Source organism: Roseovarius roseus (genome assembly GCF_043355935.2).
Lineage (GTDB): Bacteria > Pseudomonadota > Alphaproteobacteria > Rhodobacterales > Rhodobacteraceae > Roseovarius > Roseovarius roseus.
On record NZ_JBHFPE020000010.1, the window covers coordinates 57196 to 112742 of the forward strand.

The window sequence follows — 55547 nt, forward strand, 5'->3', positions numbered from 1 at the left end:
CGCAAGGCGATCATCTAGGTATTGGCGGGTCATTGACGGCGGCGGGCATTCGGGTTTTGGTTATCCAAATTCCTGATCATAGGCGCGCCCGATGATAAAAAGCCAGTTCACGCTCAAACAGCTTGAGGCGTTCGTCTGCGTCGTCGATATCGGCACGTTCCGCAAGGCAGCCACACTGCTCGGCACGACCCAGCCGAATATCTCGGCCCGCATTGCGGCGCTGGAGGACCGTCTGGGCATCCTGCTGCTACACCGCGATGCGGGCTCGGTCCGGCTGACGGAAAAAGGCAAAGTGCTGCTGGCCTCTGCACGCCAGATCCTCTGGGCATCCGAGGCGTTTCTGGAAACCGCCGCACGGCAGGACCTGATCGCCGAGCGCCTGAGGCTGGGCGTGACCGAGCTGGTCGCCTGCAGTTGGCTGCACGTCTTCCTGCGCCGCTTTCGCGAGGCTTATCCATCGGTCGTGGTCGAGTTGCAGGTTGATCTTTCGGTCGAGATCGACAGGGACCTGTCCGAAGGGCAGCTGGATCTGGCGCTGCAAACCGGCCCTTTTCAGCATGAAACTTCGGCCTCGCTGCCACTGGGCCGCTATCCCTATGCCTGGGTCGCTGCGCCCGATCTGGCGCGCCGCGTGGGGTCGCGGCCGGATATGGCGACAATGCTTGGCTCTTCCGTCCTGACCCATGCGCGCCACGGGCTGGCCTCGCGCGAACTGGCGGCCTTCGTGAGCGCGAGGGGCCTCGCCTCGGACCGTATCGTGCATTCCAGCAGCCTGTCCTCCTGCCTTCAGATGGCCGAGGATGGCATGGGTATCGCCCTTCTGCCGGAACTTCTGGTGCGGAACGCGGCGCAGGAGGGCCGGCTGGAATGGATCGACTGCGGCTGGCTACCCTCGCCGCTGGAACTGTTTGCGCGCTTTGACCAGACCCGCGCGCCACGCTTTGTGCGCGCGGCGGCGGACTGGGCGATCGAAACGGCGAAAGCCGAGGCCCAGTAGATCACAAAAATGTATCACCCCGAGAAATTCTAACAATTTGTATTTCTCGCTGCACCGCGCGACGGTGCGCGCTGCGGCGATACCGCCTGCGCGCTTCCGCCCCATCTCAGCCGTCTGCCGAAAGGATCCCACCGCATGCCATCATCCTCCATCCGTATGGGCGTCGACATCGGCGGCACCTTCACCGATGTGGTCCTGGAAAAGGACGGGGCGCAATTCTCGACCAAGGTGCTGACCACCTATAGCGCGCCCGAGAATGCGATCATCGACGGCATGCATCAGGTCTGCGCCAAGGCCGGGGCCGCGCCTTCGGATATCCAGCAGATCATCCACGGCACGACCCTTGCGACCAACGCGCTGATCGAACGGCGTGGGGCGAATACGGCGCTGATCACCACGCAGGGCTTTCGCGATGTCATCGAGATGCGCACCGAGAGCCGGTTCGAGCAATATGATCTGAACTTGAACCTGCCCGAGCCGCTTTTGCCCCGCCAACTGCGCTTTACCGTGCCCGAGCGAGTCAATGCCAAGGGCGAGGTGATGATCCCGCTGGACCGCGCCGAGATCGAGGCCGTCGCCGATCAGATCGCCGAGGCGGACATCGAGAGCGTCGCCGTCGGCCTTATCCACAGTTACCTCAACGACGCGCATGAGCGCATGATCCGCGAGGTTCTGGCCGAGAGGCTGCCGGATGTGATGGTCTCGATCTCGTCCGAGGTCAGCCCGCAGATGCGCGAATACGAACGCTTCAACACCGTGGTTGCCAACGCCTTCATCAAGCCACTGATGAAATCCTATCTGGGCCGCCTCGAAGAGCGGTTGCGCGGCGAGGGGGCGAACTGCAACATCTTCCTCATGCATTCCGGCGGCGGCATCATCTCGATCGAGAATGCGGCGGATTTCCCAGTGCGGCTGGTCGAATCCGGTCCGGCGGGCGGGGCGGTCTTTGCCGCGCATATCGCCGCACGTTACGGTCTGGACAAGGTGCTGAGCTTTGACATGGGCGGCACGACGGCCAAGATCTGCCTGATCAAGAATCGGACGCCCAAGACGGCGCGGGTGTTCGAGGTGGCGCGCACCTACCGGTTCAAGAAAGGATCGGGCATGCCGATCTCGATCCCGGTCATCGACATGGTCGAAATCGGGGCCGGGGGCGGATCGCTGGCGCATGTCGATGCGCTGAGCCAGATCCGAGTCGGCCCCGAAAGCGCCGGGTCCGAGCCGGGGCCCGCCTGCTATGGCCGGGGCGGAGCGCGGCCCGCCGTGACGGATGCCGATCTGGTGCTGGGCAAGCTCGACGCCGATAACTTCGCCGGCGGGTCGATCCGGCTGTATCCGGACCAGTCCGAGACGGCGCTGAACACCCATATCGGTCAGACACTGGAGATGGACGCGGCCGAGGCCGCCTTCGGCGTGGCCGAGGTGGTGGATGAGAACATGGCCAACGCGGCCCGCGTGCACGCGGTGGAAAACGGCGAGGATCTGAGCGAATACACCATGATCGCCTTTGGCGGCGCGGCGCCGCTCCATGCCGGGCGTCTGTGCGAAAAGCTGGGTGTCGACCGGCTGATCGTGCCGCCCGGCGCGGGCGTCGGCTCGGCCATCGGCTTTCTGCGCGCGCCCTTCAGCTTCGAGGCCAACCGCTCGGTCTACATGAAGCTGAGCGATTTCGACCCCGCGCGCATCAAGACGTTGCTGGGCGATCTGCAAAGCGAGGCGACCAGTTTCGTCCGGGGCTGCGACGCCGAGGCCGAGATCCTGTCGGAGTTCAAAGTTTACATGCGCTACACCGGCCAAGGCTGGGAAATTCCTATAGAATTGACCGAAGCGCAGGCGATGGCGCCGGATGCCGAGACCTTCCAGGCGCGCTTTGAAGAGGATTACACCCGCCTCTTCGGCCGCCCCGTTGCGGGCATGGATGTGGAAATCACCGTCTGGTCGGTGAACGCGACAACACCGCCCGAAGAGGTGGCCGAGGTCGAGGCCGTCAGCGGTAGCGGCACGGCGCAGCCCGGTGGCACCCGCGCGCTCTTCGATGCGGCGACGGGCGCCTTTGTCGAAGCGGGCCTGATCGCGCGCAGCACGATGCAGACCGGCCAGCGCGCCAGCGGCCCCGCCGCCGTGACCGAGGCCGAGACAACCATCATCGTGCCTGCCAGCCGCGATGCGATCCGCCAGCCCGATGGCTGCATCGACATTGTGATCAAAGGGTAAAGGGGTAACCGGAATGAGCATGAAACAGTCCAAAGTGTCCTATCAGGTCATGTGGAACCGCCTGATTTCCGTCGTCGAAGAGCAGGCGCAGGCGCTGGTGCGCACGGCCTTCTCCACCTCGGTACGAGAGGCCGGGGATCTGTCGGCGGGGGTTTATGACCTGCAGGGCCAGATGCTGGCGCAGGCGGTCACGGGCACCCCGGGCCATGTCAACGCCATGGCAGACGCCGTGGCGCATTTCATCCGCCGGATCGGGCGGCAGAACATCCTTGAGGGCGATGTCTACGTTACGAACGATCCCTGGGAGGGGACGGGCCATCTGCATGACATCACCATGGTCACGCCCTCGTTCCACAAGGGCGCTCTGGTCGGCTTTTTTGCCTGCACGGCGCATATCGTGGATATCGGCGGGCGCGGATTTGGCGCGGATGCGGCCAGCGTCTATGAGGAGGGGCTTTACATCCCGATTATGAAATTCGCCGAACGCGGCGAAGTGGACGAGACCCTCGTGCGGATCGTGCGCGGAAATGTGCGCGAGCCTGATCAGCTGATCGGGGACATGTATGCGCTGGCCACCTGCAACGAGATTGGCCATCGCCGCCTAATCGACATGATGCAGGAGTTCGATCTCGACGATCTGGGCGGTATATCTGACTTCATCCTGGAAAATTCCCGCCGCGCCACGCTGGAGCGGATTGCCGCGCTGCCCCGCAAGGAGGCGACGGGCGAGATGACGATCGACGGGTTCGACACGCCGATCACGCTGAAGGTCAAGGTGTCGATCCATGAGGATCATATCCTGTCGGATTTCACCGGTACCTCGGGCGTGGACAAGAAGGGCATCAACTGCCCGCTGGTCTATGCCAAGGCCTATGCGTGCTATGCGCTCAAGGTCGCCATCGCGCCGGAGATCCCGAACAACGCCGCCTCGCTGGCGCCGTTCCGCATTTCCGCGCCCGAGAATACCATCGTCAACGCGCTGCATCCGGCTCCGGTGGCGCTGCGCCATATTGTCGGGCATTTCGTGCCTGATACCGTCTTTGCCGCGTTCGATCAGATCGTGCCGGGCCTCGTGCCTGCCGAGGGCGCGGGGTGCCTGTGCAATTTCCAGGTCTCGCTGCGCCCGCGGACCGATGCGCCCGCGCCGCCGGATGCGCGCCGCTCGGAGGTGCTGACCTTCAACTCGGGCGGCTCGGGCGCGCGGCCCCAGCATGACGGGCTGAACGCCACCGCCTTCCCCTCGGGCGTTATGACCATGCCCATCGAGGCGACCGAACATGCCGGCCCGGTCATCATCTGGCGCAAGGAGTTGCGGCCTGACAGCGGCGGCGCGGGCCGCACGCGCGGCGGGCTGGGCCAGTATATGGAGGTCGGCGCGATGGAAGGGTACGAGTTCGACCTGCAGGCGATGTTCGACCGGGGCCAGTATCCGGCCCGCGGGCGGCGCGGCGGCAAGGCGGGCGCGCCCACGACCATTGCGCAGGATGACGGCACCCAGATGCGCGTCAAGGGCAAGCAATTCGTGCCCCACGGCCGCAAGGTGATGATGGCCTTTCCGGGGGGCGCGGGTTACGGCGCGCCGCAGGATCGCGACCCGGCCCTGGTGAAACGCGACCTTGCGCGCGGCTACATCTCGGCCGAAGCTGCGACACGCGACTACGGACTGTCGCAGGATGACATCGACACCGTCGCGGCGGCCGTCAAAAGAGGGGAGGCGCTTTGATGGCAGACATCGCGCAGGCGCCCGCGAAGGGCAAATATGACGTCGTGATCATCGGGGGCGCCATCATGGGCGCCTCGACCGCGTGGCACCTCAGCGACAACGCCGATTTCGACGGCTCGGTCCTGGTGGTCGAGCGCGATGCCAGCTACGAGAACAGCTCGACCATGCACACGACCTCGTGCATCCGCCAGCAATTCTCGGCCGAGCTGAATGTGCGCATCAGCCAGTTTGCGGCAGATTTCATCAAGAACCTGCGCGGCTACATGGGCGGCGATGATCGTGTACCCGAGCTGGGTATTCGCAGCTTTGGCTATATGTATCTGGCCGACACGCCCGACTTCGCCGAGGTGCTGCGCCAGAGCCGCGAGGTGCAGATTGCCGCCGGGGCCGCCACGCAGCTGATGACGCCCGAGCAGATCAAGGACGCCTATCCCTTTTACAACGTGGACGATATCCTGCTGGGCTCGATCAATCTGGTCGATGAAGGGCTTTGGGATGCCACCGCCGTCTTCGACTGGATGCGCCGCATCTCGCGGGAGCGGGGCGTCGAGTATATCGAGAACGAGGTGGTCGCGATCACCCGCAACGCTGCAGGCACGCAGGTTGAAAGCGTCACGCTGAAATCGGGCGAGGTGGTGCCCTGCGGTCAGGTGGTTAACGCCTCGGGGCCGCGCGCGGCGCGCACCGCGCAGATGGCGGGGCTAGAGGTGCCGGTCGAGCCGCGCAAGCGTTATTCCTGGATCTTCGACGCGGCCCAGCCGCTGGACCGCGACCTGCCCCTTACCATTGATCCCTCGGGCGTGCATGTGCGCGAGAACGGCGGCGGCACCTACCAAGCAGGCGCGCATGCCGAGATCGACCCGGCGGTCGATCCGGACGACTTCATCATGGACTTCTCGCTGTGGGAGGAGCACGTCTGGCCCACAATCGCCACGCGCATCCCGCAATTCGAGGCGATCAAGGTGCAATCGGAATGGACGGGACATTACGCGATGAATACGTTCGATCAGAACGCCATCGTCGGCCCGCATCCTGAACTGACCAATTTTCTATTTCTCAACGGGTTCTCCGGCCACGGCCTGCAACAATCCCCGGCGATGGGCCGCGGCATGGCGGAATGGCTGACCTATGGCGGCTACCGCGCGCTGGATCTCAGCCCGTTCAGTTACGAGCGGATCGCCGAGGGCCGGCCTATTCTGGAAAAGGCGATCATCTGATGAAACTGCCCGCAAACACTTTCAAGCATGCCCTCGCCGCTGGCGAGCGGCAGATCGGCCTCTGGATCACGCTCGGCAGCAGCTTTGCAGCCGAGGCGGTCGCCTCCGCCGGTTATGACTGGGCGGTGATCGACATGGAGCACAGCCCCAACGATTATTTCAGCACGCTGGCGCAGCTTCAGGCTTTTGCCGCGCACAGCACGGTGCCGATCGTGCGGGTCGAATGGAATGACGCGGTGGCGGTCAAGCGGGTGCTGGACCTTGGCGCGCCGGGGGTGCTCTTTCCGTTGATCCAGACAGTCGAGGAGGCCGAGCGCGCCGTTGCCGCAACGCGGTATCCGCCGAAGGGTGTGCGCGGCTTCAGCGGCTCGACCCGTGCCAACCAGTTTGGCCGGATCACCGATTACCCCCAGCGCGTCGAGGCCGAGACGGCGGTTCTGTTGCAGGTAGAGACGCGCGCCGCGATGGAGCGCGCCGAGGCAATTGCGGATGTTGATGGGGTCGATGGCATCTTTTTTGGCCCCGCCGACATCGCCGCCGATATCGGCCAGCTGGGCAATCCCATGGCCCCCGAGGTGTGGGAGCTGATCCGGCCCTGCGCACAGCGCCTGATCGAGAAGGGCATGCCCGTCGGCACGCTGGTGATGGACCCGGCCTTTGCTGCCGGGCTGTTGAAGGACGGCTTTACCTTCGTCGCCTGCGGGGCGGATTCGTCATTGCTTGCCAAGGGCGCGGATGCGCTGCTGACCGAGGTCAGGGGCGGGGCCGGCTGATCCGCGCCTTTGCACCGCCGCGCCGCATCGGGCAGACTTGAAACACTGAAAATACCAGGAGACCTGACATGAAAAAACTCGTTCTGACCGGCGCCGCCGGCCGCCTTGGATCCTATCTGCGCGAGCCGCTGAGCCAGCTTTGCGACGAACTGGTCTCGACCGACCTGGCCGAGGATGTGGGCCAGACCTATCCGGGCGAGCGCTATGTGAAGGCGGATCTGCAGGATCTGGATGCGATGGTCTCGCTGCTGGAAGGGGCCGACATGGTGGTGCATTTCGGCGCCATCGGCGACGAGGCGCCCTTCGACGACATCCTCGGCTCGAACATCGTGGGCGCCTACAACATCTGGGAGGCCGCGCATCGCAACGGGCTGCGCCGCGTTGTCTATGCCTCGTCCATCCATGCGGTGGGGATGCATCCCAAGACCGAATTCATCGGCGTCGACGCCCCGCACCGGCCCGATACCTTCTATGGCCTCGCCAAGTGCTTTGCCGAGGATCTGGCCAGCCTCTACTGGGACAAGCGCGGGCTGGAATCGGTCTGCATGCGCATCCTGTCCTGCGCGCAGGTGTCGAACCCGCGCGCCGTGGGCTCCTGGCTGAGCTATGACGATCTGATTCAGTTGGTCGAGCGCGCCATCGACACGCCGATCACCGGCTATTCGGTGGTTTACGGTGTGTCGAACAACGACCGCGCGCCCGTCGACAATGCGGGCGCCAGCCATCTGGGCTACCGCCCCAAGGACAATGCCGAGCAGTTCGCCAAGGAAATCTATGCCGAATCCGGGCCGCTGGACCCGCTTGATCCCGGCAATGCCTGCCAGGGCGGTCCGTTCGCCTCGATCGAGCTGGGCCATAGCGGCGTCGCGCATCTGAACCTCAAGAGCGACGACACCGCCAAGGGCTAAGCGCCGGGCGGGGCATTGCAATGACTGTGCCCCGCTTGCGCCAAGAGTGCCAGACTGCGACATTTTGTGCGAAAGTCTCTGGTTCCAAGGGCGGGGATAGACCATTCTCTGCCCAAAGAAGGAGAGATCATTCATGAAAAAGACAGTCTGGATGCCTGTTGCCGCGCTGGCGCTTTTGGCGGCCTGCGATGACATGGGCGCCACCGGTGGCAATGGAGCTGCAAATGGCCTCAGCCAAGCGCCCGAGAACGTGGTCGCCTTGGCCGCGCCGTATCAGAACCTAAGCGCGACCAAACTTGATCCGGCCAGCGGATGCTTCGTCTATCGCCATGTCGGCCCGGTCGAGACGACACTGCTACCACTGCGCACGCCGGACGGGCGACCGATCTGCACTGTCGCAGAAGAGGCGCCCGCCAGTTGATCGGTCAGCTGCGGGCCGCGAGGCGATCCTCGGCCGGGTAGAGATGCGCGGTCGAGCCGGTCTGCACGTGGTCATAAAGCCCGATGATATGGGCCATCACCATGCGCACGCAGCCCGAGCTGGCCCGTCCACCGATCGAACGCGGCTGCGGCGAGCCGTGGATGCGCAGATAGGTGTCCCGGTTTCCGACGAAGAGATAGAAGGCGCGCGAGCCAAGCGGATTGTCGGGCCCGCCATCCATGCCATCGGCATGCTGAGCATAGATCTGCGGATCGCGCTTGATCATCGCCTTGGTCGGGGTCCAAGTCGGCCATTTCGCCTTGCGCCGGATGGTATATGTGCCCGGCTCGTAGAGGTTGCCGCGCGCAATGGCGACGCCGTAGCGCATGGCCGTGCCATCGGGCCGGATGTGATAGAGATAGCGCGCGACCGCATCGACATGGATGTCCCCGGGGGTCAGGCCATCATTCGCCTCGACCCGCTGCGGCAGAAAGCGCGGATTCAGCCCCCAAGGGTTCGACGTGGCGGGATTATAGTTCGCGGGCGTCACCCGCGCATCCCAAGCTGACCATTTCGACGGGTTCGAGGTGGGCGCGGCGAGGGCAGGGGCCGGTACGGCGGCCGATAGAAGCGGGGCGGAAAAGAGGGCCGTGCCCGTCATCACGAAATGGCGTCTGGTCAACATTGTCCACGGAATCCTTTATGCGGCTTTTGGAACTATAACACTGAAACGATGTATCAGTCCCAAAGATCCACAGATCTGCCGGTTTTTCCTGCTCGGCACTCTTTATTAGCCCCAAAACCGAAAAACCGAAGGCTGAATTGCCTTCGGTTTTCGCTTCATTCCCTTGCCGGCTTCGGCAAGGACGCAGTGTTGGGCCCTGCAGCGCCTAGATTGCCGCGCTGTGGCGGTCCGACGAGATCGCGTAGGCGTCGAACTCCATCGCGATCATGCGGGCCAGATGGTGCGCCTCGGGTTTGATCGACAGAACGCCCTCGTCGCTGCGCGACACCGCGCTGTCCCATGCGGCGGCGGCCTTGGCCGTCAGCCCGCGCACAAGGGCCGGATCGCTGAAGATCGCCGGATCGACCCGGAAATCGCACAGAAGCCGCTCGATCACCGCGGCGCGCAGGTGGTCGTCCTCGGTATCGATGTGACCACGGATCGTAGCAGGACGGCCCTTTTCGATGCGCGCCTTCCACGCGGCGGTGGCGGGCGCATTCTGGGCATAGCCCTGCGGTAGCCGCGAGATCGACGACGCGCCGAGGCCAATCAGCGTCTGGGCGCCATCTGTGGTGTAGCCTTGGAAGTTGCGGTGCAGCGTTCCGGCATTGGCGGCGATGGACATGGTGTCGCCCGGCTTGGCGAAGTGATCGATCCCGATGGCGGTATATCCGGCCTCGACGATGCGTTCGGCGGCGCGCTGTGACAGGGCCAGACGCTCTTGCGCGCGGGGCAGGTCCTCTTCGCGGATCATCACCTGACGCTTGGACGCCCAAGGCACGTGCGCGTAGCCGTAGAGCGCCATCCGGTCCGGCGACAGCGACAGCGCCATCTCCAAGGTGCGCTGCAGGCTGGCCTGCGTCTGATGCGGCAGGCCGTAGAGCAGATCGAGGTTGATCGCGTTGATGCCGCGCTTGCGCAGCCCGTCCACGGCGAACTTGGTCTGCTCAAAACTTTGCGGGCGGCCAATGGCGGCCTGAACGGCAGGCTCGAAATCCTGAACCCCAAGGCTGGCGCGGGTCACGCTAGAGGCGGCCAGTGCATCGAGGCGCGCATCGTCGATTTCGGTGGGGTCCACCTCGATCGAGATCTCGGCGCCCGGCGCGCGGGGGAATCGCTCTTCCAGAAGGCCATAGAGTCGCATCAGCAGATCTGGCGGCAAAAACGTCGGCGTGCCGCCCCCAAGATGCAGGTGCGACGTCATGACGCCGGGTGGCAGGGCGGCCGCGATGATGTCGGCCTCGGCCTCCAGCGCGTCGATATAGGGCGCAAGCGGCGCCTCGGTGCTGGTACCTTGGGTGCGGCAGGCGCAGAACCAGCAAAGGCGCCGGCAGAACGGAATATGCGCATAAAGCGATATTTTTGCGCCCGGTTCTATCTGGGACAGCCAATCCAGCATGGTATCGGGCCCGATACTGGGCCCGAACTGTGTCGCAGGGGGGTAGCTGGTATAGCGCGGCGCGCGAGAGGCCAGTGCCCGGTTTGTGAGTTTGGGATCGAGATGTGTCATGGGGGCCACCTAAGCCCCAAAGCCCATTCTGAACCTTGATCGAGGTCAAACAAAATGGCAAAAGCCGGGCATGACCCGAATAGACCTTCAGATTGCCAGTTCGGCCTGCTCTGCCTGCCCGATTCGTCACCGCGCCATCTGTGCGTCGTGCGATACCAGCGAGTTGGATCGGCTGTCCGAAATCAAATCTTACCGCACATGGAAAGCGGGCGAGACGATTCTGATGGAGGGCGCTCAGCTGCCGTTCGTCGGCTCGGTCGTCGGCGGCTGCGCCACGCTCACGCGCTCGATGGAGGATGGGCGGGTCCAGATGGTCGGCCTGTTGCTGCCATCCGATTTCGTCGGCCGCCATGACCGCGAGACCGCCGCCTACGAGGTGGTCGCGGCGACGGACGTGACCTTCTGCCTGTTCCGCCGCGCCGAATTCAAGGAATTGGTGCGCGACACCCCCCATCTGATGGAGCGTATGCTGCAGATGTCGCTGGACGAGCTGGATGCCGCCCGCGACTGGATGATCCTTCTGGGCCGCAAGACAGCGCGTGAAAAGGTTGCGACCCTGCTGGCGAACATCCTGCGCCGTGCGGCCTCGTCCGGGCATCCGCTGCGGGCGGAATTGCCGCTGACGCGCGATGCGATGGCCTCGTATCTTGGCCTGACCATCGAAACGGTGAGCCGCCAGATGACGGCGCTGCGCAAGGAAGGCGTGATCGAGATGCAGGGCCACCGCGGCATCTCCTGCGCTGATTTGCCCGCGCTTTTGACCGCGGCGGGCGACGACGAGGACGGTATTCCGCTGGCGTGAACCATCCACAAGGGATAGCCTGCAGGTTGCATGCTGCAGGCTTTTGCCGCCGAGACAACCTGCGGCTGCGTAACGAAAGACGTGAATCTCCGATCGCGGCCGGTTTCTTGACCTAAATCAAAGTGCCGATCCCCCCGGTCTGACATTCACCCCTGAAATGTTCGGAAAAGGGACGGGCGATGTCTGACTACATCAAGCTGATTGCATTTGGCCTCATTGCGCTATTCGCTGCAATCGCCGCAAACTTCGCGCGGGATCTGGCCTATCTGGTCCACGCGTTCATCATCATGTTCGTCGCTGGCGGCATGTTCGTGTGGCAACTGCGCCGCATCGACGAGCCGCTGAGCGCAACTGCTCTGGCCGAGCGCGAGCTGGCCTATATGGACGGCCCGATCCGCTACGGTGTGATCGCCACGGCCTTCTGGGGCATCGCGGGCTTCCTGGTAGGCACCTATATCGCCTTTCAACTTGCTTTTCCGGCGCTCAACATCGAATGGGCCCAACCCTTTGCCAATTTCGGCCGCCTGCGTCCCTTGCACACCTCGGCCGTTATCTTTGCCTTCGGCGGCAACGCCCTGATCGCCACGTCCCTTTACGTGGTGCAGCGCACCTGCTCGGCCCGCCTCTGGGGCGGCAACTTGGCGTGGTTCGTGTTCTGGGGCTACAACCTCTTCATCGTGCTGGCGGCGACCGGATACCTTCTGGGCGCGACGCAGTCCCGCGAATACGCCGAGCCGGAATGGTATACGGACCTGTGGCTGACGATCGTCTGGGTCGCCTATCTGGCCGTCTTCATGGGCACGATCATCAAACGCCGCGAGCGGCACATCTACGTCGCCAACTGGTTCTACCTGGCATTCATCGTCACCGTCGCGATGCTGCACATCGTCAACAACCTGGCGATCCCGGTGTCGATCTGGGGCTCCAAGTCCGTTGCGCTCTTTGCGGGCGTGCAGGATGCCATGACGCAGTGGTGGTACGGCCATAACGCCGTCGGCTTCTTCCTGACCGCGGGCTTTCTGGGCATGATGTATTACTTCGTGCCCAAGCAGGCAGGCCGTCCGGTCTATTCCTACAAGCTGTCGATCATCCACTTCTGGGCGCTGATCTTCCTTTATATCTGGGCAGGTCCGCACCACCTGCACTACACGGCGCTTCCCGACTGGGCCGCGACCCTTGGCATGGTGTTCTCGATCATCCTGTGGATGCCCAGCTGGGGCGGCATGATCAACGGTCTGATGACGCTGCAAGGCGCCTGGGACAAGATCCGTACCGATCCGATCATCCGGATGTTCGTGGCCTCGCTTGCCTTCTACGGCATGTCGACTTTTGAGGGCCCGATGATGTCGATCCGCGCGGTCAATTCGCTGTCGCATTACACTGACTGGACCATCGGTCACGTCCACTCCGGCGCGCTTGGCTGGAACGGCCTGATCACCTTCGGTGCGCTCTATTTCCTGACGCCCAAACTGTGGGGCCGCAAGGAGATGTACTCGATCCCGGCGATCAACGCGCATTTCTGGCTCGCCACGATCGGAATCGTTCTCTACGCGTCCTCGATGTGGGTGTCGGGCATCATGGAAGGCCTGATGTGGCGCGAAGTCGATGCCAACGGGTTCCTCGTCAACTCCTTTGCCGACACCGTGGATGCCAAGTTCCCGATGTACGTGGTCCGTGGCCTGGGCGGAGCGTTCTTCCTCGCTGGCGCGCTGCTGATGGTGTGGAACATGTGGATGACAATTCGCGAACCGCGCACCGCCGCTGTCGCAACGCCTGCGGAGTAAGAGCATGACAAAAGATCCCAAAAGCCCCGACTACGACCCCAAGGACGATCCCAAGGTCTCGACCGCGGGCGACCTTCCGGACGACATCCCGAACGAGCTGCCGCCCGAGACGCAGACGATCACCTTTCACCAGCGGCTTGAGCGGAACGCGACCCTGCTGCTGGTGGCAAGCTTTGCCGTGGTGGCCGTCGGGGGTGTCGTCGAAATCGCGCCGCTCTTCTGGCTGGAGAACACCATTGAGGAAGTCGAGGGGATGCGCCCTTACTCCCCTCTGGAGCTGGCCGGACGCGAGATCTATGTGCGCGAGGGCTGCTATGTCTGCCACAGCCAGATGATCCGCCCCATGCGGGACGAGGTCGAGCGTTATGGCCATTACAGCCTGGCCGCCGAGTCGATGTATGACCACCCGTTCCAATGGGGCTCTAAACGGACCGGGCCCGACCTGGCGCGGATCGGCGGGCGCTACAGCGATGAATGGCATGTCGATCACCTCATGGATCCTCAATCCGTGGTGCCTGAAAGCGTGATGCCGAAATATGCCTTCCTCGCCGATACGCTGATCGACGGCGAGCATATCCAGGATCTCGTCTCGACCCATCGCCTTGTCGGCGTGCCTTACACCGATGAAATGGTCGAAGCCTCCTTTGCCGATTTCCAGGTGCAGACCGACCCCAACGGGGATTGGGACGCCATGGTCGAACGCTATCCCGGCGCACAGGTGCGCAACTTCGACGGGCAGCCGGGCACATCGGAAATGGATGCGCTGATCGCGTATCTGCAGATGCTGGGCACGCTGGTCGATTTCTCGACCTTCACGCCTGACGCGGTTCGCTGAGGAGGGCACGATGGAGACCTATTCGGTCCTGAGGCAGTTTGCCGACAGCTGGGCATTGCTGGCCCTGACGTTGATCTTTCTGGGCGTTATCTTCTGGGCGTTCCGCCCCGGATCGCGCCCGATCCACGACGACGCGGCGGATGTGCCGTTTCGCAATGACGACGAGCGGCCGGCCCCGCGCGCGGAGACCCGCGCAGCCCCCTCATCCGGGCGCCAGGCGGGCGCTGCGCATAATGTGAAAGGAAACGGTGATGTCTGATGACAAGCGCATAGACGAAGCGACAGGCACCGAAACGACCGGCCATAGCTGGGACGGCATCGAAGAGTTGAACACGCCGCTGCCACGTTGGTGGCTCTGGACCTTTTACGCGACCATCGTCTGGGGGATCATCTACACCATCCTCTTCCCGGCATGGCCGCTGGTTTCGGGCACGACGCAGGGCATCCTCAACTGGTCGACGCGCGGCCTCGTTGCCGCCGATATCGAGGCGGTGAACCTGTCGAACGCCGAGATCACCGAAAGCCTTGTGAACGTGGATCTCGCCGTCCTGCCCAAGAACGAGGATCTGCACCGCTTTGCCGTCTCGGCTGGCGCGTCGGTCTTTGCCAATAACTGCTCGCAATGCCATGGCGCAGGCGCGGCAGGGGTGCAGGCGGCGGGCTATCCCAACCTGCTGGACGATGACTGGCTCTGGGGCGGCACGCTCGAGGATATCGCGATGACCGTGCGCCACGGCATCCGCAATGAGGATGATCCCGACGCGCGCTGGTCGCAGATGCCCGCCTTTGGCGATCTGCTGGAGAGAAGCGAGATCGCCGAGCTGACCACCTATGTGCGCAGCCTGTCGGGCCTTGCCGAGGGCAGCGAAGACGGGGCCGTCCTCTTCGAGGCGAACTGTGCCGCGTGCCATGGTGAGGACGGCATGGGCGACCGCATGCAGGGCGCGCCCAACCTGACCGATGCGATCTGGCTTTATGGTGGCACCGAAGAAGCCGTGACCGAGACGATCACGAACTCGCGGTTCGGCGTGATGCCCCCTTGGGGTGAGCGTCTGGGCGAGGCGCAGGTGCGCGCGGTTGCGGCCTATGTCCACGGTCTGGGCGGCGGCGAGGCCAGCGTGGCCGACCCGGCCACCGAAGCCGAGGCCGAGGAAGCCGCCAGCGTGCCGGATGCCAGCTATCCCGCAGATGCCGAGGAAACCCCGACCGAGGCCGGCGAGCCTGCGGTCACACCCGAGGCGGATACGGGCGAAGAAGGCCAGTCTGCGACTGAATAACGCAGCCTAACGGCCCGTAAAAACAGGTAAACCGCCGCATGCCCTATGAAAAGGCATGCGGCGGTTGATCCATCTCAAAGCGTACCCGCCCGGCCTGGAGGAGAAGGCGTCAACGCACATCCAGAATGAAAGCGACAGCCATGTCCGACAATCCCCCTCTTTTCGCCGCGCAGGAGCCTATCTTTCCGCGCCGGGTCTCGGGTTTCTTCCGGCGCCTGAAGTGGTGGATCATGGCGATCACGCTGGGCATTTACTACCTCGTGCCGTGGATCCGCTGGGACCGTGGCCCGAACCTGCCAGATCAGGCCGTACTGGTCGATCTGGCGTCACGGCGCTTCTACTTCTTCTGGATCGAGATATGGCCGCACGAATTCTATTTCGTCGCGGGCCTTCTGATCATGGCGGGGCTTGGCCTTTTCCTCTTCACCTCGGCCCTGGGAAGGGTCTGGTGCGGCTATACCTGCCCGCAGACCGTCTGGACCGATCTGTTCCTCTTGGTCGAGCGGTGGGTGGAGGGCGACCGAAACGCGCGTCTGCGCCTCTGGAAGGCGCCGTGGAACTTCCATAAATGGCGCCTGCGCGTGACCAAATGGGTCATCTGGCTGGCCATCGCGGTGGCGACGGGCGGCGCATGGGTGTTCTACTTTGCCGACGCGCCGACGCTGGCGGTGCAGCTCTTTACCGGAAACGCGCCCGCGGTGGCCTATATCACCATCGGCATCCTGACGGCGACCACCTTCGTCTTTGGCGGGTTCATGCGCGAGCAGGTCTGCATCTACATGTGCCCCTGGCCGCGTATTCAGGGCGCGATGATGGACGAGGGCACGCTGACCGTCGGATATCGGGACTGGCGCGGTGAGCCGCGCGGCCGGGGCGGCGCAAAACGCAAGGCCGTGGCCGAGGATGTCGGCGGCGCGCAGCAGGTGCGCTACGGCCTTGGCGCCAACAAGGATGTCGCGGCGCCGCGCGTGTCGCGCAGCGGTGAAGAGCTGGGCGATTGCATCGACTGCATGGCCTGCGTCAACGTCTGCCCGATGGGTATCGACATTCGCGAAGGGCAGCAGATGGAGTGCATCACCTGCGCCCTTTGCATCGACGCCTGCGACGAGGTGATGGCCAAGATCGGTCGCCCGCGTGGCTTGATCGACTATCTCGCGCTGGACGACCGCCCCCCGGTACTGCCGGGCGAGCATGCGCCAGTGCGCCCGATGGGCACCGACGCGCCCGAGGACCAAGGCGCCGAGACGGGCGTTCCCGCGCCCACCGCCGCCGCCCGGTCCGACGTGAGTTCGGATGGCACAGCGACGACGTCTGTCGCCGGCGCAGCCGCACCCGCGCCCAATGCCGCCGATGCGCCCTTCATCACGCCCCACAGCCGCGATTGGCAGCCCAAGCCGGTCTGGAAGCATGTGCTGCGCACCCGGACGCTGATCTATACAGCGATCTGGGCGACCATCGGCATCGCGCTGGTCTTTGCGCTTTTCATCCGGCCCGATATCGAACTGACGGTCGCGCCGGTGCGCAACCCGACCTTCGTCACGCTGTCCGACGGCTCGATCCGCAACACCTACGATATTCGCCTGCGCAACAAGCATGGCGAGGCGCGTGATTTCCAGCTGTCGCTGACCTCAGAAGGTGCGCTCGATATCGCGCTGGAGGGCGCTGAAGGCACGACCGTCGAGGTGCCCGCCGACTCCACCATGCTGCAGCGGGTCTATGTGATCGCCGAGCCGGGTACGCCGGCGGCGGACGCGGAACGCAGCCCGTTCCGTTTCTGGGTCGAGGATACGGCCTCGGGCGAGCGGGCGTATCGCGACACCATTTTCAATGGCAAGGAGAGCTGAGATGGGCGAAGCGGCAACGCGGGGTGAGCGTCGCCTGACGGGCTGGCATGTGCTGGCCATGTTCGTCGGGGGCTTTGCCGTCATCATCGGCGTCAACCTTTGGCTCGCGTTCAGCGCGGTGCGCACCTTTCCGGGGATCGAGACCGACAGCTCCTACGTGGCCAGCCAGACCTTTGATGAGGACCGCGCGGCGCAGGATGCGCTGGGCTGGGACGTGGGCCTGACTTTCGCGGACGGGCTGCTGGCGCTGGAGATCGCAGATGCCTATGGCAACGCGGTCGCGCCCGAGATCGTCGAGGCCACGCTGGGCCGCGCGACGACCGTGGCCGAGGACCGCACGCCGGCCTTTGAGTGGGATGGCATGCGCTATGTCGCGCCTGTGGACCTGGCGCCAGGCAACTGGAACCTGCGCGTCGATCTGCGGGCCGAGGATGGCACGCCTTTCCGGCGCCGCATCCCCCTGAGGGTGCCGCGATGAGCGCACTCGCCGCATGCCCGGCCTGCTCGGCCGCGCCTTCGGCGGCGCAAACTGCGCGGGACGCCTCGGGCGAGGTGCTGCACCTGTCACTGCCGGGGATCAGTTGCGCCGCCTGCATCGCGGGGGTCGAGAGCACGCTCGCGACCGTGCCGGGATTGCGCGCCGCGCGGGTCAATCTGGGCCGCCGCCGCGTGCGCATTGTCACCCAGCCGGGGCTGGGCGCCGCGCCCGCGCTGGCCGCGCTTGAGGCGGCCGGCTTCGAGGCGCATGAGCTGGACAATTCCGCCCTGAGCGGCGAGGCCGACGATCCGGGCCGCGCCCTTCTGGCGCGCATTGCCGTTGCGGGCTTTGCGATGATGAACGTCATGGCTCTCTCGGTCGCCGTATGGTCGGGCGCCAGCGCCACGACTGAGGCGATGTTCCACTGGATTTCGGCGGCCATTGCGCTGCCTGCACTGGCCTTTTCCGCCGTGCCGTTCTTTGCCTCTGCGGCCTCCGCGCTGCGGGCGCGGCGCGTCAACATGGACGTGCCGATCGCACTGGCCATCGCACTGGCCTGCGCCACCTCGCTGCACGAGACGATGTTCGGCGCGGGCGCCGATACATGGTTCGACGCGGCGCTGTCACTGACCTTCTTCCTGCTGGCGGGCCGCTATCTGGACCACCGTGCGCGGGCCACCGCCCGCTCGGCAGCCGCCGAGCTGACGGCGCTGGAAGTGCCGCGCGCCACGCTGCTGGACGGCGATGCGCGCCGCACCGTTGCCGTGGCCGATATTGCGCCGGGCGACCGGATCGCGCTTTCGGCCGGGGCGCGGGCGCCAGTGGATGGCGTGGCTGAAGAGGCGGCGACGCTCGACCGCTCAGCCCTGACGGGCGAGTCCGCGCTGGTGCGCGTCGCCGCCGGCGACGTGATCTGTGCGGGCGAGACGGTGATGGAGGCGCCCCTGATCCTGCGCGCCACAGCGCGGGCCGAGGACAGCGCGCTGCGCCGCCTTGCTGCGCTGGTCGAGGTGGCCGAGACGGGCCGCCACCGCTATTCCGGGATCGCCGACCGCGCCGCGCGCCTCTATGCGCCGCTGGTGCATGGATTGGCCGCGCTGGCCTTTGTTGGCTGGTATATTGGCACAGGCGACATGCACCTGGCCATCGGCATCGCAACGGCCGTCCTGATCATCACCTGCCCCTGCGCGCTGGGCCTTGCCGTGCCTGCGGTGACAGCCAGCGTGACGGGGCGCCTTTTCCGCAGCGGGGTTCTGCTGAAATCCGAAACCGCGCTGGAGCGTCTGGCAGATGTCGATTGCGTCCTTCTGGACAAGACCGGCACGCTGACCCAAGGCACGCCTCAACTGCCCAAGCTGGACGATGACGCGGCAGGCGTCGCACTGGCGCTGGCGTTGGCATCCGATCATCCGGTCTCGAGCGCCATCGCCGCCGCGCTGGCGGGCCGCGCCGCCGCTGATGTAAGCGATATCCGCGAGGTCGCGGGCGAGGGCGTCAGTGGGATTTGGAAGGGCGCGCCGGTATCTTTGGCACGCGGACCGCAGGGCACCGAGCTGACCATCGAGGGCCAGATCACCCCACTGCCGATGACCGAAGCACTGCGCCCCGGGGCCGCGCGCATGGTCGCCGAGCTAGGCAAGGCGGGCTATGAGGTGCGGATGCTCTCGGGCGACCGCCCGGGACCCGCGCGCAAGCTGGCCGATGAGCTGGGCATCGCCCATGTGCACGCCGCCATGCGCCCCGAGGACAAGGCCGCGCTGGTGCAGGAACTGGGCGCGGCGGGCCGCTGCGTGCTGATGGTGGGCGACGGGCTGAACGATACCGCGGCGCTGGCGGCGGCGCATGTGTCGCTTGCCCCCGCTACTGCGCTGGATGCGGCGCGGGTTGCGTCGGACGGGCTGATCTTGGCCAGCGACCTGATGGCGATTCCGCAGACCCTGCGCTCGGCCCGCATGGCGCTGCGCCGAATCCGGCAGAACCTTGGGATTGCGGCGGGCTACAATGCCATCGCCATCCCCATCGCGCTGGCGGGGTTCGCCTCGCCGCTTGCGGCGGCGCTGGCGATGTCGTTATCCTCGGTCACGGTCGTCATGAACGCGGTGCGCAAATGAATATCCTGATCGTCCTCATTCCTGTTTCCGTCTTTCTTGGGGCGCTTGGCCTTGTCGCCTGCATCTGGACGCTACGTCATAGCCAGTACGAAGATCTGGAAGGTGACGCCGCGCGCATTTTGCTGGATGATGACGATGCACCCCGTGCGGATCGGCCTTCCTCCAAGGAGGACTAGGACATGGTACCCAGTTACCTGACACGCTCGCGCCTTGCGTGGGTTTCGCTGGTGGCGGTCGTTGCGGGTTTCGCCCTGACATTCATCGCCACGGCCACCGGATTGCCGGAATGGCTCGTTCCGGTGGGGTATTTCACCGCGCTTGGCGGCGCGGCGCTGCTGTTCATCGGCTGGCTGATGTGGAAATCGCGCCGCTAAAGTGCCGGGGCGGGCAGGGCAGGACCCAGGGTGATCTCCTGAGGGGAAATCCGCGCGCGGAAGGCCAGCACTTCGACGCCTGATGCGCGCGCCTCGGCCAGCGCGGCCGCATAAGCCGGGTCGATATCCTCGGCGGCAGCGACATGGCTGCAATCGCTGCGCTGCACCAGATAAAGAAGCACCGCGCGCTGCCCGCTGCGCGCGACCTCGGCCAGTTCCTGAAGATGCCGCGTGCCGCGCGCGGTGCGGGTGTCCGGAAATTCCGCCAGACTGCCTTGGCGGCACAGCGTCACCGATTTCACCTCGACATAGGCGTCAGGCCCTGCGCCGCCCTGCAACAGGAAATCAATGCGACTGGCCGCGCCGTATTTCTGCTCGGGGCGCAGGGTGTCATAGCCTGCAAGCTGGGGGATCGCGCCCGCCTCCAGCGCTTCGCGGATCACGCGATTGGCGGCGGCAGTATCGACACAGGCTAAATGCGCGCCGGACAGCTCGGCCAGACGCCATGCATAGCGCAGCTTGCGCCGGGGATCGTCGTTGCACTCGACCCAGATCGGGCTGCCCGGCTCAGCCAGCCCGGTCATTTTGCCGGGATTGGCGCAATGGGCCACCGCCTCCTCGCCCGTCTCTAGCCGGATATCGGCCAGAAAACGCTTGTAGCGCCGCAGCAGCCTTGCGCGCAAAAGTGGGGTTTGAAACCGCATGGGCCGGGGCCTATACCCAAGGCAAGGGCCGATCAAGCGCGCCCGTGACGCACGAAGGAGGCCAGATGCCCAATCCCACCGCCGCGATGCTGGTCATCGGAGACGAGATCCTGTCGGGCCGCACCCATGACAGCAACACGCATCATCTGGCCGGGGTGCTGACCGAGGCCGGCATTGACCTGCGCGAAGCGCGGGTCGTGGGCGATACCGAGGCGGCGATCATCTCGGCGGTCCAGACGCTGAGCGCGCGCTATGACCATGTCTTTACCTCGGGCGGGATCGGCCCCACCCATGACGATATCACCGCCGACGCAGTGGCGCGGGCGATGGGCCGCAAGATCGACGTGCGCGAGGATGCGCGCGCCATCCTGGCCGAGCATTACGACAGGGCTGGAATCGAGTTGAACGAGGCGCGCCTGCGCATGGCGCGTATCCCCGACGGCGCCACGCTGATCGACAACCCGGTCAGCGCAGCGCCGGGATTCATCCTTGGGAACGTGCATGTGATGGCCGGGGTGCCCAGCATCTTTCGCGCGATGGTCGCCTCGGTCGTGCCTATGCTGACGGGCGGCGCGCCGGTTGTGTCGCGCAGCATGGATGTGCAGCGCGGCGAGGGCGATGTGGCCGCACCGCTGGCCGAGCTTGCGGCGCGCTTTCCCACGCTCAGCTTTGGGTCCTACCCCTATCAGCGGCAGGGCGCCTATGGCACGAATATCGTCGCGCGCGGGCAGGACACGGCCGAGCTGGACGCGGCGCTGGCCGAGATGAAGGACCTCTTCGGGTGAGCACCTCCCTGCCGGGCGCGGCGCAACTTTACGATGTGATCGAGGCCACATGGCCCCCTGCCGAAGAGTGGCAGCAGGGGCCGTGGACCTTGCGCGACGGGCAGGGCGGGGGCAAGCGCGTCTCGGCGGCGACGGCGCGCGGCGATGTGGGCGCGCAGGATCTGGCCAAGGCCGAGGCGGCGATGCGCAAGATGGGGCAGCGCCCGCTTTTTATGCTGCGCGAAGGCGATGCGGCGCTGGATGCGCTGCTGGAAAAGGCGGGGTATGACATGGTCGATCCGGTCAATATCTACGCCATCGCCCTTGCCGATCTGGATCTGACCCCGCCCGAGGCCACCGCCAGCTTTCACCTGTGGGAGCCATTGGCAATTCAGCGCGATATTTGGGTAAGCGGTGGCATCGGGCCGGAACGGATCGCGGTAATGCAGCGCGTGCGCGGCGCCAAGACTGCGCTTCTGGGCCGCAAGGCGGGGCGTGCGGCGGCGACGGGCTTTGCCGCGATGAGTGGAAAGACGGCGATGGTGCACGCGCTGGAGGTGCTGCCCGAGTATCGTCGCTGCGGCGTGGCGCGCACACTGATGACCGAGGCGGCCATCTGGGCGCGCGGCGAGGGAGCCGAGGTCCTGTCGGTGATCTGCACGGCGCAAAACGTGGCCGCCAATGCGCTTTATTCCGGGATGGGGATGGCGCTGGTGGGGCGGTATCACTACCGCCAATTTCCGGGCGAGGGCGCATGATGCGCCGCGCAAGGCTTGTCGCCTGCGCCGCACTGGCCGCCGCATTGCCTGCGGGCGCGCAGCAGCTGACGCTTCCGCCCAATGCCGAGATGATGCGAGAGCTGCAGAGCGCGCCGGGCAGCCATCCCGTGCCAACCGGCCCTTGGACTGCCGGACAGGCGCAGACAGTGACAGCCCAGGGCGAGATGACACGCCGCGCCTGGCGCCTTTCCGGCAGTTCGGTCACGACGCTGCAGCTCATGAACAATCTGGCGGCCCAGATTGAGGCGGCGGGGTTCGACACGCTCTACCGTTGCGAGGATACCGCCTGCGGGGGATTTGACTTTCGCTTTGGCTTGCCGGTCATGCCGCCGCCCGAGATGTTCGTCGATCTCTTCGACTACCGCTTCCTGTCGGCGCGGCGCGGGGCGGGGGCGGATGCGCGCTATGTCACGCTGCTGGTCAGCAGGTCAGGCGCGACGACCTATGTGCAGGTGACGCGGATCACGCCCTCGGACGTGGCCGATACAGGTGGCGAGGGTGCGGCTCCCGAGCAGACGGCGACGTCCGATCCGCAGGTCGGCGCCGAAGTCGGCGATGCTGCGCTGGTCGAGGCCCTCAAGGCGAATGGCCATGTGATCCTGGGCGATCTGGATTTCGGAACCGGCGCTGCGGGGCTGGGCACGGGTCCGTATGCATCCCTGCAGGCGCTGGCGGCCTTTCTCAAGGAGGATGCATCGCGCCGGGTCGCGCTGGTTGGGCATACTGATACCGTTGGCGGATACGAGGCCAACCTCGGACTGTCGCGCCGCCGCGCGCGCGCGGTGATGCAACACCTGGTTGAGACGCTGGATGTGCCCGCCGCGCAGCTGGAGGCCGATGGGATCGCCTATCTCGCCCCGCAGGCGCCGAATACGGATGCAGCCGGGCGCGAGGCGAACCGGAGGGTCGAGGCGGTTCTGCTGAGCGGGCAGTGATCCTTGGGGCTGCGTGGCGGCACCCTCTGGCCCTTTTCGCGCGAGGGCACTAAGTAGGGCGCGATACGCAAGGACATGAGGCCCGACATGCAGAACCAGCACAGCGGACGCACCACGCGCGACGGCATTCGCATCCACGATCAGGCGGATTTCGAAGGCATGCGCAAGGCCGGCGCCCTGGCCGCAAAAATCCTTGACGATATCGCGCCGCATGTATCGGTGGGCCAGACCACCGGCGCGCTGGACGCGATGATCGAAGGGATGATCGACGATGCCGGCGCCAAGTCCGCGACGATCGGCTACAAGGGCTATCGCCACGCCAGCTGCATCAGCGTCAACCACGTTGTCTGCCACGGTATCCCCGGTGACAAGACATTGAAGGACGGCGATATCCTCAACATCGACGTGACCGTCATCGTCGATGGCTGGTTCGGCGATACCAGCCGCATGTATGTCGCCGGCACTCTCAGCCGCAAGGCCGAGCGTCTGATCCAGGTCACCCATGACGCGCTGATGATCGGAATCGAGACCGTGCGTCCCGGCAACACCTTTGGCGATATCGGCCACGCCATCCAAGCCTATGCCGAGGGGCACCGGATGTCTGTCGTGCGCGATTTCTGCGGTCACGGGCTGGGCCGCGTGTTTCACGCACCGCCCAATGTGGTGCATTTCGGGCGCCCCGGATCCGGGCCGAAGCTGGAAGAAGGCATGTTCTTTACTATCGAGCCGATGATCAATCTGGGCCGCCCTGACGTCAAGACGCTGGCCGATGACTGGACCGCGGTGACGCGCGACAAGTCGCTTTCGGCGCAGTTCGAGCATTCGGTGGGCGTGACGGCAGACGGGGCCGAGATTTTCACCCTCTCGCCCGGCGGGCTGTTTCATCCGACCAAGGCCTGAACCAGTGGTTTGTGCGCCGCCGATGCGGCGCGCTACACCAAGATTTTTAAGGAAAAATCTTGGGAAGAGTGAGTATTTTTACCAAGATGAAATTTGGGTCGCGGCGCATCACGCGCGGCGCTGGCTGATCGCGCGGCCCGCTGCGACGCCCGAAGCCCAGGCCCATTGGAAATTGTAACCGCCGAGCCAGCCGGTGACGTCCAGCGCTTCGCCGATGACGTAAAGGCCGGGCTGCGTGCGCGCTTCCATCGTTTTCGAGCTGATGCCATCCGTGTCGATGCCGCCGAGGGTGACTTCGGCCGTGCGGTAGCCCTCGGTGCCGCCGGGGGTGAGCTGCCATTCCTGCAGGGCACTGCACAACTGGCTCAGGGCCGCGTCGCTTTGATCGGCGAGGTTGCCGGAGAGGCTGAGGCCGGTCTGCTGCGGCAAGGCCGCGACGAGGCGGGCGGGCAGGTGGCGCGCAAGCTCGGTGGTGAGCTTGTGGCGACCCGATTGGGCGCGTTGGTGGCGCAATGTCTCGTAGAGGGCGTTTTCCGGGTCGAGATCGAGCGTGATGGGCGTGCCTTCTTGCCAATAGGACGAGATCTGCAGCATGGCGGGGCCGGAGAGGCCGCGATGTGTAAAAAGCATGGCCTCGTCGAAGGACGCGCCGCCGGCACTGGCCCGCACGGGCAGGGCGGTGCCCGAAAGCTCGGCAAACCGTCCATCCGGAAAGGTAAAGGGCACGAGGCCCGCGCGCGTCGGCGTGACATCGAGGCCGAACTGGCGGGCGATATTATAGGCGAGGCCGGTCGCGCCCATCTTGGGGATCGACTTGCCGCCCGTGGCCAGCACGAGGTTCTGCGCGGTGACGAGGTGCCGGGTGCCGTCGCGCGACAGCGTGGCGCGGAACTGGCTGCCGTCATGGGTGACCTCTGCCAGCTCTGTCCTTAACCGCAGATCGGCACCCGCGCGATTCATCTCGGTGCGCAGCATGGTGACGATATCCTTGGCCGTCACGTCGCAGAAAAGCTGGCCCAGCGTTTTCTCGTGCCATTTGATGCCATGGGCGTCGACCAGCGCGACGAATTCCCAAGGCGAATAGCGCCCAAGGGCCGATTTGCAGAAATGCGGGTTGGCCGAGAGAAAATTCGCAGGCTCGGTATGGATATTGGTGAAGTTGCAGCGCCCGCCGCCCGATATGCGGATCTTCTCGCCCGGCGCGCGGGCATGGTCGATGACCAGCGTGCGGCCCCCAGAGTGGGCCGCGCACATCATGCCGGCGGCTCCGGCGCCGAGGATCAGCGTATCGACTTGCATGCGCCACGCGATGCCCGAAGCGCCGGGCGCGGTCAAGATCGTGTGATGGCCGCCGCCTGCGGCTTGTGGTCCGGGGGCATGGCGGTCACGTCTGTTGCGAGATGAACACAAGAATTGGAGAGAGACGATGAAGACGCTTGATGCAGGACAGGATTTTCCGCGGCAGGATGTGCAGCGCCTTGGCGGCGGCACGCTGACGCTGGGCCAGCCCGAGGGCGGCCATGACTGGCAGGCGGTCGTCGTCTATCGCGGGCTGCATTGCCCGATCTGCAAGACATATCTCACCCAGCTGGAAGAGATTAAGTCCGAGTTTCATGACGCGGGCGTCGATGTTGTCGCCGTGTCGGGCGATCCCGAGGAGAAGGCCACCCAGATGGCCGAGGAGACCGGGCTGACCGTGCCGATGGGCTATGGGCTGAGCATCGAGCAGATGAGGAGCCTTGGCCTTTACGTCTCGGACCCGCGCAGCCCCGAGGAGACGGACCGGCCCTTCCCCGAGCCGGCGGTCTTCGTGATCAATGGCGCGGGCAAGCTTCAGATCGTCGACGTGTCGAACGCGCCCTTCGCGCGGCCCGAGTTGAAGCGGCTGGCCGGCGGCCTCGCCTTTGTCCGGGACAAGGATTACCCGGTGCGCGGCACCCATCAGAAGTAGCACGCGCTGCACGACGCCGCGCCGGTCCCCAGGATCGGGGCCGGCGCAGGCCGAAAAGGCGGTACTGCCGCGTCAAACGAGGCTTTCCAGAACCTGCCATTGCTGCTAAGCTGATAGAATAGACCCCGCAAAGGGGCGGTGTTCGAGGCAGATGCGGCGGCTCAAATGACAGAAATGGTCTATGGATCGGCACCCGTACGGGATGTCGAGCCGGTCCTTCCCAAGTGGTGGCGGACGATCGACAAATGGTCGATGTCATGTGTGTTGATGCTGTTCGGCATCGGCCTGCTTCTGGGGTTTGCGGCATCGCCGCCCCTCGCGGAAAAGAACGGGTTTGCCCCATTCCATTACGTTCAGCGTCAGATGTTCTTTGGCGGTCTTGCCATGGTCGCCATGCTGCTGACCTCGATGATGTCGCCGATGCTGGTGCGCCGCCTTGCGGTGATCGGTTTTCTCGCCTCTCTTGCCGCGCTGATGATGCTGCCCTTTCTGGGCACGGATTTCGGCAAGGGCGCGGTGCGCTGGTACAGCCTTGGCTTCGCGTCGGTGCAGCCTTCCGAATTTCTTAAGCCCGGTTTCGTCGTGGCCTCAGCGTGGATGATGGCGGCCAGCCGCGAGATCGGCGGGCCTCCGGGCCTTAGCTGGTCGTTCATCCTGACGATCATCATCGTCGCCTTTTTGGCGCTGCAGCCCGATTTCGGGCAGGCGTCGCTGGTCCTGTTTGCCTGGGGCGTGATGTATTTCGTCGCCGGGGCGCCAATCCTGCTGCTGGCGCTGATGGCGGGCGCGGTCGTGATGGTCGGATCGCTGGCCTATTCCAATTCCGAGCATTTCGCGCGCCGCATCGACGGCTTCCTGTCGCCCGACGTGGATCCGACGACGCAGCTGGGCTTTGCCACGAACGCCATTCAGGAGGGCGGGTTCTTTGGCGTCGGCGTGGGCGAGGGAACGGTGAAATGGTCGCTGCCCGATGCCCATACCGATTTCATCATTGCCGTCGCCGCCGAGGAATACGGGCTGGTCCTCGTCCTTTGCATCATCGCGCTTTACGGCACGGTCGTCGTGCGCTCGCTGATGCGGCTGATGCGCGAGCGTGATCCCTTCATCCGCCTCGCCGGCACCGGCCTTGCCTGCATCTTTGGCGTGCAGGCGATGATCAACATGGGCGTTGCCGTGCGCCTTCTGCCTGCCAAGGGCATGACGCTGCCTTTCGTCAGCTATGGCGGCTCATCCCTCATCGCGGGCGGGATCGCAGTGGGGATGCTCTTTGCCTTCACCCGTTCGCGGCCCCAGGGCGAAATCGGCGATATCCTGCGAGGGCGGGCGCGATGAGCGCGCGCCAGCCCCTCATCGTGATGGCCGCTGGCGGCACCGGCGGGCATATGTTTCCTGCGCAATCGCTGGCCGAATACATGCTCGCCGAAGGCTGGCAAGTACGCCTCAGCACCGATGCGCGCGGGGCGCGCTATACTGGTGGCTTTCCCCAAGGCACACGGATCGAGCAGATTGCCAGCGCCAGTTTCGCGCGCGGCGGCGTGGCGGCCAGGCTGCTGGCGCCCTTGCGCATCGCGGCCGGCACGCTGGCCGCGACATGGCGGATGCTGCGCGAGCGGCCCGATGTCGTGATCGGCTTTGGCGGCTATCCCAGCATCCCGGCGCTGGCCGCTGCGTGGATCCTGCGCATCCCCCGCGCGGTGCATGAACAGAACGGTGTGCTGGGCCGCGTCAATCGCGTCTTTGCCAGCCGGGTCGATGCGGTGGCCTGCGGCACCTGGCCCACAGATCTGCCCGAGGGCGTCGAGGGTTACCATGTAGGCAACCCGGTGCGTGCCGCCGTGGCCGAGCGGGCCGGCGCGGGCTATATCGCGCCCGGCGATTACCCCATGTCGATCCTCGTGATCGGGGGTAGCCAGGGTGCGCGCATCCTGAGCGACGTGGTGCCACCGGCGATTGCGGCCCTGCCGATGGATCTGCTGCGCAACGTTCGGGTCGAACATCAGGCCCGTGGCGAGGATCTGGAGCGGGTCAGCCATTATTACGCCGAAAACGGCATCGACGCGGATGTGCAGGAATTCTTTGACGATGTGCCGCGCCGGATGAGCGAGGCACAGCTTATCATCAGCCGCGCGGGCGCCTCCTCGATCGCCGATATTGCCGTGATCGGCCGCCCGTCGATCCTGATCCCCTATGCCGCCGCCGCGGGAGATCATCAGACCGCCAATGCGCAGGGGCTGAAAGAGGCGGGCGCGGCGATCATCGTGCCTGAAAGCAGGTTGGACCACACCGCGCTGGCCCAGCAGATCGAAACCGTGATGACCCATCCTGACGGTGCGTCCCGTATGTCGCGCGCGGCGCTCAGCTGCGCCATGCCGGATGCAACCCAGCATCTAGCCAACCTCGTCCAAAGCATCGCACAGAAAGGCCAAGGCTAGATGAACACAGCCACGAAACTTCCCGGCGATGTCGGCCCCATTCATTTCGTCGGTATCGGCGGCATCGGCATGTCCGGCATTGCCGAGGTGCTGCTGAACCATGGCTACGTGGTGCAGGGATCGGACCTCAAACGCTCGCCGCTGACGGACCGTCTGGCTGAAAAGGGCGCGCAGATATTCGAAGGGCAGCAGGCCGAGAACCTCGCGGATGCCGAGGTGGTCGTCATTTCCTCCGCGATCAAGCCGGGCAATCCCGAGCTGGACGAGGCCCGCAAGCGCGGCCTGCCCGTCGTGCGCCGGGCCGAGATGCTGGCCGAGCTCATGCGCCTCAAGTCCAACATCGCGGTTGCCGGCACCCACGGCAAAACGACGACGACGACGATGGTCGCAGCCTTGCTGGATCATGGCCAGTTCGATCCGACCGTCATCAATGGCGGCATCATCCACGCCTATGGCAGCAATGCGCGCGTCGGAGGCGGCGAATGGATGGTGGTCGAGGCGGATGAAAGCGACGGCACCTTCAACCGGCTGCCCGCGACCATCGCCATCGTGACCAATATCGACCCCGAGCATATGGACCACTGGGGCACCGAAGAGGCGCTGCACAAGGGCTTTGAAGATTTTGTCAGCAACATCCCCTTCTATGGGCTGGCCGTCTGCTGCACCGATGATGTCGATGTCCAGCGTCTGGTGGGCAAGATCACCGACCGGCGCGTCGTCACTTACGGCTTCAACGCGCAGGCCGATGTGCGGGCGGTCAACCTTCGCTATGCCAAAGGGATCGCGCATTTCGACATAGCCCTGCAGGCCGAGGGCAAGATGATCGAGGGTTGCACCCTGCCGATGCCGGGCGATCACAACGTCTCGAACGCGCTCAGCGCCGTGGCCGTGGCGCGCCATCTGGGCATGAAGACCGCCGAGATCCGCGATGCGCTGGCCAGCTTTGGCGGCGTCAACCGCCGCTTTACCCGTGTGGGCGAGGTGGATGGCGTGACCATAATCGACGATTACGGCCACCATCCGACCGAGATTTCAGCTGTGCTCAAGGCCGCGCGCCACGCCACCGAGGGCCGCGTCATCGCCGTGCATCAGCCGCACCGCTACACCCGCCTGCATCACCATTTCGAGGAGTTCTGCGCCTGCTTCAATGAGGCTGACGTGGTCGCCATCGCGCCGGTCTATGCCGCGGGGGAGGACCCGATCGAGGGCGCCAGCCGCGACGATCTGGTCGCGGGCCTCATCGACCGCGGCCACCGCGATGCCCATGCCATCGAGGGCGAAGAGGATCTGGCCGATCTGATCCGCGCCCATGCGCGTCCGGGCGATCTGGTGGTTTGCCTCGGCGCGGGGACGATCAGTGGCTGGGCCAACCGCCTGCCGGAGGCACTCAAAACCCCACTGCTGCAGGAAGGATAGCCCATGCCCATATCGCTGATACTGGCCTGCCTCTGGGCGCTTGGTGCCAACCTATTGGCGATGACGCCCAGTCGGGACAAGCATTGGCGCGCGGCCTATGTCCTGATCGCGGTGGGTATCCCGATCGTGGGCTATGTGACGTATCAGACCGGTCCGTTGATGGGTGTGCTGTGCCTTCTGGCGGCCATGTCGATGCTGCGCTGGCCGGTGATCTATCTGTGGCGCTGGCTGCGCAGAAACGGGGCCGCCCCCGCGCATGAACTGGCCGAAGATCCATGACCGGCTTCCCGCCGATGCTGACCCTTCTAATGATTGCAGCCTTCTGTGTGGGGGCGGGCGTGTTCTACCGCGTGGCGATGCAGCGGAGCCGCCATGCCGCGCTGATCGGCTGGGGCGTTTGCGGTGCCGTCGTCGTCGCTCTGGGATGGGCAGCCTACGCGCTGCAGGCGGGGCCGGGCACAGCGATCTTTACCGGGCTCATCCTGCCCGTCTGGATGATGGGGGCCCTCGTCGGCATGATCGTCGGCCTTGTCCGCCGCGCAGTCCAGAAATGAGCCGCCCCATGCCTACACCGCGCGGGCGCCTGACGGCGCAGCGCAGCCTTGCGGACCTCACATGGCTGCGCGTCGGCGGGCCTGCCGACTGGCTGTTCCAGCCTGCGGATGAGGAGGATCTGGCAGAATTCCTACGCAATCTGGACCCAAGCATCGCCGTCTTTCCCATGGGCGTCGGCAGCAACCTGATCGTGCGTGACGGCGGGTTGCGCGCTGTTGTGATCCGGCTTGGCCGCGGCTTCAACAGCATCGAGGTGGACGGCATCCGTGTCACTGCAGGCGCCGCCGCGCTGGACGCGCATGTGGCCCGCCGGGCGGCGGAGGCGGGCGTTGACCTCACGTTCCTGCGCACCATTCCAGGCGCCATCGGCGGCGCGCTGCGGATGAATGCGGGTTGCTACGGCACCTATACGGCGGACGCGTTCGTCAGTGCCCGCGCGGTCACGCGGCAGGGCGAGATTGTCACGCTGACGGCGAAGGACCTGAATTTCCGCTACCGCCAGACGGATCTGCCCGAGGGCTGGGTTCTGACCTCGGCCACGCTGACCGGGCCAGAAGGCGATCCGGCCGATCTGGCGGCGCGCATGGAGGCGCAACTGAAAAAGCGGGACGAGACGCAGCCGACTAAGGACCGCACCGCCGGCAGCACCTTTCGCAACCCGGCAGGGTTCAGCAGCACGGGCGCGGCGGATGATGTCCATGATCTGAAGGCGTGGAAGGTAATCGACGACGCAGGCATGCGCGGCGCGCGGCGCGGCGGCGCACAGATGAGCCCCATGCACTCGAACTTTCTGGTCAATACAGGAGGCGCCACCGCCGCCGATCTGGAGGGGCTGGGCGAAGATGTCAGAAAAAAGGTTTTTCAAACCAGCGCAATAGAGTTAGAGTGGGAAATCATGAGGGTCGGCGAACCGGCCCCTTCGGGAGACGATCCCGCACAGGACACTAAGACAGACAAACAAGACCAAGGCTGAAAACAGCCCGATACCAATAAAAACAGGGCCGTGAACGGCCAGAAATCAAAAAAGGGCCGCAAACGGCCCGGGACATTGAGGCAGATCGGTGGTTCGTTCGAGCAGAACAAACCCCAAAGTCGCGGTAATCATGGGCGGGTCGTCGGCAGAGCGCGACGTATCGCTCTCGAGCGGGCGTGAATGCGCCGCCGCGCTGAGGGATGAAGGCTATGATGTAGCCGAGGTGGACGCTGGCGCGGACCTGGCGCAAAAGCTGTCCGAGATTGCACCCGATGTCGTCTTCAACGCGCTCCACGGTCGCTGGGGCGAGGATGGCTGCGTGCAGGGCCTGCTGGAATGGCTGCGCATCCCCTACACCCATTCGGGCGTTCTGTCCTCGGCCTTGGCCATGGACAAGGAGGCGACCAAATCCGCCTACCGCGCCGCTGGCCTGCCCGTTGTACCCAGCATCATCGCCAATCGCGATGACGTGCGCGCGGCGCATCCGATGCAGCCGCCCTACGTCGTCAAACCCTATAATGAGGGCTCCAGCGTCGGCGTTTACATCGTGCATGAGGACGCCAACGGCCCCGCCCAGCTGGGCGACGAGATGCCAGAGCGCGTGATGGTCGAAGCCTATGCGCCCGGCCGCGAGCTGACCACCACGGTCGTCGGCGACCGTGCGCTGACGGTGACCGACATCATCACCGAGGGCTGGTACGATTACTCGGCCAAGTACGAGCTGGGCGGATCACGCCATGTCGTGCCCGCCGAGATCCCGCAGGATATCTTTGATCTGTGCATGGACCACGCGCTCAAGGCGCATGAGGTCCTTGGCTGCCGGGGCGTCAGCCGCACCGATTTCCGCTGGGACGAGAGCAAGGGGCAGGCGGGTCTGATCCTGCTCGAGACGAACACGCAGCCGGGCATGACGCCCACCTCGCTTTCCCCCGAACAGGCGCAAGCCACGGGCATGAGCTTTGGCGCGCTGTGCCGCTGGATGGTGGAGGATGCCTCATGCGATCGCTGAGCCTCCGCCCGAGCAGCGCCCGCCAGACCGGCGCCAAGTCCGATCCCGCGCCGTCGCGCTGGTCCTACCGCATGCAGCGTGTGCTGCTGACACCGATGTATCGCCGGATGCTGCGTTTTGGCATTCCGTTCTGCCTCAGCTTCGGGATCGGGACGTGGTATTTCTCGGACCCTGCCGTACAGCAACGCATCGGGCTGGCGATCGTCGATCTGCGCCACCAGATCCAGACGCGGCCCGAATTCATGGTCAAGCTGATGTCCGTCGAGGGCGCCAGCGACCGCGTGGCCGAGGAAGTGCGCGAGAGTTTCGCCTACACCCTCCCGGCCAGTTCGTTCGACATGGACCTCGATGCAGTGCGTCTGGCGGTCGAGGAAATCCCCGCCGTTGCCGCTGCTGCGGTGCGCGTGCGTCAGGGCGGTGTTCTGGAGATCCGCATCAGCGAGCGGCAGCCCGCGGCCCTGATCCGCGTGCAGGGCGGGCTGATCATCGTAGATGAGGCAGGCGTTGCGCTGGACGCCGCTGCGCATCGCGGCGAGCGGCCGCATCTTCCGGTGCTGACCGGCCCCGGCGCAGAAGAGGCCGTAGCCGAGGCGCTGGCCATTCGCGCGGCCGCCGCGCCCTTGGCCGGACGCCTGCGGGGCCTCGTGCGCATGGGCGCGCGGCGCTGGGACCTGGTTCTGGACCGCGATCAGCGCATCCTTCTGCCCGAGGAAGATCCGGTGCGCGCGCTCGAGCGCGTGATCGTCCTGAGCGAGGCGCAGGACATGCTGGAGCGCGATATCGCGGTGGTGGACATGCGGCTGTCGGATCGTCCGACGCTGCGGATGAAAGAGCGCGCCAAGACCGAATGGTGGCGGGTACGGAATGAAAAGACGGGGATGAGCGCAGAATGATCGAACTTTATGAATCCCAGCGCGCGATGCGCAACATGCGGCGCGCAGCAATGCAGCGGGGCGTCGTGGCCGTGCTGGACGTGGGCACCTCCAAGATTGCCTGCCTCGTGCTGCGGTTCGACGGGACCAGCCCGCGCAAGGATGACAGCATCGGCGCAATGGCGGGGCAGGCGGGCTTCCGCGTGATCGGCGCGGCAACCACCCGCTCGCGCGGTGTGCGCTTCGGCGAGATCGACGCGATGGCCGAGACCGAGCGCGCCATCCGCACCTCGGTTCAGGCCGCGCAGAAGATGGCCAATATGCGTGTCGATCACGTCATCGCCTGCTTCTCCGGCGCCTCGCCGCGCAGCTATGGCCTCGCCGGTCAGGTCGAGTTGGAGGGACATAACGTGTCGGAGCAGGATGTCAGCCGCGTCCTCTCGTCCTGCGACGTACCGGACTTCGGCGACGGGCGCGAGGTGCTGCACGCGCAGCCGGTGAATTTCGCGCTGGATCACCGCTCGGGGCTGATCGATCCACGCGGTCAGATCGGCAATACGCTGAGCACCGACATGCATATGCTGACGGTCGACGGTGCTGCGATCCAGAACCTCGCCCATTGCGTCAAGCGCTGTGATCTGGAACTGGCAGGCGTCGCCAGCTCGGCCTATGTTGCGGGCATCTCGTCGCTTGTCGAGGATGAGCAGGAATTGGGCGCCGCCTGCATCGATCTGGGCGGCGGCAGTGCCGGCATCTCGATCTTCATCAAGAAGCACATGATCTATTGCGACAGCGTGCGCATGGGCGGCGAGCATGTGACATCCGACATCTCCATGGGCCTGTCGGTGCCCACGGCGACGGCCGAGCGGATCAAGACCTTCTATGGCGGAGTCGTCGCCACCGGGATGGACGATCGCGAGATGATTGAGATCCACGGCGACACCGGCGACTGGGACCACGACAGGCGCAGCGTCAGCCGCGCCGAGCTGATCGGCATCATGCGCCCCCGCGTTGAGGAGATCCTGGAGGAAGTGCGCGCGCGGCTGGATGCCGCCGGATTTGACTGTCTGCCCAGCCAGCAGATCGTGCTGACGGGCGGCGGTAGCCAGATCCCCGGCCTCGATGGCCTTGCCAGCCGCATCCTCGGCCAGCAGGTGCGCCTTGGGCGGCCCCTGCGCGTGCACGGATTGCCGCAGGCGGCGACGGGCGCAGGCTTTGCCAGCGCGGTAGGCATGTGCCTCTTTGCGGCGAACCCGCAGGACGAGTGGTGGGACTTCGAATTGCCGGTCGACCGCTATCCCCAGCGGTCGCTGAAACGCGCAGTCAAATGGTTTAAGGACAACTGGTGACCGCAAGATAGGGTGTCGTCGGCGAAATCCCGCGAAAAAGCGTGAAAAAATGACTAGATTTGGTGTAATATTAGCGTTTTTTAGGTGACGATCCGGGTTTCACCCGGTAATAATTCGAATTAAGGCAGAAAAATGGCCCGCGAATGTGGGCGCAAACACAGGCGGACAGAGCAATGACATTGAACCTCACCATGCCCGGACGCGAAGATCTCAAGCCCCGCATCACCGTTTTCGGTGTCGGCGGCGCTGGTGGTAACGCGGTCAATAACATGATTGAAAAAGAGCTGGATGGGGTCGATTTCGTCGTTGCGAACACGGACGCCCAGGCTCTGCAGCAGTCCAACGCCGAAAACCGCGTTCAGCTGGGCGTCAAGGTGACAGAAGGTCTGGGCGCGGGCGCCCGTGCCTCGGTCGGCGCCGCCGCTGCCGAAGAGAGCATCGAGCAGATCGTCGATCACCTTGCGGGCGCGCATATGTGCTTTATCACCGCAGGCATGGGCGGCGGCACTGGCACTGGTGCCGCGCCGATCATTGCGCAGGCCGCACGCGAGCTGGGCGTTCTGACCGTCGGCGTCGTGACCAAGCCCTTCCAGTTCGAGGGTGGCAAGCGGATGAAGCAGGCCGAGGACGGCGTCGAGGCGCTGCAGAAGGTCGTCGATACGCTGATCATCATTCCGAACCAGAACCTTTTCCGTCTGGCAAACGAGAAGACGACCTTCACCGAGGCGTTCTCGATGGCCGATGACGTGCTTTATCAAGGCGTCAAGGGTGTCACCGATCTGATGGTCCGTCCGGGCCTCATCAACCTCGACTTTGCCGACGTTCGCGCCGTGATGGACGAGATGGGCAAGGCGATGATGGGCACGGGCGAGGCCGAGGGCGAGGATCGCGCGATCCAGGCCGCCGAAAAGGCCATCGCCAACCCGCTGCTGGACGAGATCAGCCTCAAGGGCGCCAAGGGCGTGCTGATCAACATCACCGGCGGCACCGATCTGACCCTGTTCGAACTGGACGAGGCCGCGAACCGCATCCGCGAGGAAGTGGACGCCGAGGCGAATATCATCGTCGGCTCGACAATGGACCCGGCGATGGAGGGCATGATGCGCGTCAGCGTTGTCGCCACCGGCATTGACGCCGCGCCTGCCACTACCGAAGTGCCGGTGCCCCGCCGCTCGCTGGCCGAGCCGCTGCGCCAGACCTCCAGCGTCGAGGAGCGCGAAGAGGTCGCGGCCAAGCCCGCACCGGCCCCCGCGCCTCAGCCCGAGCCTGTCGCCGCCCGCAGCGAAGAGAAGGCCGAGCCGTCGCTGTTTACCCAGGTGGAGGCCGAGCGCGCTGCTGCCGAGGACCAGATGGAAGACATCTTCGAGCCGCGCGAAGAGCGTGCCGCGCCTGCGCAGCGCGCTGCGGCCCGCGCCGATGACGATCTGCCGCCCCCCGCCTATGTGCCTCGCGCGTCGGAAGAAGACGAAGAGGATCTGAACGCCTATGTCGCGCCGCGCGCGCCGACGCCCGGCACGCCCTCGCCCGAGGCGATGGCCCGTCTGCATCACGCTATCGGCAACGCGGCCTCGCGCCGTCCCGAAGGCGCACAGGCCCCGCAGCCCCGTGCGCAACAGCAGCAGCCGCGCGAGCCGCAGCAACAGCCGCAGGCTGAGCGTCCGCGCTTTGGCATCAACTCGCTGCTGAACCGGATGACTGGCCATGGCCAGGAGGGCGAAGCCCCGCGCCAGCCGCGTCAGCAGCCCAGCGTGCAGGCCCAGCAGCCCGCCCGCGCCGAGCCCGAGGACGAGCGCGACGAGCAGATCGAGATCCCCGCGTTTCTGCGTCGCCAGGCCAACTGATCGCGGCCTCACGGCCTGAAGGAATTGATGCCAAAAGGGCCGCCTTCGGGCGGCCTTTTTCCGTGATGATCCGGGGTAATTCGCTCGGGCAACCCTATGAGAAACCGACAGAAATTGGCTTTCGGCGAAATGCCGCGCACAGGTATGCGCGGCATGTTTCAATCGGTTGCAAAGATTGAGTTGAGCCTGAGGAACAAGGTCAGTAAATCCCTGTTAATCAAATGCGGGCGATGGCCCCGCATGGAATTGACCTGAGGATGATCGTGCAGAATACCGTATCCACCCCTATCACATTCGACGGTGTCGGCCTGCATTCAGGTCGGCCTGCGCGTCTTGTGATCCATCCGGCGGATGTGGATAGCGGGATCACGTTCCGCCGCCTCGATTGCGAAGAGGGCGCGGGCGACATCCCGGCCCATTGGAACCTGGTGCATCAATCGCCCCTCTGCACGCGACTGGAAAATGTGGACGGCCTCCAGCTTTCGACGGTCGAGCATGTGATGGCCGCGCTGATGGGCTGCGGCATCCACAACGCTCTGGTGACCGTGGATGGACCCGAAGTGCCCATTCTCGATGGCAGCTCGCTGGCTTTCGTGCGCGGTATTCTTGCCGCTGGGATCGACCGTCAGGCCAGCCCTGTGCGGGCGCTGCGCGTGACGCGCGAAGTGACTGTGCGCCGCGGCGATGCCTGGGCGCGCCTGACACCCAGCGACACGCTGACCATCGAGTTCGACATCGCTTTTGATGACGCGGCCATCGGGACGCAGAAAAAACTGTTGAACATGGCCAATGGCAGCTTCGTGCGCGAGCTGAGCAGCAGCCGCACCTTCTGCCGCAAGGCCGATGTGGACCTGATGCGCGCCAATGGCCTTGCCCTTGGCGGCTCGCTGGAAAATGCCGTGGTGGTGGATGGCGCGCAGGTTCTCAGCCCCGGTGGCCTGCGCCACCGCGACGAGGCTGTGCGCCACAAGATGCTGGATGCGCTGGGCGATCTTGCATTGGCCGGTGCACCTCTTCTGGCGCATTATCACGGCCATAAGGCGGGCCATGCGCTGACCAACGATCTGCTGCGCGCGCTGTTCGATCAGCCGGGTGCAGTGGAATGGGTGACATGCGACGCGGCGCTGGCGGCGCGCCTGCCCGGGGCCGGCGTGCATTGGGGCGAAGTGCCGCAGGTCGCCTGAGCTGCCCCGTATCCGCCCCATCAACCCCTCTGCATCCCTGCCATACCACGCCGGATTCCGTGCTGGCACCGGCCGGATGATTGGGCTACAAACCGATCAGAGGCGAAGAAGGGCATATCAGGCATGACGTTTGGCAGACAGGGCGCAACACGGCGCGCGATACTGGCGGCACAACAGACACGATTTCTGGCGTCCAAGACCGCTGGCGCACTTCTTTTGACCGCGGCGCTTGCCTCCTGCGGGGGTATCAACAGCCGGGTCGAGCGCGGCGATGTCGATTACGAGAATTACACGGCGCAGCAGATTTTCGAGCGGGGCGAGTTCGATCTTGCCTCGAACAAGCCTGCGCTGGCGGCGCAGAGCTTTGCCGAGATCGAGCGGCTTTATCCCTATTCGGACCTCACCAAGCGCGCGGTCATCATGCAGGCCTACGCCTATCACCGCGACGCCGATTACGAGGCCAGCCGCAGCGCGGCACAGCGCTATATCGATTTCTACCCGACGGATGAGGATGCGGCGTACGCCCAGTACCTCCTCGCGCTCAGCTATTACGACCAGATTGACGAGGTTGGCCGCGATCAGGGCCTCACCTTCCAGGCGCTGCAGGCCCTGCGCAAGGTGATCGAGCTCTATCCCGAGAGCGAATACGCCCGCACCGCGATGCTGAAATTCGACCTCGCCTTCGACCACCTGGCCGCCAAGGAGATGGAGGTAGGGCGCTACTACCTGCGCCGCGATCACTTCACCTCGGCGATTAACCGTTTCCGCGTCGTGGTCGAGGATTTCCAGACCACTTCGCATACCGCCGAGGCGCTGCATCGCCTGGTCGAGGCGTATTTGTCGCTGGGCCTGACGGATGAGGCGCAGACGGCGGGCGCCATCCTTGGCTACAATTTCCGTGCGACCAGCTGGTATGAGGACAGCTACGAGCTGCTCACGCGCCGGGGGCTTGCCCTGGAGGCGCGCGGCGACAGCTGGCTGGCGCAGATCTATCGCCAGATGATCAAGGGTCAGTGGCTGTAACACAGGCGGTGGGCTAGGCCCGCCCTACGGGTTCACGCAATGCTGCGCAGTCTGGACATTCGCGACATGCTGATCATCGACCGGCTGGAACTGGGGTTTCAGCCGGGCCTTAACGCGCTGACCGGTGAGACGGGGGCGGGCAAGTCGATCCTTCTGGACAGCCTCGGCTTTGTTCTCGGCTGGCGCGGGCGCGCAGAATTGGTGCGCAGCGGCGCCGGGCAGGGCGAGGTGACAGCGGTCTTCGACCTGCCCGAAGGCCACGCCGCGCACGCGGTGCTGGAGGAGGCGGGCCTGCCCGCTGCGGATGAGCTGATCCTGCGGCGCATCAATACCGTGGACGGGCGCAAGACGGCCTGGGTCAATGACCGCCGCTGCTCGGGCGAGGTGCTGCGCAGCCTTAGCGAGACGCTGGTCGAACTGCATGGCCAGCACGACGATCGCGGCCTTCTGAACCCGCGCGGCCATCGCATCCTTCTGGACGATTACGGCCAGCTTGAGGGGCTGCGCAGCGATGTGCGTGCCGCATGGACCGCGCGGCAGGCCGCGCAAAAGGCGCTGGAGCGTGCCGAGACGGCCCTTGAGGCCGTGCGCAGCGAGGAGGAGTTCCTGCGCCATGCCGTGACCGAGATGCGTAGTCTGAGCCCGGAGCCGGGTGAGGATGCCGCGCTGGACGCGCGCCGCCGCATGATGCAGGCCTCCGAGCGGGTACGCAGCGATGTCGCCAAGGCCGCGCAGGCGCTGGGCAATGACGGGGCCGAGGGGGCGGCAGGCGATGCGCTGCGCTGGCTCGAGGATGCCAGCGCGCAGGTGGATGGCCAGCTAGAGGCGACGATTGCCGCCCTTGGCCGCGCCATGGCCGAACTGGACGAGGCCGCGCGCGGCGTCGAGGATTGCCTCGAGGCGCTGGCCTTCAACCCCGCCGAGCTGGAGGAAACCGAGGAGCGCCTCTTTGCCATCCGCGCCCTGGCCCGCAAGCATGACGTAATCCCAGACGAGCTTGGCAGCTTTGCCGAGGGGCTGGAGGCGCGGCTGGCCGCGCTGGATGCCGGCGACGCCGAACTTGAAGGTCTGCGCGCCGAGCTGAAACGCGCGGGCAAGGTATATGACGATGCCGCAAGCGCCCTCAGCGCCGCCCGCGCCGAGGCGGCGCGCGGCCTCGATGCTGCCGTGATGGCCGAGCTTGCACCGCTGAAGATGGAGCGCGCGGTCTTCGAGACCACGATGACCGAAATCCCGCCCGGCCCGGATGGCATCGACGAGGTGGCCTTTCGCGTTGCCACAAACCCCGGGGCGCCCTCTGGTCCCCTGGCCAAGATTGCCTCGGGCGGCGAGCTGAGCCGTTTTCTGCTGGCGCTGAAGGTCTGCCTGACCGGCAGCCAGCCGGGCCTCACGATGATCTTCGACGAGATCGACCGCGGCGTAGGCGGTGCGACGGCGGATGCGGTGGGGCGCCGCCTTGCGGACCTGGCCTCGGGCGGACAGGTCTTGGTGGTGACGCACAGCCCGCAGGTGGCCGCGCTGGCGACGCATCACTGGCGCGTGGAAAAGCGGGTCGAGGACGGGATGACCCTTTCGACCGTCACATCGCTGGACCCCGAGGATCGCGTGGCCGAGATCGCCCGTATGCTCTCGGGCGATACGATCACGCCTGCCGCACGCGCGGCTGCCGAGGCGTTGATGGCTGGCTGAACCGCCCTATTCCTGCGACTGACGGCAGCCCATATCGCGGGGCGCCTTCAGGATTGCCTCGCCTTGGCGGCGGTACGGAACGGATGCCCGGAATTTGCAGCATTGCCAAGCTCTGGATTGCGCGGCGCGTAGCGGGAAATGGGTAGCAAGTTATCCGGGCCTTCGCCCAGACCTTCCAGCCTGCAAGACTGGTTCTTATGGCAATCCTCACATCTTGCGACATGCCGCAGGTTGACGATGTCCAGGATTTCGATCTCGTCCGATGCGTGCAGCGCGATCGCGCCTTTGTCAGACAGCTGGTGGAGCCCTCGGCACAGAGTCTCGACCGTCATGTCGAGAAGGGATGCCAGATCGCGCCGGCTCAGGTCGATATTGATGATCGGGCCGTCAAGGTCGTTATCGTGCGGGATTTGCTGAAACACCCAGAACGCGATGCGTTGCAACGTCTTGCGCCCCCGCATCGCCGCCACCCACAGCCGGTTTTCCTCAAGCTGGCGCGCCGTCATTTCAAGATATGCCCGATACACTTGCGGGCGGTCATGAATGAGCTGATCAAGCGCCTCGCGGCTGATCCAGCATATCGTGGTGGGCGTCACGGTCTCCCAGGAAAACGCGTTTTCGCGTTTGCTCAGATCGCCGACCAGCTGGCCGGGCTTGAGAAGCTCCAGCAGATGGTTTTCGCCATCCGGCGTCAGCAAAACGATCTTGACCAGGCCCGACGCGATGATGCCGATCCGGTCGGAAACCTCACCCTGCAAGACGATCTCTTCGGATGCCTTATAACGCATATTCTGCGTTCTCGAGAACAAGGCGGTTGCGACGGTCTTGTCCAGAAGACCGCAGAGCCCGGAACGGCGCGCTTCGCAGGAGGCGCAGGTTTCAAAGGGTAGGTGCTGCGAGCTAGCTGAATAATCCATTGATTCCCCCCGGTTTCGATGGTGTGCTGCATCAAGGGTCTCACTCACCCAGGCGCGAGAAACGTGGTGGTAGTTTAGGAATTTGCAGCCGCGACGTCCGGGTTATAATTGTACAGAATTGTGCGTGGCATGCCGGTTGGCGTCGCGTGGTCCGGGGAGGGGACGACCATGAGCGACACGTCAGACGAGGGCCAGCGGCCGCATGCCGACTGTATCGACGCGCGTCTTTCCCTGTTCATTTCCGATGCGCCGGTTGCTCTGGCCATGTTTGATCGCGACATGCGGTATGTCGCGGGGTCGAAGCTGTGGGTGGATCGCCACGGGCCGAAGGGTCCGGATACCCAGCAGGGCCGACCTTTGCGCCTGCCCAAGTGGCTGCGGGATGCCCATCAGCGTGCAGTCGGGGGTGAAGAGGTGTCCTGCGATGAGGAGGCCATCACGCATGAGGGCGGATGCCCCACATGGGAGCGGTGGCGCGTCCGGCCGGTTGCGGGTGCCAATGGCGATATCGTGGGAAGCGCCGTCTTCTTTGAGGATATCAGCGCCCAGAAGGCCGCTGAAGCGCGGTGCAAGGATAGCGAAACGCGGTTGCGCCTGATGATCGACGCGGTAGGCGTCGGCCTTGTGGAGCGGGATCTGGAGACCGGTGAAGGCGCAGCCAGCGAGACTTTCCGGAAACTGATTGGCCTGGCCGAGGATGCCGTTCCGACCGATCTGGATCGCTGGATCGAGCTGCTGAGCCCGTCGGACCCAGAGGCTTTCCGCGAGGCGCGGCGCCGCGCGCTAGACCCCGGCGGTGACGGGTTTTTCAAGTCTGATGTCAGGCCGACCGTCGAGGACCAGAAGCGCGACATGCAGCTGATCGGGCGCGTCATGTTTTCAGGGCCGGATGGCGCGAAAAAGCCGGAGCGCTTTGTCGGGGTCCTGATCGATGACACCGAGCGCAGCGAGCTGCAGATGTCGCTGGCCCGCTCGCAGCGGCTGGAGACGGTGGGGCGGATCGCGGGCATCATCGCGCATGATTTCAATAACCTGCTTTCCGTGATCCTCGCCAATCTGGAGTTGGCGGCGCTGCGGGTTTCGGACCGGGTGACCAGTGATCTGCTGCAATCCGCGATCGACTCGGCTGAGATGGGCGGGGATTTCAACAAGAAGCTGCTCAGCCTGTCGGGTCAAAAAGACACGGTGCCGCCGCTGATCCGGCTGGACGACCACATTCTCAAGACATGGGCCATGCTGGAACGGCTGCTGAACGAACGTGCGGCCCTGCATTTTCGGCCCGGCGCAGAGCACCAGTGCATCCGTATGAACCCGTCCGAGCTGGACGGCGCCATCCTGAACCTCGTCCTCAATGCGCGCGACGCGCAGCCGGACGGAGGCGAGATTGTCATCGCGACCCGCACCGTCGACATCAGCGAGAAGGCGGCCGAGACCCATGAGGACGGAAAGCCGGGCCGTTTTCTGGAACTCAGCGTCTCGGATCAGGGTATTGGCATGACTGCGGCGGATATCCGCAAGGCGCGCGAGCCTTTCTTTACCAGCAAGCCGCCGACATTGGGCACGGGACTTGGACTGACCAGCGTCGCGGCTTCGGTTGCGCGGGCGGATGGATTCATCGCGATCGAATCCGAGCCCGAGCAGGGGACCAAGGTATCGCTCTTTCTGCCGATCGCCGAATGCTCATCTTCGCAAGGGATCAAGCAGCGCGATATGCCGCTCGGGAATGGCGAGCTTATCCTTGTCGTCGAGGATGACGACATGGTCCGCGAAGCGACGCTGAAGCGCCTGGAGGCGCTTGGTTATGCGGTGATCGAATCCGCCGACGGCTCGGGCGCGTTGCAATTGCTGGCCGAGGGCGAGCCGGTGGACCTGGTGTTTTCCGACGTGGTCATGCCGGGCGGGATCTCGGGCTATGATCTGGTGGGCGAGGTCGCGCGGCATTATCCACACGTCGCGGTCCTGCTGACCTCCGGCCACAGCTCGATCCGCGGCGCGCTGCAGACGGACGCCGGGCCCGTTTCGGAACTACTGAAAAAGCCCTACTCGATGGCGGTACTGGCGCAGGCGGTGGAGCGCGCGCTCAGGCCTCCTGAGATACAGGAGTGACCTCAGCGCTGAAGACGTAGCCGACCCCGCGCACCGAGCGGATCAGCATTTCCTCGTCCGGCGTTTCGATCTTGCGGCGCAGGCGTGCGACATGGCCGTCGATGGACCTGTCGCAGGGGGACCAGTCGCGCCCGTATAATGCGTTGGAAATCTCGTCCCGGCTCAAAACGCGGCCCGGATGGCTTACGAAAAGCTCCAGCAATTGCAGCTCCATCGCCGTCAGGTCCAGCGTGCTGCCGTCGAGATGCCGGGCCGTCTTGCGCGTCAGGTCCAGCTCGCTGTGATTGAACATGACCTTGGAGGGCGCCTGGACCGCCGAGCGATAGAGCTTCAGCGTCTTTTCCAGCCTCAGGATGACTTCCCGGATGTGAAACGGTTTGACGATGTAGTCATCCGCGCCGCATTCCAGCCCCCGCACGCGGTCATAGGGCTCGCTCCGGCCCGAGATCATGACGACGGGAATGTTGCGCTGGCCGCGCAGCTCGCGGGCAAGCTTCAGCCCGTCCTCTTCGCCCAGATTGAGATCAAGGGTGACGAGGGTGACGTCATGGTCGCGCATGCAATCGAGCATCGAGGCGCGGTCCCACGCCTCGAAAACCTGCCACCCCTGGGATGTCAAACCAAGGCGCAGCGTTTTTCTGACTTCGGGATCGTCTTCGACGACAAGGACGGAGGCAGGGGCCATATCGGATCAGTCTCATATCTCGGTCAACTGCACAGATGTTAAAGCAGAAATGAACGACATATCAAATTCATGCAGATACTTTTGGGCCCGCCGTTTTAGCCCCCGCGATTTACCACAGGCGGCATCCGCATGGCGCGGTCATGCGGATGTCAAGACCGGATCAGCCGGCTTTGACCTTGATCGCCTTCTCGGAATCCAGAGCCGCCTTGGATTTCGGCACCTGAACCGTCAGCACACCTTTCGAAAAATGGGCGTCGATCTTGTCATGATCGGCATTCTCCGGCAGGCGGATCGAGCGCTGGAAGCTGCCCCAGCGGCGTTCGCTGAGGTGATGGCTGGCATCTTCCTCTTTCCGCTCCTCCGTTTTTTCGCCGCTGATCACGAGCGCGCCGTTGCTTGTCTTCACATGCACCGCTTCAGGGTCCATGCCGGGAATCTCGGCGGTGATCGTATAGCCCTTCTCGGTCTCGGTCAGGTCCATCGCCGGGTAGAGTGCGAAGGCCCCGCCCTCGCGTTCGGATCGGGCCGGGCTGCGGTCGAACCACAGGCTGGGCTCGAAAGCGTCGAACAGCCGGTCCATCTCATCGCGAAGGCTGTCGAACCCAGCCCAAGGGCGTAGGCCACGGGACGCTGGGCCGCTTGTGCGCTTGACGGGGACATTGGTGGATTCCTTGGGCATTTACGTTTCTCCTTTTTGACATGACGCCGCTGGCTGGCGCCGCGATCGGCAGTACGGCCAAGGGCATTTTCCGCAGTGTCCGGTGACAGGCAGATCACTGCATCTTGCAAAGAGTGGGACAATCGCGAACGATCTGATCATGTCCGAGTCGCCACCCCTCGGCATTGATTATCGTCAATCTTCCGGCGGCGCGGCGCGCGAGTTGACGAGTGTCAATGTGGGTGCCGGGTGTCTGCGTTATCCAGTGGGAAACCGATGTGCGCATAGATTAAGGATCCGACGTGAAACATGCATTTCGAAAGATCGCCCTCCTGATCGGATCGGCACTGCTTGCCAACCCCGCGCTGGCCGAAGACGGGTCCTGGGGACAGCGATTCTACGATCAGACCTGCGCCACCTGTCATGGCGGCGCAGGCACGGGCGATGGCAACCTGGCCGATTGGCTGAGCATCGAGGTGCCCGACCTGACGACGCTGAGCGAGCGCAATGGCGGCGAGTTTCCAATGCTGCGCGTCATCGATATCATCGACGGGCGCATCAAGCTGCGCGCGCATGAGGACCCGATGCCACTTTATGGCGAGAAGTTTCGCAACGAGCTTCAGCCGGAATACGGGATGGCCGGCGCGGCGCATACGCTGATCAGAGGGCGCATTCTGTCCATTGCGGAATATCTACGGACAATTCAGAAATAGCCGCGCCTGACTGCTGGCGTCTCAGCCAGAAAGCAGGGCGCGGATGGCCGCCACGAGTTCGCGCGACGAAAACCGCACGAGATTCTTGTTGAATTCACGGCGCACGGAGCCTTGCAGATCGCCGGATATCTCCGCGCGCCAGAGGCCGATGGTTTCAGTAGGGCAGATGACCACAAGCCCGTCGAACCCGTCTGCGTCTTTTTGCTGTTCCAGATAACTCAGGACTTCGCGCACGAAGGTGCGGGCCTCACTCCTCAACAATTCCGGCTCGCTGCCATTCGCAAAGCGTCCGCTGCCGCCATGCGCCGCGGGGCCGATCTCGGCGCGCTCCACGATGGCGCCGCCAGGGTTCAGGCTGCGGCCCTGTATTGATACCTCGGCCGGGATCCTCTCGGTTGGTCCGGGCAGGGATCTCAATATGCGCGCTCGGGTCGTATTCAGAATCACATACCAGATGCGTACGGGTTGCATCGCCCTTCGCCTACTTGTGGTGGCCGGCGACCGCACGAGTCAGTTCTCCGGCAAGCTGGAGAGGGACCGAATGCGCCACGTCGCCAAGGCTGAGCATTCCGACCATCCGCTTGTCATCGTCGAGCACGGGCAGGCGCCGGATCTTCTTCTGATCCATGAGGTGAATGGCATCTTCCACCGTCTCCTCGGTGCGGCAATAGATGACGCCCTTGCTCATCACCTCCTCGGCTTTCAGGCTCTTTGCGTCCAGCCCTTTGGCCACAACGCGTAGGGCAAGATCGCGGTCGGTGATCATCCCGACCAGCTTGTCATTCTGGCCGACCATGACTGCGCCGATATCTTCCTTGGCCATGCGCGCGGCAATCTCGCTGACCGGCGTGTCGACCTCGACCCATTCTGCCGGGCCATGCATTGCATCGCTTATTTTCATGATGTCCTCCTGAAAAAGGTCGCCTCAGCATAGCGCGATTTCGCTCTGCGCGCATTGATGGTGGTCAACCGGCGCGGGGCGGACGATTAGAGAAGCGCAGTGGCGTGTGAGCGGCAGCGACGCCGGGTCAGTCCGCTTTGCCGTGGTGGGACGGGCCGGAGAGCTCGCGAAAGACGCCAAGATACGCGAAGATATCCGAAAGGGTGATCACCCCCACAAGGTGACGCTTGTCGACGACAAGGAACTTCCGCCGGCCGGTCTTGGTGATGACGGACATCAGCTTGGCTCCGGGCACTGTCGGGGCAACGGTGTTTTCGGGCGCCGCAGGCTCGAAAATATCGTTGACGGTCGTGCGGGGCCAGAGTGTCCGGTCGACGCCCCGAACCAGCTGAAAATCCACATAGCCAAGCAGCGCGCCATTCTCCACCACCGGGGCGAAGCTGATGCCATGCTCCAGGAAAATATCGTCCACCAGATGCGCAAGCGTGTGATCAGGATGCGCCGTCCACGGATCGCGCGTCATCAGGTCGGCCACTGTCCGCCCCTCCAGCGCCGTCTTGCTCTCGAGCTGCACAAGCGCGGCGCGCGAGGTGGCAAGCACGAAGAGGCCGATGAGAATGGGCCAGAGCCCGACCCCAACCGCGCCCGAGAAAACCGCATATAGCCCAAGGGCCATGAACCCGTAGGCGAAGATTGCCGAGACATGGGTCGCGCGCCGGGTCGCACCCAGCAGATCGCCCGACCGCGTCCAGAGCCACGCTCGCAGGACGCGCCCGCCATCCATCGGAAAGGCCGGGAGCAGGTTGAACACGGCCAGGATCAGATTGAGACTGGCCAGATAAGACAGCAGCAGGACGACCGTCCGGGGCATTCCCGCGATCTCGGTGATCCATGCGCCGGTCCAGAAGGTGGCCGCGATGCACAGGCTGGCGATGGGGCCGGCAATGGCGATCCAGAATTCGCTGGTCCCGTCGGCCGGCTCGGATTTCAGTTCCGCGACGCCCCCGAAGAGAAAGAGGGTGATGCCGGAAATATGCAGATCGAACCGCCTTGCGACCTCGGCATGGGACAACTCATGCAGGATGAGCGACGCGAAAAGGCCCAGCATCGCGATGACGGCCAGCGTGACGCGCGTGCCGCTGGTGGCGTCCGGCAGGACTGTGGGGAAATAAGAGGTCGAAAGGCTCCAGACGATCAGCGCGGCGATAACGAGCCAACTGGCATCAATCTTGATGTCAAAGCCGCTGATGCGTGCGATCCGAACGGCATTCCCCCACATGGACCTCTCCCGTTTCCTGTGCGCCGTCTAGGCGCGGGTATGGCCGCCATAAAAGCGCATTGCGACCGTCTGGAATTGATGAAGGTCAATACAGGGATTGGCCGTGCCGGGCCCCATAGCTGCCGTCACAGGCCGAACGGGTAGGTTTCATCCTCGGCCACGTTGCTCAGCGTGGCCAGCGGGGTGACGGCCCGGCTGCGATCGAACCAGACGAAGGCGTCATATTGCTCGGCCAGATTGGCCGGGCTGTAATGGCTCGCCCGTTCGCTTTCGGGCCGGTAGATCACGCCGATATAGCGCTCCAGCCTTTCGCGCGAGAGGAGGTTTCGGAAGGCGTCAGTCTGGTCCTTGTTGAAGTCCCAGAGGAACCGCTCGAGATCCAGTGCATGGCAGATTTCCTCGTAGCTGCCGGGCAGCGGGGACCGGATGGTCTTGACCTCCATCGGCGCGTCCCATTCGGAGGCCGCCGCAACGGTGCCCGACGCTGTTCCAAAGCCGATCAGCGCTGCCGTGTCGCCGTATTCTTCGCGGCAGAGCTGGCCGATATTCAACTCGCCCCGGCTGCGGCCCATATCCGTATGGCGCGCGTCGCCGATATGCGAATTATGCGCCCAGACCACCGCCTTCTTGTCCGGCCCGGCATGGTCCAGGATCTGGCGCAGCGTCTGAAACATGTGCTGGTCGCGCAGGTTCCATGACAGGGCCGAGCCGTGATACATCACGCGGTAATAGCGCTCGGCACTGGCAACGAGCCGGGCGTTCTGGGCCGCGTCAAAGAACTGGTCGCCATCCTTGCTGTTATACTCCAGCTGCTTTTTGAGAAGATCGACAAGGATCTGCGTCACGGCCTTTTCGCAAAGCGAAAAGCCATGGGTCAGCGCCGCCCGCCCATAGGCGGCGGGGTCGCGCGCCCAAGGGGCAAGACAGCCGTAGCGCTCGCGCGCCACTGCCGCTGCATGATCGTCCGTCTGGTCGAGATAGGACAGGACCGCCGCCATCGAGGCGTTCATGTTGTAGAGGTCCAGCCCGTAGAAGGCGACGCGCTCTTCCATCGATCTGGCGCGGTTGTGCTGCGCCAGAAAGCGAATGAAGGCGTCAAAATCGGTGTTGCGCCACATCCATGTGGGAAAGCGGGCAAAGGCCGTGCCGGACATCGCCTCGGAAGGTTTCTGGCGTATGTGCCGGTCGATGGTTGCGGCGTCCGGCCAGTCGGCCTCGACCGCCACGATAGAAAAGCCATGCTCTTCGACAAGCCGGCGGGTTATGGCGGCGCGAGCGGCGTAGAATTCGGATGTTCCATGCGAGGCCTCGCCCAGTAGCACGACGCGCTTGGAAGCGAAGCGGTCAAAGGCCGATGCGAACGCGGCATCATTGATCGGCGGCAAGCGCTCGGCGGCGGCCTTCAGGGTCTTGCGCTCCTCCCCGGTCAGGGGTCCCGGTGCCGGTCTTGTGGCCTTTGGAGCGCGCAGATGCGCCTTGAACCAATCGGTTGTGTGCCCGGTGACGGCATCGAGCGCGCCCGGCTCTTCGAACAGATGCCCCGCACCTGGCACGATCTCAAGCTGTTTCGGGCAGGTCAGCACCGTCCGCGCCTGCTTGTTCAGCCGGATGACATCATGGTCTTCGCCGCCAACGATCAGCAAGGTCGCGGCCTGCACCTGGGGCAGGTAGTCTGCCGCCAGATCCGGGCGGCCACCACGTGACACCACGGCGCCGACCCGCCCCCTCAACTCCGCCGCACTCATCAGCGCGGCAGCGGCGCCCATGCTGGATCCGAAAAGGCCAAGGGGCAACTCGTCCAGATCAGGCTCGGAAGCGATCCAGATGGCTGCCTCGACGATGCGATCCGCCAGGATCGGGGTGCCGATGACCTCGCGGCGCTCCTTATCCTCTTCCGGAGTCAGCAAATCGAAGAGAAGCGTGGCAAAGCCCTCGTTGTCGAGCTTGTCGGCCACATAGGTGTTCCGGGGGCTGAGGCGGCTGGATCCGTTTCCGTGGGCAAAGAGGATGATGCCACGGGGGTTGTGGGGCACGGTCAGATCGCCGGCAAGGCCGAGCGGTGGGATGGCCACCTGACGCCGGTAGTGAGGGTGCGCCTCCGGGGCAGGGCCAAGCTGGGCCGTGTTCAGCAGCGCAACCGTCTCCTCGTCCGAGAGCTGGTGAAAGTCCTTGTAGAACGCGCCCACGCCGCGAAACTCCGAGACGGGATGCACGCAGATGATATCGTCGGCCTGATCGTAGATCTCCTGCAAGGCGGATGTCGGCGCGACGGGCAGCGCCACGATGATCCGGGCCGGACCAAGGCGTTTGAACCCGATCAGGGCCGCTTTCATCGTGGCGCCGGTCGCGAGCCCGTCATCGACGACGACCACGGTTCGGCCCTTCGGCACCAGACGCGTCCGATCACCAAGATAGAGCGCCTTGCGCCGTTCCAACTCGGCCCGCTGATCGGCAACCGCCCGCGCAACATAGGCGTCATTCGCGCCGGACAGCCGGCGGATATCCTCATTGATGACGATCTGCTCTCCTCCGCCCTCTACCAGCGCGCCAAGGGCGACCTCGGGATTGCCGGGCGCGCCGATCTTGCGGACCAGAAGCAGGTCAAGCGGGGCCCTCAGGGCCTTCGCGACCTCCGCGGCCACGGGCACGCCGCCGCGGGGCAGGGCATAGATCAGCGGATCGTCCAGTTCCAATTCCATCAGCAGCCGGGCAAGCTTCTGTCCGGCATCGGAGCGGTCCTTGAATATGCGGGCGAGTTTGTCCATGGCCACAACCCTAACGATACGCGGAATCGAAGAGGTTGATTTTTCTCAATCACGGCGGCGAACGCGGCAGCCCGCGCGGGATGCAGCCCATGATGGCCCCAATGTCAGCCAAGACCTGCCGATTCACGGGGCGCAAGCCAGGCACTTTGATTGAAATCAATGGCCGGGTGTATCTTTTGCTACACTGACGATGCGTGTGCATCTTCGGCTGGGGGTGAGAAATTCGACATGGGAGAGAAGACAGGTGGCAAACACATCGTCTGGAAATTTGCGCCGGGAGGCTATTCAATCCCCCCGCGCGTCACGCCGGAGCGTGATGATCTGACACCTGAATTGCAAAAATACATGCATGTTCTGGGTCCGACGCCCAAACGGTGTCTGGAGGCGCTTGCCGATCTTGGTATGTCTGATGTCGAAATCGGTCACTACTTCAGGATGCCATGCAGACGTGTCACGGAGCTCAGGCAAATCTGGAGAATCGATGGCAAAGCGTGACAATCTGGGCTGGAGCGCTCAGTGCAATGAACCGCTGCTCACGTGCTGCACAGTCTTGATCCAATCCGGATTGCACCCCGCTCAGTCTTTTTTCCATTTACATGAACATGATATCGGATCGTTTGCGTGCGAAAGGCGCGGCGTGGCTTAGTAAAGCGCTAAAAAGAACGCAGCAGGGAAAGACTTGAGGGAAGAGTGATGGGGACCGATCTGCAGATGCAGGCCTTCGCTGCGGAGGCCGAAGAGGTTCTTGCTGGGGCAGGGACGGCGCCCGAGGCCGGGCTATCGGCCAGCGAGGTCCTTGCAAGGCGCAAGAAATTCGGGCGCAACGAGTTGCGGCAGGCCAAGGGAAAGAGCGCCCTGTCGATCCTTCTGCACCAGTTCAAGAGCGTTATCGTCTGGCTTCTGGTTGTCGGCGCGGGGTTTTCGCTGTGGCTGGGGGATCTGGTCGAGGCGGGCGCGATCATCGTTGTGCTGATCATCAATTCCGCGATCGGGTTCTTCACGGAGCTGCGCGCCGAAAAATCGATGACGGCCCTGCGCCGGATTGCGCGGGTCCGCACGCGGGTACGCCGGGACGGTGCCGAGCAAACGGTGGATGCGCAGGAGCTTGTACCGGGCGATATCGTCCTGATCGAAGAAGGCGACGTGGTCACCGCCGATGTGCGTCTGATCGAGGTCGCCGATCTGCACTGCGACGAAAGCGTGCTGACCGGCGAGTCGGTGCCGGTGGTCAAAAATGCAGACAGCCTGGACCCGGACACGCCGTTGGCTGATCGCGTGAACATGGCCTTCAAGGGCAGCTCGGTCACGCGCGGGCGGGCCGAGGCGGTGGCGGTGAGCACCGGCATGCAGACCGAGCTGGGCCGGATCAGCGATCTGGCGCAATCGGCCAAGGGCGAAGCCGCGCCGCTGGAGCGCCGCCTTGACCGGCTGGGCCACCGACTGGTGTGGCTGACTTTGGGGCTTGCGGCGTTCACGACCGTCCTTGGCGTGCTGCGAGGGCATGCGCTGAGCGACATGATCGAGACCGGCGTGGCGCTGGCTGTGGCGGCGGTGCCAGAGGGGCTGCCGGTTGTTGCCACCTTGACGCTGGCGCGCGGCATGTGGCGCATGGCGGCCCGCAATGCCCTGATCTCGAACATGCCATCGGTCGAGACGCTGGGCGCCACGACGATCATTTTGACCGACAAGACCGGCACCCTGACCGAAAACCGCATGACCGCCGAGCGATACCTGCTGCCAGAGGGCGATATCCTGCTTGAGGCGGAGGGCCAGGATACGCGTTTCGCCCTGAACGGAGAGCGTGTCGCGGTGAGCGAGAGTGGTGCGCTGGAGCAGTGCCTGAGGATCGGCGCGCTTTGCAACACCGCGACGCTTGACTTGGGGGCGGGCGAGGGCGCGGCCAACGGAGATCCGATGGAACAGGCGCTTTTGCTCGCCGCCAGATCGGCGGGCATGTTGCGCGAGGATCTGGAGCGGGAGTATTCGCAGACCGGCCAGTCCCCCTTCGATCCGACGAAAAAGATGATGGCCACGATCCATGAGAACGACGGTGAGGCGTTTCTGGCGGTCAAGGGCGCCCCAGAGGCGGTGCTGGCATGTTGCAGCAAAGTGATGGCCAAGGACGGCCGGACCCAGCCGATGGACGACGCTGCACGCGCCGAATGGCAAGAGCGGTCCGAGGCGGCGGCGCGCGAGGGGTTACGCCTTCTGGGCCTGGCTTGGAAAACCGCCCGCAGCGATAGCACCGATCCATACGGCGATCTCACCCTGGCGGGCTTGGTGTGCCTGCTGGATCCTATCCGCGCCGATATACCAGATGCGATCGGCGCCGCGCGCCGGGCGGGCGTGGAGGTGGTCATGATGACCGGCGATCATGCTGATACCGCGGTGACGATCGCCGCGCGCGCCGGGCTGGGGAATGGCGAGATTGCAGTACTGGAAGAGGGCGATCTGGCCGATCTGGATGCCATCACCTGCGACAGCGATGAGGGCCGGGCAATCAGAGCGACTCACGTTTTCGCCCGCGTTCAGCCCGAGACCAAGCTGAAGCTTGCCGCGTTCTTTCAGCGATGCGGCGAGATCGTTGCCATGACGGGCGACGGCGTCAACGATGCGCCTGCGCTCAAGAAGGCCGATATCGGCATTGCCATGGGCCAGCGCGGCACCGAGGTCGCCCGCGAGGCGGCGGATATGGTGCTGAAAGACGACAAGTTTGCCACCATCATCTCGGCAATGCGGCAGGGGCGGGTAATCTTCGGGAACATCCGGTCCTTCGTCGTCTACCTGATGTCCTGCAATGTCAGCGAGATCCTGGTGGTGGGACTGGCCGTGGGGATGGGCCTCCCGGCTCCGCTTCTGCCGCTGCAGATCCTGTTTCTGAACCTCGTGACGGATGTCTTCCCGGCCTTCGCGCTGGGCCTCGGGCGCGGGGATGCGGCCGTGATGAACCGGCCCCCGCGTGATCCCGCCGAAGGGATTGTTGCGCGCGACCAATGGGTACTGATCGGGGGGCTTGGCGCGCTGATCACGGCGCTCACGCTGGGCGCCTTTGCGCTGGCGCTTTTCTGGCTGCGGCTGGAGATCGGACCTGCGGTCACGGTGTCATTCCTGACGCTGGCGCTGGCACAATTGTGGAACGTGTTCAACATGCGCAAAGCCGGCAGCAGCCTGATTGTCAATGAAGTGACGCGGAACCCCTATGTCTGGGGCGCGCTTGTGCTTTGCCTTGGTCTGATAGCGGCGGCGCTGTGGCTGCCGGGCCTGTCGGAGGTGCTGAAGCTGCCCGATCCCGGCCGCATGGGGCTGGCGTTCGCCTTTGGCATGAGCCTTCTGCAATACGTTCTGGGGCAGGGCATCGCGGCTCTTGCCGCCTCTGGGCATCCTGAGGAGCGCGCGCATTGAGCATTCATGGGTGCGAAAACGCCGCTGCATAACGCTGAAATCGCGGAGGTTTTCCGCAAAAAGGCCGACCTTCTTGAAATTGAGCGCGCGAACCGGTTTCACTTGCGCGCCTATCGCCTTCCGGCGGGCACGCTGGCCGGTCTGCCGCAGGACCTGGCCGGAATGATCGCGGACGGGCAGGATCTGTCCGAATGGCCCGGCATCGGTGACGATCTGGCGGGCCAGATCGCGGAGCTGGTCAATATCGGCGCGCTGGAGCAGTTTCCGACGCGGTAACGACACCGTGGGCGATCTCGATATTCTGGCGACGGCGAAGCGCGGGAATGATGTCACGCAGGCCTTCACCCGCTATGGCGAGGTTGATGACATCGTCAGCCGGGGTTCCATCCGGTCCACGGTGATCCTGCGCTCGGGGCTGAGCGTCGATCTGCGGGTGGTGGATGAGGTAAGCGATTGCTCCATTTCACCGGCTCGAAAGCGCATAACATCGCGCTTAGCCGTCGGGCGACCGGCAATGGCTGGAAGTTGAACGAGTATGGCCTTTGCGACAGGGATGACCGGATCGTGGGGCAGGCCGGGCGCGGCTGGCTTGAGGCGGGCGATGTGCTGAACACCCGCCCGCTGGATGCGATGCTGGAAATGATCAAGCGCTAGAGGGCGGACCCGTCCGCCACTTTGCTCAGTGTGCGAGGAGGACAGGAAACTCCGTCTGCTCGACCACTGACCGCGTTGTGCCGCCAAAGACGGCCTGCCGCATCCGCGAATGGCCAAAAGCGCCCATCACCACCAGATCGGCGCCCATCTCGGCCGAGCGCGCGCGGATGCGCTCGCCGATTTCGGCGCCCCCGCTTGGGTAGCTCTGAACGGTCACATGGCAGCCATGATGGCTAAGCCATCTTGCCACATCGGACCCGGGATTTTCCCCGAACCGATCCGCCGACTCCACAGGGTCGAAAATCCCTACCGTCACCTCCTCGGCCCCGGTCAGTAGCGGCAGCGCCGCATGAACGGCCCGCGCCGCCGGAATGCTGGTATCCCACGAGATGAAGACGCGTTCGGGTCTCAGCGCCTTGGGCGCGGCGCCGGGGTTCAGGATCACCGCGGTCGAGGATTGAAAGAGAACGCCGTGGACGGCGTTGCCAAAGGTGTTGTCCTGATCGCGCAGATCGTTCGATATGATCACCGCGTCGAATGTCGACGCATGCCGTCCGATGATCGCCGGCAACGCCGCCTGATCGCATCCGAGAATGTCGATATCGCAATTCACGCCCGCGTCCGAGATACGCTTTTCCAGCGTCTTCGCCTTGTCCGTCAGTTCGGCCTGCGCGTTCTCGATCTCTTTCTGCCAGTTTTTCGGCAGCTTGGGCATGCCATAGAAACCCACTCCGTCGGTATAGACCTGCGGGCGGTGCTGCGCCTCCAGCACGAGAAGCGATAGATGCGTTCCATCGGCGGCAGCCGTCTTTAGGACCGGATCAAGGTCCGCGCCTTGCGCGCTCCCGCCGACGAGCACAAGAATACTGGCGTTTTTCATGGTCTGATCCCCTGAAGCATGGTCGATATGCTGCCCTCGTCTTCATCATAGAGGCATCAGGGCTACGTTACTACGAAGAGGCAGACGGCGAGTTGATCAACATCAACGCCTGAGCGGCTTGGGTCTGCCCGGATACGGAACGTCAAGCGCGAGGCGGACTTGCACCTGGGCAGGTCTTGGCGGATGGTCCGGGAACATCATGCCGGCGCCGGGCCTTAT

The 55547-nt window shown here is 64.7% G+C and carries 54 protein-coding genes (1 of these 54 running past the window's edge); 42 read left to right on the plus strand and 12 right to left on the minus strand.

Going from position 1 to position 55547, the window contains the following annotated elements; genetic code table 11:
- The 8 genes from phnE to ACEWPL_RS14330 all read left to right on the plus strand — a co-directional run.
- Positions 1 to 18, plus strand: the final stretch of a protein-coding gene (gene phnE / locus ACEWPL_RS14295) for a phosphonate ABC transporter, permease protein PhnE (RefSeq protein WP_393932038.1). 786 nt of this gene lie to the left of the window's left edge; 18 of the gene's 804 nt are visible here — the last part of the coding sequence; its start codon lies off the left edge, out of view; the stop codon is at positions 16 to 18.
- A 73-nt stretch (positions 19 to 91) separates the two neighbouring features.
- Positions 92 to 997: a LysR family transcriptional regulator gene (locus ACEWPL_RS14300; protein WP_393932036.1), complete on the plus strand. Its 906-nt coding sequence runs from the start codon at positions 92 to 94 to the stop codon at positions 995 to 997.
- A 135-nt stretch (positions 998 to 1132) separates the two neighbouring features.
- On the plus strand, positions 1133 to 3211 hold the full coding sequence (locus ACEWPL_RS14305) for a hydantoinase/oxoprolinase family protein (protein ID WP_393932034.1): 2079 nt from the start codon (positions 1133 to 1135) through the stop codon (positions 3209 to 3211).
- Between the two features lie 19 nt (positions 3212 to 3230).
- A complete protein-coding gene (locus ACEWPL_RS14310) occupies positions 3231 to 4934 on the plus strand; it encodes a hydantoinase B/oxoprolinase family protein (RefSeq protein ID WP_393932149.1) in 1704 nt (567 codons plus the stop codon).
- Positions 4934 to 6151, plus strand: a complete 1218-nt coding sequence (locus tag ACEWPL_RS14315) for an NAD(P)/FAD-dependent oxidoreductase (RefSeq protein WP_393932032.1) — start codon at positions 4934 to 4936, stop codon at positions 6149 to 6151. The genes ACEWPL_RS14310 and ACEWPL_RS14315 overlap by 1 nt, the downstream gene beginning before the upstream one ends.
- Entirely contained in the window at positions 6151 to 6924 is a 774-nt protein-coding gene (locus ACEWPL_RS14320; RefSeq protein ID WP_393932030.1) for an HpcH/HpaI aldolase family protein, read from the plus strand. The genes ACEWPL_RS14315 and ACEWPL_RS14320 overlap by 1 nt, the downstream gene beginning before the upstream one ends.
- A gap of 68 nt (positions 6925 to 6992) precedes the next feature.
- The gene (locus ACEWPL_RS14325; protein WP_393932028.1) at positions 6993 to 7832 is read left to right on the plus strand and encodes an NAD-dependent epimerase/dehydratase family protein; all 840 of its coding nucleotides are present in this window, start codon (positions 6993 to 6995) and stop codon (positions 7830 to 7832) included.
- Between the two features lie 133 nt (positions 7833 to 7965).
- Complete coding sequence (locus tag ACEWPL_RS14330; protein ID WP_393932026.1) at positions 7966 to 8253, plus strand: hypothetical protein; 288 nt, start codon at positions 7966 to 7968, stop codon at positions 8251 to 8253.
- Positions 8254 to 8257: 4 nt separating this feature from the next.
- Here ACEWPL_RS14330 and ACEWPL_RS14335 read toward each other — a convergent pair whose 3' ends face one another.
- Positions 8258 to 8938, minus strand: a complete 681-nt coding sequence (locus tag ACEWPL_RS14335) for a L,D-transpeptidase (RefSeq protein WP_393932024.1) — start codon at positions 8936 to 8938, stop codon at positions 8258 to 8260.
- Between the two features lie 205 nt (positions 8939 to 9143).
- On the minus strand, positions 9144 to 10487 hold the full coding sequence (gene hemN / locus ACEWPL_RS14340) for an oxygen-independent coproporphyrinogen III oxidase (protein ID WP_393932022.1): 1344 nt from the start codon (positions 10485 to 10487) through the stop codon (positions 9144 to 9146).
- A 70-nt stretch (positions 10488 to 10557) separates the two neighbouring features.
- Between hemN and fnrL the strand changes: the two genes are divergently transcribed.
- The 10 genes from fnrL (at position 10558) to ACEWPL_RS14390 (ending at position 19992) form a co-directional block, all read left to right on the plus strand.
- A complete protein-coding gene (gene fnrL, locus ACEWPL_RS14345; RefSeq protein WP_393932020.1) occupies positions 10558 to 11289 on the plus strand; it encodes a transcriptional regulator FnrL in 732 nt (243 codons plus the stop codon).
- Positions 11290 to 11468: 179 nt separating this feature from the next.
- Entirely contained in the window at positions 11469 to 13073 is a 1605-nt protein-coding gene (ccoN, locus tag ACEWPL_RS14350; protein ID WP_393932018.1) for a cytochrome-c oxidase, cbb3-type subunit I, read from the plus strand.
- 4 nt (positions 13074 to 13077) lie between these two features.
- Complete coding sequence (gene ccoO / locus ACEWPL_RS14355) at positions 13078 to 13908, plus strand: cytochrome-c oxidase, cbb3-type subunit II (protein ID WP_393932016.1); 831 nt, start codon at positions 13078 to 13080, stop codon at positions 13906 to 13908.
- A 10-nt stretch (positions 13909 to 13918) separates the two neighbouring features.
- Positions 13919 to 14167: a cbb3-type cytochrome c oxidase subunit 3 gene (locus ACEWPL_RS14360; RefSeq protein ID WP_393932014.1), complete on the plus strand. Its 249-nt coding sequence runs from the start codon at positions 13919 to 13921 to the stop codon at positions 14165 to 14167.
- A complete protein-coding gene (ccoP, locus tag ACEWPL_RS14365; RefSeq protein WP_393932012.1) occupies positions 14160 to 15185 on the plus strand; it encodes a cytochrome-c oxidase, cbb3-type subunit III in 1026 nt (341 codons plus the stop codon). The genes ACEWPL_RS14360 and ccoP overlap by 8 nt, the downstream gene beginning before the upstream one ends.
- 140 nt (positions 15186 to 15325) lie before the next feature.
- The gene (ccoG, locus tag ACEWPL_RS14370) at positions 15326 to 17029 is read left to right on the plus strand and encodes a cytochrome c oxidase accessory protein CcoG (protein WP_393932010.1); all 1704 of its coding nucleotides are present in this window, start codon (positions 15326 to 15328) and stop codon (positions 17027 to 17029) included.
- A 1-nt stretch (position 17030) separates the two neighbouring features.
- A complete protein-coding gene (locus tag ACEWPL_RS14375; RefSeq protein ID WP_393932007.1) occupies positions 17031 to 17507 on the plus strand; it encodes a FixH family protein in 477 nt (158 codons plus the stop codon).
- The gene (locus ACEWPL_RS14380) at positions 17504 to 19618 is read left to right on the plus strand and encodes a heavy metal translocating P-type ATPase (protein WP_393932005.1); all 2115 of its coding nucleotides are present in this window, start codon (positions 17504 to 17506) and stop codon (positions 19616 to 19618) included. The genes ACEWPL_RS14375 and ACEWPL_RS14380 overlap by 4 nt, the downstream gene beginning before the upstream one ends.
- Positions 19615 to 19794, plus strand: coding sequence for a cbb3-type cytochrome oxidase assembly protein CcoS (ccoS, locus tag ACEWPL_RS14385; RefSeq protein WP_393932003.1), 180 nt, complete (start codon positions 19615 to 19617; stop codon positions 19792 to 19794). The genes ACEWPL_RS14380 and ccoS overlap by 4 nt, the downstream gene beginning before the upstream one ends.
- Positions 19795 to 19797: 3 nt before the next feature.
- Positions 19798 to 19992, plus strand: a complete 195-nt coding sequence (locus tag ACEWPL_RS14390) for a hypothetical protein (RefSeq protein WP_393932001.1) — start codon at positions 19798 to 19800, stop codon at positions 19990 to 19992.
- On the opposite strand, the gene sfsA is transcribed toward ACEWPL_RS14390, so the two are convergent.
- Positions 19989 to 20696 (minus strand): DNA/RNA nuclease SfsA, encoded by a 708-nt coding sequence (gene sfsA, locus ACEWPL_RS14395; protein WP_393931999.1) that lies wholly within the window; start codon positions 20694 to 20696, stop codon positions 19989 to 19991. The genes ACEWPL_RS14390 and sfsA overlap by 4 nt on opposite strands.
- A gap of 65 nt (positions 20697 to 20761) precedes the next feature.
- Between sfsA and ACEWPL_RS14400 the strand changes: the two genes are divergently transcribed.
- The 4 genes from ACEWPL_RS14400 to map all read left to right on the plus strand — a co-directional run bounded on the left by ACEWPL_RS14400 (position 20762) and on the right by map (position 24074).
- Positions 20762 to 21481: a competence/damage-inducible protein A gene (locus ACEWPL_RS14400; protein ID WP_393931997.1), complete on the plus strand. Its 720-nt coding sequence runs from the start codon at positions 20762 to 20764 to the stop codon at positions 21479 to 21481.
- Entirely contained in the window at positions 21478 to 22218 is a 741-nt protein-coding gene (locus ACEWPL_RS14405; protein WP_393931995.1) for a GNAT family N-acetyltransferase, read from the plus strand. Before ACEWPL_RS14400 ends, ACEWPL_RS14405 begins: the two co-directional genes overlap by 4 nt.
- Positions 22215 to 23174, plus strand: a complete 960-nt coding sequence (locus ACEWPL_RS14410; protein ID WP_393931993.1) for an OmpA family protein — start codon at positions 22215 to 22217, stop codon at positions 23172 to 23174. The genes ACEWPL_RS14405 and ACEWPL_RS14410 overlap by 4 nt, the downstream gene beginning before the upstream one ends.
- An 87-nt stretch (positions 23175 to 23261) precedes the next feature.
- Positions 23262 to 24074: a type I methionyl aminopeptidase gene (map, locus tag ACEWPL_RS14415; RefSeq protein WP_393931991.1), complete on the plus strand. Its 813-nt coding sequence runs from the start codon at positions 23262 to 23264 to the stop codon at positions 24072 to 24074.
- 108 nt (positions 24075 to 24182) lie between these two features.
- On the opposite strand, the gene ACEWPL_RS14420 is transcribed toward map, so the two are convergent.
- Complete coding sequence (locus ACEWPL_RS14420; protein ID WP_393932147.1) at positions 24183 to 25373, minus strand: BaiN/RdsA family NAD(P)/FAD-dependent oxidoreductase; 1191 nt, start codon at positions 25371 to 25373, stop codon at positions 24183 to 24185.
- 127 nt (positions 25374 to 25500) lie between these two features.
- Here ACEWPL_RS14420 and ACEWPL_RS14425 point away from each other — a divergent pair, with 127 nt between their 5' ends.
- The 14 genes from ACEWPL_RS14425 to recN all read left to right on the plus strand — a co-directional run bounded on the left by ACEWPL_RS14425 (position 25501) and on the right by recN (position 40368).
- Positions 25501 to 26025: a peroxiredoxin-like family protein gene (locus ACEWPL_RS14425; RefSeq protein ID WP_393931989.1), complete on the plus strand. Its 525-nt coding sequence runs from the start codon at positions 25501 to 25503 to the stop codon at positions 26023 to 26025.
- Positions 26026 to 26190: 165 nt separating this feature from the next.
- Positions 26191 to 27357 (plus strand): peptidoglycan glycosyltransferase FtsW, encoded by a 1167-nt coding sequence (locus ACEWPL_RS14430; protein ID WP_393931987.1) that lies wholly within the window; start codon positions 26191 to 26193, stop codon positions 27355 to 27357.
- Complete coding sequence (locus ACEWPL_RS14435; RefSeq protein WP_393931985.1) at positions 27354 to 28457, plus strand: UDP-N-acetylglucosamine--N-acetylmuramyl-(pentapeptide) pyrophosphoryl-undecaprenol N-acetylglucosamine transferase; 1104 nt, start codon at positions 27354 to 27356, stop codon at positions 28455 to 28457. The genes ACEWPL_RS14430 and ACEWPL_RS14435 overlap by 4 nt, the downstream gene beginning before the upstream one ends.
- Entirely contained in the window at positions 28458 to 29873 is a 1416-nt protein-coding gene (gene murC / locus ACEWPL_RS14440) for a UDP-N-acetylmuramate--L-alanine ligase (protein WP_393931983.1), read from the plus strand.
- Between the two features lie 3 nt (positions 29874 to 29876).
- Positions 29877 to 30152 (plus strand): DUF2484 family protein, encoded by a 276-nt coding sequence (locus tag ACEWPL_RS14445; RefSeq protein ID WP_393931981.1) that lies wholly within the window; start codon positions 29877 to 29879, stop codon positions 30150 to 30152.
- Positions 30149 to 30427 (plus strand): hypothetical protein, encoded by a 279-nt coding sequence (locus ACEWPL_RS14450; protein WP_393931980.1) that lies wholly within the window; start codon positions 30149 to 30151, stop codon positions 30425 to 30427. Before ACEWPL_RS14445 ends, ACEWPL_RS14450 begins: the two co-directional genes overlap by 4 nt.
- 8 nt (positions 30428 to 30435) lie before the next feature.
- Positions 30436 to 31401 (plus strand): UDP-N-acetylmuramate dehydrogenase, encoded by a 966-nt coding sequence (gene murB, locus ACEWPL_RS14455; RefSeq protein WP_393931979.1) that lies wholly within the window; start codon positions 30436 to 30438, stop codon positions 31399 to 31401.
- A 130-nt stretch (positions 31402 to 31531) separates the two neighbouring features.
- Positions 31532 to 32410 (plus strand): D-alanine--D-alanine ligase, encoded by an 879-nt coding sequence (locus ACEWPL_RS14460; protein WP_393931977.1) that lies wholly within the window; start codon positions 31532 to 31534, stop codon positions 32408 to 32410.
- Positions 32398 to 33303: a cell division protein FtsQ/DivIB gene (locus ACEWPL_RS14465; RefSeq protein WP_393931975.1), complete on the plus strand. Its 906-nt coding sequence runs from the start codon at positions 32398 to 32400 to the stop codon at positions 33301 to 33303. The genes ACEWPL_RS14460 and ACEWPL_RS14465 overlap by 13 nt, the downstream gene beginning before the upstream one ends.
- A complete protein-coding gene (gene ftsA / locus ACEWPL_RS14470) occupies positions 33300 to 34631 on the plus strand; it encodes a cell division protein FtsA (RefSeq protein ID WP_393931973.1) in 1332 nt (443 codons plus the stop codon). Before ACEWPL_RS14465 ends, ftsA begins: the two co-directional genes overlap by 4 nt.
- Before the next feature lie 173 nt (positions 34632 to 34804).
- Complete coding sequence (gene ftsZ / locus ACEWPL_RS14475) at positions 34805 to 36472, plus strand: cell division protein FtsZ (protein ID WP_393931971.1); 1668 nt, start codon at positions 34805 to 34807, stop codon at positions 36470 to 36472.
- 257 nt (positions 36473 to 36729) lie between these two features.
- Positions 36730 to 37656, plus strand: coding sequence for a UDP-3-O-acyl-N-acetylglucosamine deacetylase (lpxC, locus tag ACEWPL_RS14480; RefSeq protein WP_393931968.1), 927 nt, complete (start codon positions 36730 to 36732; stop codon positions 37654 to 37656).
- A 123-nt stretch (positions 37657 to 37779) separates the two neighbouring features.
- A complete protein-coding gene (locus ACEWPL_RS14485; protein WP_393931965.1) occupies positions 37780 to 38679 on the plus strand; it encodes an outer membrane protein assembly factor BamD in 900 nt (299 codons plus the stop codon).
- Between the two features lie 39 nt (positions 38680 to 38718).
- Positions 38719 to 40368 carry a DNA repair protein RecN gene (gene recN, locus ACEWPL_RS14490; protein ID WP_393931963.1) on the plus strand — a complete coding sequence of 550 codons (1650 nt, stop codon included), beginning with the start codon at positions 38719 to 38721 and terminating at the stop codon, positions 40366 to 40368.
- 47 nt (positions 40369 to 40415) lie between these two features.
- Here the strand turns inward: recN and ACEWPL_RS14495 are convergent, their stop codons facing one another.
- Positions 40416 to 41333, minus strand: a complete 918-nt coding sequence (locus ACEWPL_RS14495; RefSeq protein ID WP_393931961.1) for a Crp/Fnr family transcriptional regulator — start codon at positions 41331 to 41333, stop codon at positions 40416 to 40418.
- 120 nt (positions 41334 to 41453) lie between these two features.
- On the opposite strand from ACEWPL_RS14495, the gene ACEWPL_RS14500 reads away from it, so the two are divergent.
- A complete protein-coding gene (locus tag ACEWPL_RS14500) occupies positions 41454 to 43391 on the plus strand; it encodes a hybrid sensor histidine kinase/response regulator (RefSeq protein ID WP_393931959.1) in 1938 nt (645 codons plus the stop codon).
- Here the strand turns inward: ACEWPL_RS14500 and ACEWPL_RS14505 are convergent.
- A complete protein-coding gene (locus ACEWPL_RS14505; RefSeq protein WP_393931957.1) occupies positions 43366 to 44076 on the minus strand; it encodes a response regulator transcription factor in 711 nt (236 codons plus the stop codon). The genes ACEWPL_RS14500 and ACEWPL_RS14505 overlap by 26 nt on opposite strands.
- 160 nt (positions 44077 to 44236) lie before the next feature.
- Complete coding sequence (locus ACEWPL_RS14510; protein WP_393931955.1) at positions 44237 to 44755, minus strand: Hsp20/alpha crystallin family protein; 519 nt, start codon at positions 44753 to 44755, stop codon at positions 44237 to 44239.
- A 281-nt stretch (positions 44756 to 45036) separates the two neighbouring features.
- On the opposite strand from ACEWPL_RS14510, the gene ACEWPL_RS14515 reads away from it, so the two are divergent.
- Positions 45037 to 45447, plus strand: coding sequence for a c-type cytochrome (locus tag ACEWPL_RS14515; RefSeq protein ID WP_393931953.1), 411 nt, complete (start codon positions 45037 to 45039; stop codon positions 45445 to 45447).
- A gap of 21 nt (positions 45448 to 45468) precedes the next feature.
- Here ACEWPL_RS14515 and ACEWPL_RS14520 read toward each other — a convergent pair whose 3' ends face one another.
- The 4 genes from ACEWPL_RS14520 to ACEWPL_RS14535 form a co-directional block, all read right to left on the minus strand.
- Positions 45469 to 45918, minus strand: coding sequence for a host attachment protein (locus ACEWPL_RS14520; protein ID WP_393931951.1), 450 nt, complete (start codon positions 45916 to 45918; stop codon positions 45469 to 45471).
- 10 nt (positions 45919 to 45928) lie between these two features.
- A complete protein-coding gene (locus ACEWPL_RS14525; RefSeq protein ID WP_393931949.1) occupies positions 45929 to 46348 on the minus strand; it encodes a CBS domain-containing protein in 420 nt (139 codons plus the stop codon).
- Between the two features lie 127 nt (positions 46349 to 46475).
- Positions 46476 to 47627 (minus strand): site-2 protease family protein, encoded by a 1152-nt coding sequence (locus tag ACEWPL_RS14530; protein WP_393931947.1) that lies wholly within the window; start codon positions 47625 to 47627, stop codon positions 46476 to 46478.
- Positions 47628 to 47752: 125 nt separating this feature from the next.
- Positions 47753 to 50392, minus strand: coding sequence for an erythromycin esterase family protein (locus tag ACEWPL_RS14535; RefSeq protein ID WP_393931945.1), 2640 nt, complete (start codon positions 50390 to 50392; stop codon positions 47753 to 47755).
- A gap of 228 nt (positions 50393 to 50620) precedes the next feature.
- On the opposite strand from ACEWPL_RS14535, the gene ACEWPL_RS14540 reads away from it, so the two are divergent.
- The 4 genes from ACEWPL_RS14540 (at position 50621) to ACEWPL_RS14555 (ending at position 54448) form a co-directional block, all read left to right on the plus strand.
- Positions 50621 to 50887, plus strand: a complete 267-nt coding sequence (locus ACEWPL_RS14540; protein ID WP_393931942.1) for a hypothetical protein — start codon at positions 50621 to 50623, stop codon at positions 50885 to 50887.
- 198 nt (positions 50888 to 51085) lie between these two features.
- Entirely contained in the window at positions 51086 to 53794 is a 2709-nt protein-coding gene (locus ACEWPL_RS14545; RefSeq protein WP_393931939.1) for a cation-translocating P-type ATPase, read from the plus strand.
- Positions 53795 to 53800: 6 nt separating this feature from the next.
- On the plus strand, positions 53801 to 54070 hold the full coding sequence (locus ACEWPL_RS14550) for a hypothetical protein (protein WP_393931937.1): 270 nt from the start codon (positions 53801 to 53803) through the stop codon (positions 54068 to 54070).
- Positions 54071 to 54247: 177 nt separating this feature from the next.
- A complete protein-coding gene (locus ACEWPL_RS14555; protein ID WP_393931935.1) occupies positions 54248 to 54448 on the plus strand; it encodes a hypothetical protein in 201 nt (66 codons plus the stop codon).
- A 25-nt stretch (positions 54449 to 54473) separates the two neighbouring features.
- Here the strand turns inward: ACEWPL_RS14555 and ACEWPL_RS14560 are convergent, their stop codons facing one another.
- On the minus strand, positions 54474 to 55328 hold the full coding sequence (locus ACEWPL_RS14560) for a universal stress protein (protein WP_393931933.1): 855 nt from the start codon (positions 55326 to 55328) through the stop codon (positions 54474 to 54476).
- Between the last annotated feature and the right edge of the window lie 219 nt (positions 55329 to 55547).

Bases quoted from the DNA above. Each gene is read 5' to 3' on its own strand.
- ACEWPL_RS14520 (WP_393931951.1), bottom strand. From the start codon at position 45,918: ATGCAACCCGTACGCATCTGGTATGTGATTCTGAATACGACCCGAGCG.
- ACEWPL_RS14420 (WP_393932147.1), bottom strand. From the start codon at position 25,373: ATGCAAGTCGATACGCTGATCCTCGGCGCCGGAGCCGCCGGCATGATG.
- ACEWPL_RS14320 (WP_393932030.1), top strand. From the start codon at position 6,151: ATGAAACTGCCCGCAAACACTTTCAAGCATGCCCTCGCCGCTGGCGAG.
- ACEWPL_RS14360 (WP_393932014.1), top strand. From the start codon at position 13,919: ATGGAGACCTATTCGGTCCTGAGGCAGTTTGCCGACAGCTGGGCATTG.
- ACEWPL_RS14535 (WP_393931945.1), bottom strand. From the start codon at position 50,392: ATGGACAAACTCGCCCGCATATTCAAGGACCGCTCCGATGCCGGACAG.
- ACEWPL_RS14305 (WP_393932034.1), top strand. From the start codon at position 1,133: ATGCCATCATCCTCCATCCGTATGGGCGTCGACATCGGCGGCACCTTC.
- ACEWPL_RS14540 (WP_393931942.1), top strand. From the start codon at position 50,621: ATGGGAGAGAAGACAGGTGGCAAACACATCGTCTGGAAATTTGCGCCG.
- ACEWPL_RS14335 (WP_393932024.1), bottom strand. From the start codon at position 8,938: ATGTTGACCAGACGCCATTTCGTGATGACGGGCACGGCCCTCTTTTCC.
- ACEWPL_RS14525 (WP_393931949.1), bottom strand. From the start codon at position 46,348: ATGAAAATAAGCGATGCAATGCATGGCCCGGCAGAATGGGTCGAGGTC.
- ACEWPL_RS14375 (WP_393932007.1), top strand. From the start codon at position 17,031: ATGGGCGAAGCGGCAACGCGGGGTGAGCGTCGCCTGACGGGCTGGCAT.
- ACEWPL_RS14325 (WP_393932028.1), top strand. From the start codon at position 6,993: ATGAAAAAACTCGTTCTGACCGGCGCCGCCGGCCGCCTTGGATCCTAT.
- murB (WP_393931979.1), top strand. From the start codon at position 30,436: ATGCCTACACCGCGCGGGCGCCTGACGGCGCAGCGCAGCCTTGCGGAC.
- ACEWPL_RS14445 (WP_393931981.1), top strand. From the start codon at position 29,877: ATGCCCATATCGCTGATACTGGCCTGCCTCTGGGCGCTTGGTGCCAAC.
- ACEWPL_RS14380 (WP_393932005.1), top strand. From the start codon at position 17,504: ATGAGCGCACTCGCCGCATGCCCGGCCTGCTCGGCCGCGCCTTCGGCG.
- hemN (WP_393932022.1), bottom strand. From the start codon at position 10,487: ATGACACATCTCGATCCCAAACTCACAAACCGGGCACTGGCCTCTCGC.
- ACEWPL_RS14510 (WP_393931955.1), bottom strand. From the start codon at position 44,755: ATGCCCAAGGAATCCACCAATGTCCCCGTCAAGCGCACAAGCGGCCCA.
- ccoP (WP_393932012.1), top strand. From the start codon at position 14,160: ATGTCTGATGACAAGCGCATAGACGAAGCGACAGGCACCGAAACGACC.
- ACEWPL_RS14400 (WP_393931997.1), top strand. From the start codon at position 20,762: ATGCCCAATCCCACCGCCGCGATGCTGGTCATCGGAGACGAGATCCTG.
- recN (WP_393931963.1), top strand. From the start codon at position 38,719: ATGCTGCGCAGTCTGGACATTCGCGACATGCTGATCATCGACCGGCTG.
- ACEWPL_RS14310 (WP_393932149.1), top strand. From the start codon at position 3,231: ATGAAACAGTCCAAAGTGTCCTATCAGGTCATGTGGAACCGCCTGATT.
- ACEWPL_RS14460 (WP_393931977.1), top strand. From the start codon at position 31,532: ATGGGCGGGTCGTCGGCAGAGCGCGACGTATCGCTCTCGAGCGGGCGT.
- ACEWPL_RS14435 (WP_393931985.1), top strand. From the start codon at position 27,354: ATGAGCGCGCGCCAGCCCCTCATCGTGATGGCCGCTGGCGGCACCGGC.
- ACEWPL_RS14560 (WP_393931933.1), bottom strand. From the start codon at position 55,328: ATGAAAAACGCCAGTATTCTTGTGCTCGTCGGCGGGAGCGCGCAAGGC.
- ACEWPL_RS14425 (WP_393931989.1), top strand. From the start codon at position 25,501: ATGAAGACGCTTGATGCAGGACAGGATTTTCCGCGGCAGGATGTGCAG.
- ccoO (WP_393932016.1), top strand. From the start codon at position 13,078: ATGACAAAAGATCCCAAAAGCCCCGACTACGACCCCAAGGACGATCCC.
- ftsZ (WP_393931971.1), top strand. From the start codon at position 34,805: ATGACATTGAACCTCACCATGCCCGGACGCGAAGATCTCAAGCCCCGC.
- ACEWPL_RS14505 (WP_393931957.1), bottom strand. From the start codon at position 44,076: ATGGCCCCTGCCTCCGTCCTTGTCGTCGAAGACGATCCCGAAGTCAGA.
- lpxC (WP_393931968.1), top strand. From the start codon at position 36,730: ATGATCGTGCAGAATACCGTATCCACCCCTATCACATTCGACGGTGTC.
- ccoG (WP_393932010.1), top strand. From the start codon at position 15,326: ATGTCCGACAATCCCCCTCTTTTCGCCGCGCAGGAGCCTATCTTTCCG.
- ACEWPL_RS14450 (WP_393931980.1), top strand. From the start codon at position 30,149: ATGACCGGCTTCCCGCCGATGCTGACCCTTCTAATGATTGCAGCCTTC.
- ACEWPL_RS14390 (WP_393932001.1), top strand. From the start codon at position 19,798: ATGGTACCCAGTTACCTGACACGCTCGCGCCTTGCGTGGGTTTCGCTG.
- sfsA (WP_393931999.1), bottom strand. From the start codon at position 20,696: ATGCGGTTTCAAACCCCACTTTTGCGCGCAAGGCTGCTGCGGCGCTAC.
- ACEWPL_RS14545 (WP_393931939.1), top strand. From the start codon at position 51,086: ATGGGGACCGATCTGCAGATGCAGGCCTTCGCTGCGGAGGCCGAAGAG.
- ACEWPL_RS14430 (WP_393931987.1), top strand. From the start codon at position 26,191: ATGACAGAAATGGTCTATGGATCGGCACCCGTACGGGATGTCGAGCCG.
- ACEWPL_RS14500 (WP_393931959.1), top strand. From the start codon at position 41,454: ATGAGCGACACGTCAGACGAGGGCCAGCGGCCGCATGCCGACTGTATC.
- ACEWPL_RS14465 (WP_393931975.1), top strand. From the start codon at position 32,398: ATGCGATCGCTGAGCCTCCGCCCGAGCAGCGCCCGCCAGACCGGCGCC.
- ccoS (WP_393932003.1), top strand. From the start codon at position 19,615: ATGAATATCCTGATCGTCCTCATTCCTGTTTCCGTCTTTCTTGGGGCG.
- ACEWPL_RS14485 (WP_393931965.1), top strand. From the start codon at position 37,780: ATGACGTTTGGCAGACAGGGCGCAACACGGCGCGCGATACTGGCGGCA.
- ccoN (WP_393932018.1), top strand. From the start codon at position 11,469: ATGTCTGACTACATCAAGCTGATTGCATTTGGCCTCATTGCGCTATTC.
- ACEWPL_RS14315 (WP_393932032.1), top strand. From the start codon at position 4,934: ATGGCAGACATCGCGCAGGCGCCCGCGAAGGGCAAATATGACGTCGTG.
- ACEWPL_RS14550 (WP_393931937.1), top strand. From the start codon at position 53,801: ATGGGTGCGAAAACGCCGCTGCATAACGCTGAAATCGCGGAGGTTTTC.
- ftsA (WP_393931973.1), top strand. From the start codon at position 33,300: ATGATCGAACTTTATGAATCCCAGCGCGCGATGCGCAACATGCGGCGC.
- ACEWPL_RS14300 (WP_393932036.1), top strand. From the start codon at position 92: ATGATAAAAAGCCAGTTCACGCTCAAACAGCTTGAGGCGTTCGTCTGC.
- ACEWPL_RS14530 (WP_393931947.1), bottom strand. From the start codon at position 47,627: ATGTGGGGGAATGCCGTTCGGATCGCACGCATCAGCGGCTTTGACATC.
- map (WP_393931991.1), top strand. From the start codon at position 23,262: ATGCAGAACCAGCACAGCGGACGCACCACGCGCGACGGCATTCGCATC.
- ACEWPL_RS14330 (WP_393932026.1), top strand. From the start codon at position 7,966: ATGAAAAAGACAGTCTGGATGCCTGTTGCCGCGCTGGCGCTTTTGGCG.
- fnrL (WP_393932020.1), top strand. From the start codon at position 10,558: ATGACCCGAATAGACCTTCAGATTGCCAGTTCGGCCTGCTCTGCCTGC.
- murC (WP_393931983.1), top strand. From the start codon at position 28,458: ATGAACACAGCCACGAAACTTCCCGGCGATGTCGGCCCCATTCATTTC.
- ACEWPL_RS14410 (WP_393931993.1), top strand. From the start codon at position 22,215: ATGATGCGCCGCGCAAGGCTTGTCGCCTGCGCCGCACTGGCCGCCGCA.